Raw genomic sequence first — 57,671 nt, 5'->3', positions numbered from 1 at the left:
CCGCGCTGCGGATTGCCGTCGGGATTGCCTTCATACCCCGATGGATCGACCGCACTCGCCCCGCCCGAGGTAGAATTGCCGAAGGCGGCATTGATCGTGCGCGCCAGATCGCGCGAGCGCCCGTTCTGGACGCGGTAGACGAATAGCTTGGCCTGGCTGCTTTGCCCTTCGCGGTCGAGAATTTCGACCCAGCGCTGGACGTCGCCCAGATATTGCGGCTGGCGGCTGATCGCGACGATGCCGTTCAGCTTTTCCATCGCGATCAGCCGCACCAGTCCCTTGGTCGGCGCATCGGGCGCGTTGAGCAGCTTTTCGAGCTCGGGTGCGATCAGCCGGGCATCGGTGTTGCGCGGAATATAGAGCCCGAACGACATCGCGCGCAGCCAATTGACGTCAAACTGGCGCAGCAGGTCGCGGGCACTCGCGCGCTGGCCCGATGTGCCCGACAAGGTCACGCTGTTCTGCGCGGTATCGGCCTGAACGACGACGCCGGGCAGGATCGGATCGAGCAGTGCCTTCATCTGATCGGCGCCAACAAATTGGAGTCGCACGATTTCATTGGCAAAGCCGCTGGCGTCGGGATCGGTCGGCGCCGCACCGCGCGCGCTGGCGATGGGCTCGATCGTGAAGCGCCCGTCCTGCGCGATTAGCGCGAGATCGCTGCGCCGGATCGCCTCTTCGAAAAAGGCCAGCACCGATTGGCGCGCGATCGGCCGCGTTGTGACGACAGTCACCGGCGTGTCGAGCCCGACGGCGACGCTATAGGGAACGTGCAGAATGTCGCCGAGCACCGACGCCGCTACGACGCGAATGCTCGCCGAGGGAAAGTTGATGCTGATATCGCCATCCACAATGCGCGGGCGCGGGGTCGGCGCGGGCGCGGGCTGCTGCTCCTTGCCCGGCAGGATCGTGGCCGAACTGTCGCGGTCCTGCGCCGGCGCAGCGGTGATCGGCAGCGCCGACAGGGCGATCAAGGCCGCATGAAGGGGCTTGGTCATGATCATCTCTTGTCCGGTTGGGGCGGATTATACTGGCCCGGTGAAATGGGTCGGTCGGCAAGCGGGATACGCACACTGCCGTCGGGGCCGCTGAAACGGACCGCATCATTGGTCACGGCGGTCAGGCGCCAGCTCTGGTAGCGCCTGCCGATCGGCAGCCGGATGATCTGCCCGTCGCTGCGTTGCAGGATCACGCGCGTAATGCCGCGTGCCCGCGTGATCCCGACCGGCGCGGCATCACCGAGCGGGCCGAGTGACGCGGGCGGCTGGTCATCGCGCCCGGTGCCGTGCACGGGGGTGAATATCGCCGCGCGCACGATCGCCGGGTCGGTGGCGATAGCTGAATCGGCGCGGGGCCGAACGATCGGCACAATTACCCGACCATAGCTTTCGGGCGGCAGCGCCTCGGTGCCCGTCAGCAGCTGAAAGACGGCGAGCAAGGCCAGCACAAGCGCCAGCAGCGCCGGGAGCAAGCTGCCGTCAGCGCGACTGGGCATGATCATACCATGTCGACGCTTCGATCCGCACGTTGAGCGTATCGGGTCGCGCGCTGATCGCTGCCGGATCCGCCGAGACCGACAAGGACGACATCGCGAGCAGCGGCTCCTGACTTTCAAGCGTGCCAAGCACCGCGACGAGTTGCGGCAAGGTCATCCGCGCCTCGATCCACGCGCCGACGCGACCCGGATCGGCTTCGATTTCCTGCATCGATCGCGTCTGGCCGCCCGCGTTGGTCACGGCGTCACTCAAGCGTGCTTTCAGAATTTCATTCGCCGCGACCAGCGTCGGCGCGGTGATGTGGAACCGATCGCTGTCGGCGCGCTGCGCCTCGGCGAGTTTGCGTAGTCGGCCGATGCTCGCGATCAGGCGGCTGTTGTTGGCATAGACCTGTGCCAGACGCTCGCGCTGTTCGGCGCGCTCGGCAAAGCCGCTCGCAATTGGGCTGATCAGCCCTAGCCACAGCAACGCGATTGCGGCGACCAGAATCAGGATCGCGATCAGGCGGCGTTCGCGCGCAGAGAGCGTTGCCATCATGGTTTGACGCTGCCCGCGCTGATGTCGAACGGTTCGCCTTCAGCCGATTCGGTTGCGACATCGGCGACCGTCGTGCGGATCGCAGTGAACCGACCACTGTCGCGCAATACCTTAAGGAGGTTGAGCTTGGCGGGTTTGTAGCCGCTGATGCGGAACTGGCTGCGATCCCAGGCGAGGCGTTCGACCCACGCACCGTTGGGCATGATATGGCTGGTGAGCGCAAGCACGCGGAGCGGATCGCCACGGCGACGCTCGGCGAGCAGTGTATCGCGTCGCCGCTCTTCGCGCTGGATCGTCGCGGCGAGCTTGCGCGCGGCTTTGGCCGAAGGCTCCTGATCATCGACCAGCACCTGCAACGTCTGGACGCTGGCGATGTCATGATAGACGAACAGTCCGAGATTGAGCGCGAAGCCGATCCCGACCAGCCCCCACCACAGTCCGGCGCGTTGGCGCCCCGCCGCGACCAGCCCATCGGCGCGCATCGGCGCGAGGAAATCCACCGCGAGCGTGGTGCTATCGGCCTCCACCAGACCCACCGCGCGCGGCGTGACACCTGCGTTGGCGCAGGCATCGGCGATGTCTTCAGCAAGCGTTTTCGGGATCGCCGCGACGTCGACCTGCACCGTACCGGGCGCCGCGCCAGGGCCGAGGATGCGCGCGTCGCTATAGGCCGCGCCGAGCGCAAAGGGGGTTAGCCGGTCGAGATCGAGGGCGATCAGCCGCTTGAGATCGGCGAGCGGGAGGGCGGGGCGATCGACCACGCGCGTCAACACCAGCGCGGGATCGATCAGGATGCTCGCCCCCCCCGGCGTCGGCGCGCCGCCATGCGCCTCGACCGCCAGCCGGGCGCCGTCCCAGCGAAGCCGCTGCCCCGGCGGTACCTGCCGCTGCGGCCGCAGCCGGGCGGGCAGCATCCCAGCCATTTCGTCGACCCACCAGCGCCAGCCCTGCGCCGCCTTGCGCGCCAGCGTGCCGATATCGGCATCGAGGAAAGTGCCCGACTTGATCATGTGCCAGCACAAATCCCGGTAAACGGATCGAGCCGACACGCGCTGTTGATCGTCGCGGCGGGCCGCATGATCAGATCGGGCCATTGCCGCCGGTCGCCGGGCGCGAAATCGAGCCGGACCCGGATCAGCTCGGGCGGCAGCGGCTGCTGCGTCCAGTCGCGGTGCCAGCGCCGCTCGCGCTCGCCACGCTGCGCCCCGAAATAGTCGATCTCGAGGTGGCGCACGCCGGTCAGCAGGATCGTCGGCGTCCAGCCCGCTTCGCCCGGTGCATTGGGGTCGATCCGATCCGACAGATCGGGGCTGTCATAGAGCACGATCTGCCCCGACGCCGTGCGTACCAGCCGGTAGCGGCGGACGGTCGTTGGCTGCGCGGCGGGCAGGGCAGGCGCCAGGAAGCCGAGCCGACTCCGCTCTCCAGCGATGTCGACCGTCGGCTTTTCCAGATCGAAGCGCGCGCTCGGCACGATCGATTCGATGCGGTTGCGCACGATGTTTTGCGCGGTGACGATCGTCTGGCTGGTGGCGGCCTGCTGCGCGGCGCGCTGGGCCATCCGCCGCGTCAGCAAGGCCCCCGCCGACAACATGCCCCCAACAAGCCCGAGCAACGCCAAGGTGACGAGCAATTCGATCAGCGTGAACCCCGCTTGGGATCGCGTGCGCGTCACGGTCGCGCCAGCCTGAGACTATGCAGCACCGCCAGCGGCTTGCCATTCGGACCTTTGCCCGCCGACACGGTGATCGATTCGATCTTCGGGCGCGCAAATTGCGTCGGATAGGGGGCGATCTGGACCCGCCAGTCGACGCCGCTGGTGCGCCCGCGCGTTTCGAACTGGCCGGTGTCGGCGGCGGCGGCAATGGCGGCCAGCTGCGATTGCGCCACCAGCATCGCGATCCGGCGGTCATCGACGGTGCGCGTCGCCCGCGCCTGCGACACCACCACTTGCAGCGTCGCCGCCAGCGCAGCGGCGATGATCGCCAGCGCGATCAGCGTCTCGACCAGCGAAAAGCCCCGGGTGGCGTTGCTGCGTGTCATTGCGGCGCGGCCAAGCTGACGACGCCGGTCGACGGATAGACCGTGATGTCGGCCCGCAAGCCCCGATCGATCAGCGTGAAACGGCCGCCGTCCGACGATCCGTCGGCGAAGAAGCGCAGCGACGGCCGGTCGATCGCGGCAATGCGCAATCCCTTGGCAAGCGGCGGCTGCGCGACATTGTCGACGGCAAATTGATCGCCGGTGCCAAGCAGCGAGAAACGCGTCGTGGTGCTGGTGCGGATCGCGGTGGCGCGTGCGAGGCGGATGCCCTGCACCAGGGCCGCTTCGTTGGTGCGAAAATGCTGGCGGTGGATCGCACGGTCGATGCGCGGAAAAGCCAGCCCCGCGATCAAGCCGGCGATAGCGACGACCACCAGCGCTTCGATCAGCGTGAAGCCGTGCTGGTGCGGTTTACCAATTGCCGACATCTTTGGCCTCGCCGGTCCCGCCGGGTGCATTGTCCGAACCATAGGAAAAGACATCGACTTCGCCGTGGTCGCCGGGCGTCTTGAAGCGATAGGGATTGCCCCACGGGTCGGTGATCGCGCTGGTGTCGGGCAGATAGGGGCCGTTCCACACCGGCACATCGGCGGGCGGCTTGATCAGCGCGACCAGCCCTTCCTGCGCGGTTGGAAAGCGGTTGGCGTCGAGCCGAAACAGTTCGAGCGAGCCCGCGATATTCTTCGCCTGCACCCGCGCGGTCTGGGTTTTCGACGTGCCCAGATATTTGATCACGCGCGGGCCGACGATCGCGGCGAGCAAGCCAAGAATCGCCAGCACGACCAGCAATTCGAGAAGCGTGAATCCGGCGCTGCCGTGGGTGCGGGGACGTTTGGTCATGGTTCAGGATACCGCCACATCGTTGAAGCCGAGAATTGCCGACATGATTGCCGCAATGATCGCCGCGACTGCCGCGCCGAGGATGATCGTGATCAGCGGCGTCACCACGCCGATGATGCGCTGAAGCCGGATTTTGACATCGCGGTCGAGCACATCGCTTAACCGGTCGAGCATTAGCGCGAGCTGCGAAATTTCCTCACCGGTGCGCAGGAAACCGAGCGCAATGCGCGGGAAGACCCCGGTCTCGGCGAGCGGCGTGGTCAGGCCACCGCCTTGCTTGACGCTGCTGGCGACATCGCTGACCGCGCGCGCCATCACGCTGTTGGTGATCGTTCGCTGGGCGACGGCCAAGGCCGACGGCAGCGTCACGCCGCCATCAACCAACGCGCCCAGCGTGCGGGCGAAGCGCGCGGTCTCGATATGCTGGACGAGCGTGCCGAGTTGCGGCAGCCGCAGCACGATCCGGTCGCGCCATGCGCGCGCGGCGCGTTGCTGGAAACTCGCCCAAATGATCGCGCCCGCGCCAATTGCGCCGCCCAGGATCAACCACCCCTGTGCGCGCAAGCCCCGGCTCAGATCGAGCACGAAGCGCGATTCGGGCGGCAAGGCTGTCCCCGCGCCCACAAACAGCGCATCAAATTGCGGCACGACGAACAACAGCATCATCAGGATCACTGACACCGCGATGACAATCAGGATGACCGGATAGATCATCGCGGTGGTGATCAGCGCGCGCAGATCATCGGCCTGTTGCATTGCGCCGGCGAGCCGTCCGAGCGCGGGGCCGAGCGCGCCATTGGCTTCGCCCGCTTCGGCCATCGCCTGCGCCATCGGCGGGAATAGTGCGGGGGCGTCGGCCATCGCGCTCGACAGCGGTTGGCCCTGCTTGATCGCGGCGAGCAGCCGGACGAATTCGGCACGCACCCCGGCATGGCCGATATTCTCGATCGTCAGCGCCACCGCGCGGTCGAGCTGGAGCCCAGCCCCGAGCAAGGTCGCGAGTTCGCCGAAGGTCTTCGTCACCGCCATGCGCGCCTTGCCGCTGATCCGCTGGCGCTGGGTGGTGACCGCCACTGCGCTTGAGGGCCGTTCGGTGACATCGACCGGCATCACGCCCAGCCGCCTGATCTGCGCGACGGCGTGGGCGCGGGTCGGCGCGTCGATCTCGCCGCGGGTCTGGCGGCCATTGGGGGCGATCGCCTGATAAGCAAAGTTCGCCATGCTCAGCTTTCCGCCGCAACCCGCAATACTTCTTCGAAGGTCGTGGTGCCGGTCTGCAGCTTGGTGATGCCATCGGCGAGCATCGTCGTCAGCGCGCCGCTCTTGCGCGCCGCCTTGGCAATGGTGCGCGCGTCGGCGCGTTCGAGCACCCGCCCGGCAACCTCGTCATCGATCGTGAGCAACTCGATCAGCGCGATCCGCTTGTCGAAGCCGGTGTGACGGCAGGTGTCGCATCCGACCGCCTTGAAGAAGGGGCCGGATGTCGTCCCGTCCAGCCCAAGCGCGCCAAGCTGCGCCTTGCTCGGCTGATAGGGCTGGCGGCAGGTCGGGCACAGCCGCCGCACCAGCCGCTGCGCCAAAATGGCGTTGAGCGTCGAGCTGAGCAGGAACGGCTCGACCTGCATGTCGATCAGCCGCGCAATCGCGCCGACCGCCGTATTGGTGTGCAGCGTCGACAGGATGGTGTGGCCGGTCAGCGCCGCTTGTACCGCGATTTGCGCGGTATCGAGGTCGCGGATTTCGCCGACCATCATCACATCGGGGTCCTGCCGCAAAAAGGAGCGCAGCGCGGTCGCAAAGGTCAGGTCGATCGCATTATTGACCTGCATCTGGACTATGCCCGCCAGCCGATATTCGATCGGATCCTCGATCGTCAGGATCTTGCGCGTGCCCGAATTGAGTTCGGACAGCGCGGCATAAAGTGTCGTCGTCTTGCCGCTGCCGGTCGGGCCCGTGACGAGCACGATGCCATAGGGTTTGGCGAGCGCGGCGCGCAGCCGGTCGGCAAGGTCGTTGCTGAAGCCAAGGCTGGCGAAATCGAGCGCGAGATTGGCGCGGTCGAGAATGCGCAGCACCACCGTTTCGCCGTGGATCGACGGCGCCGTCGCCACGCGCAGATCAATCTCATTCCCGCGCACGGCGAGCCGCATGCGGCCGTCCTGCGGCAAGCGTCGCTCGGCGATGTTGAGCCCCGCCATCACCTTGATCCGCGACACCAGCGCCGATCGCATCGACGGCGGCAAGGGCGGCTGCAACACCAACACGCCATCGATGCGGAAGCGGATCACCACGCGGTCGTCGGCGGGCTCGACATGAATGTCCGACGCGCGCAGATCGACCGCGTCGGCAATCAGGCGGTTGACGGCGCGGATGACCGGCGCATCGCTGACGAGATCGCGCAAGCGTTCGAGGTCATCTTCATCGGCGGCGGTGTCGCCATCGGTCGCATCGACCGGCGTCTCGCGGTAAAGCCGGTCGATCGCCGCATCGATATCGCTCGGCAGCGCGACGACCCGCGCAACAGGAAGGCCGTAAAGGAAACCGAGCGCTTCGGCCGCAAAATCGTCAAACGGATCGGCCATCGCCACATGCAGCCATCCCGCGTCGGCCGCGATCGGCAGCACGCGTGCGTCTCGCAAGAATGCCGTGCTCGGGCTGGCACCTGCGACCGGCGCGGCGGGCAGCGCCTCTGCCGCAAGCTGTGGCAGCCCGGTCGCTGACGCGATCGCCTCAGCAAGCGCCCGTTCGGAGACCAGCCCCAGTCGATTGAGCACGGTCTGGAACGGCTCGCCAGTTTCCGCCGCGACAGCGGTCGCGCGCGCAAAGGCTTCGGCAGTGATAAGTTTTTGGCATTGGACAAGCGCGGGAATCGAGCCGTCGCCGACCGTGGGGTGATGCCCCGTCGTGCGGCCCGGAAGAGTCGGAAAATGCGCGGTCTGCACCTCCATAGCCTCTCCAAATTCCCCCGCTAGCTCGTTGCTGCCCCGCCCACTTTCATCAGTGTGCGATATCGGGGGGCGCTGGCAAGCGCGACTTATGGTTACGACGAAAAAGATTGGGATACCGTAATATTCATTAATACAATGATTGATGTTAAATCATTGTGGCATATGGGGATAGTTATGGTTGATAAAATTTTATGACAAATTGAAGAATCTGTCCCGATTCTGGATGGTTGCGGTTCGAGATAACTTGAACTAAAGTCCGACTCGGAGGCTAGGCAGGGGCAATTCTTTTCAAATATTAAATTGAAAAGACAAATCAAGACGTGTTTGTCTTTAATAAAGCACAATCTTGATCGAGCCGAACCCGAGTGTTGTTGCGTATGCGTAAAGCAATCGAAACCATTTGGGAAAGAGGAACCCCCATGTCCAAATCGATAAAGCTTGCCGTGCTTGCCACGGCCGCATTGGCGCTGCCTGCGCTGATGCCGTCTGCCGCGTTTGCGCGTGGTGATGATGAAGGTAAGGGCAAGTTCAGCCGCGACCAGGAAGTTGGCTATCTCGGCGAATTCAGCACCTCCGCCATTGCCAAGAACATCCGCGAACGCCTCGAAAACCGTCGCGATGCGCGCCGTGTTTCGGACACCGCCGATCGCGTGCTGATGTGGACCGAAGTCGCGCTCGATGCCAACGCGCTCGATCACACGCCCCCTAGCGGCGGTCGCGCTGCGCTGAGCCAGGGCGGCCCCGTGCGCACCGCGCGTGCCTTTACGATGACGCAGATTGCCGTGTTCGACGCCGTCAATGCGTTCAAGGGCAAGTTCCGCCCGTACAACAACATTGGCAGCGCGCCGCGTGGCGCGTCGATCGATGCCGCGATCTGCTATGCCGCGCATGACGTGCTCGTCGCGCTCTACCCGACCCAGCAGGCACGTATCGACGTCGTGCTGTCGTCGGATCTGAGCCAGGTTGGCGGTTCGGCTGCCAGCATCAACGCCGGCAAGGTGGTCGGTCAGGCAGCCGCTGCCGCGATCCTCGCACGTCGCAGCGCCGATGGCTCGCAGGTCAGCGAAGTCCAGTTCGGTGCCGGTGGCCGGGTCGCTTCGGGGACGACGACCTATTTCGGCCAACCGGTCAACAACGGCAACGGTCTGGCGTTCAACTGGTCGCCCGATCCGCTGACGCCGGGCGCAACCCCGGGGAGCGTCAATGGGCTGGCACTGGGCGCCAATTGGGGTGCGGTGACACCGTTCGTGCTCGCACGCGGTGACCAGTTCCGCGCACCGCCGCCGCCAATGCCCGGCACGGCAGCCTATCGCGCTGGCTGGAACGAAGTGAAGGCAATCGGCGCTTCAAGCGATACCGCTGGCAGCACCGCCACCGCCGCCACCAAGTTCATCGGCAACTATTGGGGCTATGACGGCGCGCCGCTGCTCGGCACCCCGCCGCGCCTGTACATGCAGATTGCGATCCAGCTCGCCAAGAACAATGGCGTTACCGGTGTTGCCGAGCTTTCACGCTATCTTGCGATGGTCGCAACATCGATGGGCGATGCCGGTATCGCGGCATGGGACAGCAAGTATTTCTACAACTACTGGCGTCCAGTGACCGGCATTCGCCGTGGCACTGAGGATGGCGATGCGCAGACGGGGGCCGATGCCGCCTGGAAGCCCGTCGGCATCTCGGTGATCAACACGACCGCCCCGATCCTCGCGACGCCGCCGTTCCCGGCCTATGTTTCGGGCCACGCCACGTTTGGCGCGGCGGTGTTCGAAACGATCCGTGGCTTCATCCCCAACAACACGCGTTTCACCTTCGTGTCGGATGAATATAACGGTGCCGGTGTCGATCCGTTCGGCACGCCGCGTCCGCTCGTCCCCGTTCGCTTCCGCTCGCTCGAACAGGCGCAGGAAGAAAATGGCCAGAGCCGCGTCTACAACGGCGTGCACTGGATCTGGGACAGCACGGCCGGCCAGAACATCGGCGTCAGCATCGGCCAGTACATCCCGAACCACGCGTTCCAGCGGGTTCGTGGCGAACGCGACGACGATTAATCGCGTTCGATGAGGTTGTGCCGTCCGGCGATCATGGTCGTCGGGCGGCACGCTCCCACGGCAGGGTCGCGCAAGGAAAGCCGAGCGCGGCCCTGCTGCTTTGGGGCGGTGCAAATATCAGCTGGCGGTCGCAGTGGCGCGCTGGCGGTGGGGAATAGCATGATGTTAAAGTCCATTTTTCTATCGGTACTGCTTGGCTTTACCGCGCTGTCGGGTGCTGGCGCGCAGACCGCCGCGCCGTCGGCCACGGGTCAGGCCCCCCGCACGCCGCCGCCAATCCGCGAGAAGTTCGTCGAACAAGGGATCGATCAGCTCAGCTCGCCCTTCACCAAACCGACCGTCCTCAAGCTCAACGCGATCGTTCAGAAGTCCAAGGACATCATCGATCGCTTCGACCACGATATCAAAGCGATCCGCACCGCCGTCGCCGCAGCCGCCAAGCGCGGCGCGCCGGTGGCTGCCCGCGCGCGCGCCACCGCAAGCCTTGGCACGCTGTCCGCGCTGTCGGGGCGCGCGCGGGTCAATCTGGCCGAGATGAAGCGCGCTGAACGCGGCGTGCGGACCAGCGGCGAGAAATATAACGACACGATCCTGTCAGCGATGGTGGCGTTCTGCGTCGACGTCGACACCGAAGTGCGCACCGAACATCGCCAGCTCGCCGCCAAGCTCAAGCGCGGCTGAGGCATCACCGCGTGGTGGCCTGACAATGACGGACGGATTGGCAAAACGGTGCAGCTTCGCGGCGGGCGACATGGCGGCCAGCCTCGCGCTGATGCTGGGGGCCGTGCCCGCCGCAGCGGCAGCGCATGAGATTGGCGAAGCGGACAAGGCACCGAAGACCGATGTCACCGTCACCGCCGCGCGCGACGGGAAAGCCGCCGTTGACCGGTTGACCCTGCCGATCGCCGAACAGCCGCAGGCGATCACCGAGATTTCGCGCGAAGACCTTGAACGGCGCGGCGTCTCCAATCTCAACGATGCCTTGCGCAATGTCGCGGGATTGAGCCTCGGCGCGGGCGAGACCAGTTTTCAGGGCAATAACGCGATCCTGCGGGGCTTTACGACGCGCAACGATCTGTTCGTCGATAACGCCCGCGATTACGGCTATTACTTCCGCGACAGCTTCGACGATGCGCGGATCGATGTGCTGAAAGGGCCGTCAGCGATCCTGTTCGGGCGAGGTGCGACCGGTGGCTTGATCGCGCGGACGACGCGCCAGCCCGATCAGACCACGCGCGTTGAAGCCTTGTTCCAGGCCGGGCTCGACGACACGCTGCGCTTCACGGTCGACGCCAATGTCGCGGGCGTGCTCGGGACCGGTAGCGCGGTGCGGCTCGATGCCGTCGTCCATCGCTCGGGCGTGGCCGCGCGCGATGGCGCACTGTCCCGCCGCTGGGCTGTGGCACCCAAGATCGCCTTTGGGCTCGGGACCGCGACGCGGCTGTTCATCGGCTATCAGCATCAGGAAGAGCGCAACCGCCCCGATTACGGCATTCCCTGGTATGTCGGCACACAGGCCAATCCCGGCGTCCCGGTGCCGGTCGCGCGCACCACTTATTACGGGTTCAGCAATGATCGCCTGAATACCAACGTCAATATTGTCACGGGCCGGGTCGAGCATGATGTCACTGCGCAGACATCGCTGCGCGCGCAGATCCGCTATTCGAACAACAGTCGCGATTTTCGCTATAGCGAGGCGGTGCTGCCTGCCGGCACGCTGCGCACGACGCCGCTCGACCAGATCAGTGTGTCGCGAACGCTGTTTCAGGGCACCAGCCGCGACATCTTCCTCCAGGGCCAGGTCGATCTGCGCACCGCCTTCAAGCTGGGCGGCACCCAGCACATTTTGGTCACCGGGTTCGAGGCCGCGCGCGAAGGCGCCGAGCCGGTCTATGTCACCAATACCAATGTGCCTGGGACCACGCTCGTCGCGCCGACCAACCCGTTCTACGCCGATGGCACCAGCAGCTTTGTGCGATTGCGCGCGCGCACGCGGTCGTTTTCCTTCGGGATATTCGCAATCGACACGATCGAGCTCGGCCCGCAGTGGCGCGCGATCATCGGCCTGCGCTGGGACAGTTTTTCGACGCGCTACGTCAGCACCAGGTTCGCGGCATCGGGGGCGACCGATCGCGCGACCGACATCGACCGGACCGACCGCAAGTTCAGCTATCGCGGCGCTTTGCTCTATAAGCCCGTGCCGTCGCTGACGCTCTATGTCGGCTACGCCAATTCGTTCAATCCGTCGGGCGAGGGGATTGAATCGCTCGTCTCGGCCGGGCGATCGGTAGCCGAAGCCAATATCAACCTGCCGCCCGAGACAAGCTTCTCGGTCGAAGGGGGCGCGAAGTGGCAGGTCTTCGGCGCGCGCGGCTTATTGAGCGCGTCGCTGTTCCGGATCGAAAAGGACAATGCGCGCGTCCCCAATCCGACAACACCGGGATTCAACGCGCTCGGCGGGCGGCAGCGTGTCGATGGCGTCGAGATCGAGTTCGGGGGGACGCCGCTGCCGGGCTGGGACGTCAAGTTCGGCTATAGCTATCTCGACAGCCGCACCTTGGCGTCGGGCACCGGCGGCCCGATCGTCGGCGCGCCCTTGCCGATCACCCCGCGCCACAGCGGCTTTTTCAGCACGGCCTATAATGTCACGTCGCGTTTCAATCTGGGAATGAACGTCACGGCTGCGGCGGACCGCGTCGGGCAGAACACACCGGCACTTTATCTGGTGGCGCCGGGCTATGCCGTGCTCGACCTCAGCGCACGCTACCGCGTCACGCGCTGGCTCGACGTGTCGGTGACGGCGAACAACGTTACCGACACACTTTATTATGACCAGCTGCACCCCTTTCACGTCATCCCCGGTGCGGGTCGCACTGCGCTCGTCGCGCTCAAGGCGGTTTTTTGAGCGCGCGCCGCGATAATCTGGGGTAGCCCTAGCGCGATGCTTGAAATCACCGGCGTCCTGACGCCCGCCGAAATCGCCGAAGTGCGCACGCTGATCGCCGGTGGTCAGTGGGTCGACGGGCGCGCCACCGCCGGTCCGCTATCGGCGGCGGTCAAGCGCAACCGCCAGCTCGACGAGGATGATCCGGCCGGGCGCCGCGCAGGCGCGATCATCCTCGACGCGCTCGCGCGTAGCGGCGTGTTCGCCTCGGCCGCGCTCGCCGCGCAAATCGCGCCGCCGCTGTTCAACCGCTATGGGCGTGGCGAGGGCTATGGCGACCATGTCGACAACGCCATCCGGCCGCTGCTGCGCGGGCGGATGCGGCTCGACCTGTCGGCGACCTTGTTTCTGACGCCGCCCGAGGAGTATGGCGGGGGCGAGCTCGTAATCGATGGCGCGCCGGGCGTGAAACTGGCTGCGGGCGACCTGTTGCTCTATCCGGCGGGCAGCGTGCACCGCGTTGAACCGGTGACCTTCGGCGAGCGCGAAGCCGCCTTTTTCTGGGTCCAGAGCCTGGTGCGCGATCATGCGGCGCGCGCGATGCTGTTCGCGCTCGATCGCACGATCCAGTCGCTCGCAACCGGTACACCGCAAGTCGTTGAATTAACCGCGCTCTACCATAACCTCCTGCGGCGTTGGTCGACCCCCTGACGCGCAACGGTCGCTTCGAACGCTCGCGTTAGCGGCGCGGCAGCACGATCGTCGCGTCGAGCCCGCCGCCATCGCGGTTGCGCAAGCTGATGTCGCCGCCCGCTTCGCGCACGATCGCGCGGGCGAGCGTCAGGCCGAGGCCTGCGCCGCCGGTATCGCGATTGCGCGAGCTCTCGAGCCGAGTGAAGGCGTCGAAAACATGCGCGATCTTGTCGGGCGCGATGCCGGGGCCGCGATCGGCGATGACGATGTCGATCTCGGTCGGGCGCGCGGCAATGCTGACGTCAGCCGATCCGCCATATTTGACGGCGTTTTCGACCAGATTGCGCACCGCGCGCCGCATCAGCGCGGGGCGGAGCTTCAGGGTGATGCGCGGCGATTCAGCGAACTGCACATCGGCGCCGAGCGCGTCGAAATCATCGACCACGGCCTCGACCAGCGCGCCGAGATCGGCCTCTGTCACTGGCTCACTTGGCCGCCCGAGCCGCGCGAGCGAGAGGATATCGTCGAGCGTACGGCTCATGTCGTCAATCGTCTCGGCCATGCGCGCGCGGTCCTGATCATCGTCGACCGATTCGATCCGCACGCGCAGCGCGGCGAGTGGCGTGCGCAGATCATGGCCGATCGCGCCGAGCATCTGATCCTTTTCGTCGAGCATCGCCGACACGCGCAGCCGCAACTGGTTGAACGCTGCGATCACCGCGCGCACGTCATTGGGGCCGGTCTCGTCGAGCGGCGGCGCGATATCGCCGGGGCGATAGCTGCGCGCCGCCGCCGCCAGCGTTTGCAAGGGCCGGGAAATCCGCCGCGCCGCCCATAGCATCGGCAGCAGCACGATCACGTAGAGGATCAGCGTCTGCGCGACGAGCGTCGCGATCAGCCCGCGCTCGCCCCGCTGCCACGGCGCGCGCAGCACCAGCCAGCCGCCATGGTCCGGGCGTTCGACGGCGACCACAAGCTCCGCGCCGAACCGCATGTAGCGCTGGGCTTGCCGCCGCCCGAAAGTCTGGAGCCGCGGGTCGCTGCGGTCAACCGGGCGCACAGCGGAGTCGATTTGACCGGGCTTCAGGCCGAGCTCGATCAACTCGCTGCGCAGTGCCGTTTCGATTTCGGTTAGCCTTGTGGTGCTTCCGCTGAGCGGATCACGCGGCACCAACTGGATGCGCCCGCGCCCGTCACCCGGCTGGCGGAAACGGCCAGCGGCAATCCGGTCTTCGACATCAGCGATGCGCGCGGCGGCCGGGCCGACCACGCCTTGCAGCCGCGCCTGCCGCCGTGCTTCGAAGATCAGCGCGAAATTGATTGCCTGCGCCACGAACAGCGCAATCGCGACCAGCATCGCCAATTGGCCGGGCAGGCTGCGCGGCCACAGCCGACCAAGGGTCACGGGTGGTTCACAGCCGGTGGACTTCAGCCGCCAGCGTATAACCGCCGCCCCAGACGGTCTTGATGATGTCGGGCAGCTTGGGGTCGGACTCAATCTTCCGGCGTAAGCGGCTGACCTGATTGTCAATTGCGCGGTCGAACGCAGCGGCTTCGCGGCCCTGCGTCAGATCGAGCAACTGGTCGCGCGTCAACACCTGACGCGGGCGCTGAACCAGCGCGAGCAGCAGATTATATTCGCCCGTCGACAGCGCGACCGACACACCCTCGCGGTCGACGAGCGCGCGCTCGCCGGTCTTGAGCACCCAGCCGGCAAAGCCGTAAGCATTGGCCTCGGGCGGGTGGAGCCGCGCGCCGCCATTGGCCGCACGCCGCAGCACGACCTTGACCCGCGTCGCCAGTTCGCGCGGCGAAAAGGGCTTCACGACATAATCGTCCGCGCCCATCTCCAGCCCGACGATGCGGTCGGTCTCTTCGCTCCGCGCGGTCAGCAGGATGACGGGCACGTCGCTGGTCGCGCGCACGTGCCGCGTCAGGCTGAGGCCATCCTCCCCCGGCATCATGATGTCGAGGATGGCGAGATCGATTGCATAGGCCGCCAGCCGCGTCCGCGCGGCTTCGGCATCGGCGGCTTGCGTGACCCGAAAACCCTGGCGCGACAGGAATTGCGCCAGCGGCTCGCGGATCGATCGCTCGTCGTCGACAAGCAGCAAATGGGGCTGATCGGCCATGACATTCGGGTTTAGCATAGGCTTTGTCAGTTCGTGCAAGGGGTAGGGCCGGGCGGACGGGGAGGGGATGTGTCCGCCCGGCAACCAGGGAAAATCCCCGGTATCTCGGTGGGCTTATTGCGGCTGAAGTTCCGCTTCGGATGCACGCGGCCCTTGCCCGCCGAAGCGCCGTCCACCGCCCGCGCCGAGGCGTGCGCGAATGGCATCCCGCTCGCTGGCGTCGACTATGCCGTCGTTGTTGGTGTCGATCCGGGCGAACGGGGCCTCGAACTCGGCGCGGCTAAGCTTGCCGTCGCCATTGCGGTCGAGCCGGGCCATCCGCCCGCCGCCGCCTGCGCCACCGCCGCCAGACCCGCCCTGCGGGATCGCGGCGCGCTCGGTCGCGTCGATGAAGCCGTCCTTATTGGCATCGAGAAGGTCGAAGGGCGCCACATATTCGGCCCGCGTGACCTTGCCGTCGCCATTGGTGTCGAGCCGCGCGAGCATCCCGCCACCACCGCCGCCGCCGGGTCCGCGCGGACCTGCGCCACCGGGCGGCGGGGGCATGCCGGGTCCGCCTGCCTTGTCGCCGCCGGGGCCGCCCGGACCCATGCCGTCAGGTCCCATGCCGCCTGGCCCACCCGGGTGCTCAGCGCGCATCGTGTCGCGTGCGGTCTTGCGCTCTTCAGGCGTAAGCTGACCGTCCTTGTTTGCGTCCATCATGTCGAAGCGCTTGGCCGCCTGCGCGAGGAATTCGGCGCGGGTGACGACGCCGTCGCCATTGCCGTCACCGAGCCGCACCGCGCGACGATCGGCCTTACTCGGGCTCGGGCCCTGCTGCGGTGCGGGCTGCGCGCAGGCCGCGCTCGACATGACAATCCCGGCAAGCGCCGTGGCGGTGATCCAATGCCTCATGGTCGTTCCTTTTCCTGATCGCGTCAGCAACGCGTGACCTGTCGACCAACTTTTCGCGCCCAGATGTCGCGCGCTTTTGTCATCGGATGCCCGAATTGTCGCAATTTGTCGCAGCAGGGCAGCGTCAGGCGAAGATCGCGACGCTTTGCATCCCTTCGGCGATAAGCTGCCCGTCGGCATTCCAGAGCGCCATCGACTGGCTCGAACAGCCGTTGCGGGCATAGTCCGACTGCGCGCGCAGCAGCCACCAGCCGTCGGTCGTCGATGGCGTCGGCGTGAGCAGATTGACGATCCAGGTGAGCGAGCTGATCGGCCCCATCTGCTGCCCGAACAGCCGGATCGCGGCGGGCGGCATGCCGTCGGCGATCGCCATCACATGCACCATAGGGTCGATCCCTTCAAAGGCCTTCATCCGGCCCCAGCGCAGCAACTCGGCGGGGCCGATCTCGGGCTCTTTCATGTCGAAGAATTCGAAATTCTGGGCGAAGAATCCCTCCGGCCCGCTCCATAACTTGGTGCCGGGTTCGGGCGGGCGACGATCAACCGGTGGGCGCTGGTCGAAGTCCACAACCGAGGGCTGGTCGGCCATGAACACGAAAGTGGCGCGCAGGCCTAACCCGGCATCGGACACGACATCGGCCTGAATGAACGCCGCTGTGCGCCCGCGCCGCAGCTTGGTGGCGGTGACGCGAACCTCTCCCGCCAGTGGGCCGATGAACGACACTTGCGCCGATCGCAGCGGCGGCAGATCGGGCTCGCATTGCTGCGCGGCATGCAGCGCGAGTGCCGCCGACAGTCCGCCATAGCTGGTGCGCCCCTGCATCCAGTCGGTCGGGATTGCGCCGACAAAGCCGCCCTCGATCGGCGTGGTCTGGCCAAGAATTTCGGCAAGCGTCGTCATGCTATGGCTTTCCATTGATCGCGCAATTCGCGCTTGAGCACTTTGCCGATCGCGCTCCTCGGCAGTTCATCGACCGCAACCAGATCAGCGAGGCGTTGGGTCTTGCCGAGCTTGGCGTTGGTATCGGCGAGGATTGCCGCCGCATCGGCACCGCCATTCGCCACGAAAAAACCCACCGGCGTTTCGCCCCAGGCTTTGCTCGGCACGCCGACCACGGCGCAATCGGCGACTTGCGGGTGAGTGCGCAGCACGGCTTCCAAGTCGCTGGGGTAAATGTTGAACCCGCCCGAGATGATCAGGTCCTTCTTGCGGTCCATCAGGATCAGGAAGCCGTCTTCGTCGAAGCGCCCGACATCGCCGTGGCGGATGTAGCGGTTGCCCTCACCGTCGTGCCATTCGGCGGCGGCGGTTGCGTCGGGGCGGCCGTGATAGCCGTTCATCATCGCGGGTGACCGGCCGACCACCTCGCCCATCTCACCGGCGGCTACTTCGTTGCCATCATCGTCGATCAGGCGGATGTCGTGCCCCTCGGCGGCCAGGCCGACGCTGTGCAGCTTGGTGGGGTTGAGTGTGCAATTGAGGATCGTCGTGCCGCCACCTTCGGTCATGCCATAATATTCGACCAGCAACCCCGGCCAGCGCGCGCAAACATCGGCCTTGAGCTTGGCCGAGAAAGGCGCCGACGTGCAGGTCTTGAGCCGGAAGCTGGACAGGTCGAAGGCGTCGAAATCGGGGATTGCCATGATGCGGCTATATTGCACCGGCACCAGCATCGCATGCGTTGCGCGGTTGGCCTCGGCCATTTCGAGGAATCGGCGCGCGTCGAACTTGGCCATGATGACGGCGGTGCCGCCCCAGCCGATCGTCGGCAGGAATACGACCAATGTGGTGTTCGAATAGAGCGGCGTGGCGACCATCGTCACCGCGTCGCCGAACCCGGCGGCGGCATTGCGGTGGATATGCGCCCAGCGCATCGCGTGGCTCTGGACGATCCCCTTGGGCGTGCCGGTGGTGCCCGAGGAATAGATGATGTTGAAGGGGTCGGCGGGCGCGATCTCGACCGGGGCGGGGCGGGTGCCTTCCTGGGCGAGCCAGGCGTCGAAGTCCGCGCTGCCGAGCTCGATCATCCGCGCGGCGATGGGCTGGCCGGCGAGCGCTGCCCGCGCGTTCGCGTCGACGAAGACATGCGCTGCGCCGCAATCATTGATCATCGCGGCGAGCTGTTCGGGCGTCGATCCCGGTGCCAGCGGGGTGGCAGCGCCGCCAGCGCGCAGGGTCGCGAGGAACACTGTCGCACAAGCGACCGAAGGCGCCCCAACGATTGCGACCGCCTGTGCGTGCGCCAAACCATCGCGCTGGAGCGCCGCTGCGATCCGGTCCATCGCGGCATCAAGCGCGGCATAGCTCAGCGCGCCGTCCTCGCCGACGATCGCGGTCTTGGCGCCGCGCTCGATGCCATGCGCGCGGATGATCTCCGGCAGCGCGGCAAAGTCGCTGGCAAGCTGGGTCGCGGCGTCCATATCCCCTCCGATTGAGCGAAGCGCTAGGCGAGCCGCTACCAAAATGCCATACGCGATCTTCGAAAACGTGACCGGGAGCCAAAGTTCATGCTGTTCTACGATGCCGTCAACCCGGCCCCTAACCCTCGGCGTGTACGGATTTTTATGGCCGAGAAGGGCCTGAAGATCACCACCAAAGTGCTGTCGATCCCTGAGGGCGAGCACAAGGGTGAGGAATTTCTGGCCGTCAATCCGCTCGGGCAAATCCCGGCGCTTGAACTCGACGATGGCGAGGTGATTACCGAAAGCGTGTCGATCTGCCGCTTCCTCGAAGCGCTCAATCCCGATCCGCCGATGTTCGGCACCGGCCCCAAGGGGATTGCCGATGTCGACATGTGGGTGCGCCGCGTGGAAATGCGGCTGATGATTCCGGTGGGGATGGTGTGGATGCATACCCATCCCTTCACCGCCCGGGTGGTGAAGCCGCAGTTCCCCGACTTTGGCGAGACGCAGCGCAAGCGCGCGCTGGTGGTGATGCGCGAGTTCGATACTGCGCTCACCGATCGGCAGTGGCTGGCGGGCAAGAATTTCTCGATCGCCGATATCGTGCTGCTGACAACGATCGACTTTTCGACCTGGATTGGGCTGCCGATGCCTGATGATTTGACGGCGCTGAAGGCGTGGCACGACCGCGCCACCGCGCGGCCGAGTGCGGCTGCATGAGCTGGGAGGGGCGCGTTGCCGTCGTCACCGGCGGCGGGACGGGGATTGGCGCGGCGACGGTGCGGCTGCTCGCCGCGCGCGGGGTCCACTGCGTCATCAACTATGCGTCGAGTCGCGATGATGCCGAGGCGCTCGCCGCTGAAGTGAGCGGCGGGGCAATTGCGGTGCAGGCCGACATCACCGACGACGCGCAGTGCCGTGCGCTGGCGAAGGCCGCGACCGACGCCTTTGGCCGCATCGATTTCCTCGTCAACAATTCGGGCCGCACCAAATTTGCCGCGCACGAAGATCTCGACGCGCTGTCGGGCGCAGATTTCATCGACATTTATCAGCTCAACGTCATCGGCGCCTTCCAGATGGTGCGTGCCTGTGCGCCCGCGTTGAAGGCGGGGGATGCCAGCGCAGTGGTCAACATCGCCTCGGTCGCGGGCGTGTTTGGCATGGGATCGTCGGTTGCTTATGCTGCCTCCAAAGGTGCGCTGATCACGATGACCAAGAGCCTTGCGCGGGTGATGGCGCCTGCCATCCGGGTGAATGCGGTGGCGCCGGGCTATGTCGGCACCGGCTGGTTCGAAAAGCGGCTGGGCGCTGTGGGTTTCGCCAAGCTCAACGAGCGGATCGCGGCCAGCGTGCCGATGGCGCTCGCGACGATGGCCCCCGATGTCGCGGCGCCCGTCGTCAACCTGCTCGACCCGGCGATGCGGAGCGTGACGGGCGAAGTGATGCTCGTCGATGCCGGCGGGCACCTCGACGTCGCGCTGAGCCGGCGGCCGGGGAAAGAGGGGTAACGCGGCAAAGATTCGGGCTAATCCAATCCCTTTCGCCGTTTGTGTCGAGCGAAGTCGAGACACGATGCGCATCGCTTGGAGCTTGTTTCTCGACTGCGCTCGAAACGAACGGATCGTCATCAGGTCTTAACCGCCCGCCGCCGCCACTTCCTTCGGCGGCACGCGACCCAGCACTTTGGCAACGATGATGAGCAAGGCCACGCCCGCCAATATCCCCGCAAGCAGGAATGCCGCGCCGGGAAAGCCGCGCGCGACGCCTTCCGCCAGCGCCTGGGTCAGCAGCAGCGGGGCGAGGATCGAGGCGAGGCTGCTCATGCTGCCGATGCCGCCCTGCAGCGCGCCCTGATGCGATGCGTCGACCAGCCGTGATAGCAGTCCGTTCATGGCTGGAAACACCAGCGCCGAAAGGCCACTGACCAGAAAAATCGCATAGGCGTGCCACCCTTGCGTCACGAATACATAGCCCAGAAATGCCCCCATGCCGCTCGCCAGACCGATGACGACCGACCGTCGCTCACCCAGTTTGGCGATGATCGGCCCGGTCAGGAAGATCTGCACCAGCGTCATCACCAGCCCGACAAAGGCCAGCGACCAGCCGATCGCCGCCGCATCCCAGCCAAAGCGCGCCGCGCTCCAGAACGACCAGGTCGCCGGATAGACATTGTTCGCCAGAATCCAGCAGAACCACGCGATCAGCAACGGCGCGGCCTCACCGCATTTGAACAGCGGCCGGAAGGCGCTGGCGACGTTTGCGCTGCGCCACTCGAACGGGCGCCGGTTTTCGGGCGCGAGCGATTCGGGCAGAAACGCCAGCATTGCCGCTGCGTTGACAGCCGCGAGCAGCGCCGCCGCCAGAAACGGCGCACGCGGCCCCAGCCCGGCGAGCAGGCCGCCAATCGCGGGGCCAATGATGAAGCCCAAGCCAAAGGCGGCGCCGATCCAGCCGAACACCGTGCCGCGCTTTTCGGGCGTGCTGGCGTCGGCGAGTGCAGCACTTGCCGGGCCGTAAATCGCGCCGCAAATCCCGGCTAGCGCGCGGCCGAGGAAGAGCCAGGCGAGGGTTGGCGCAAACGCCATCAGCGCGTAATCCGCGCCGAACGACAGCATCGACGCGATCATCACCGGGCGCCGCCCGTACCGGTCGCTCAAATTGCCGAGCACCGGCCCGGCGACGAATTGCGTCAGCGCATAGACGCCGAGCAGATAGCCCGAAATCCGCGTCGCCTGCTCCAGATCGACCTGGCCCAGATCGGTGATGAGCTGCGGCAGAATCGGGATCACGATGCCAAAGCCGATCGTATCGATCAGCACCGCCGCCAGCACGATGGCGACGATGCGCCGGTCATAGCCCATGCCTTGCCCCCTTTTCCGTCCCCTTGATGCCCGCGAAAGGTGTCAAAAGTCACGACCATCCTAGGGGGGTGCCGCAGCATCTGGCACGACTCAATTGGAACGAAAAAAGAACATAGCTGCGTAAATCCAACTTTGCCAGCCCTTCGTGATCGATATGCCCGCCGACTCTACACCGCGAGGCTAAACCAGGATCAGCGCAGCTTGCAGCCCGGATTTTGGCCGACGGCGTCATCGAGCAGCGTGCGAATTTCCGCCTGCGGGTCGTTGATTTGCGCGAGTTCGGGCGTTTCCAACCGGACGTGTTCGACGCCCGCGCGCCATTTTTCGCGCCACCAGCGATTGCCGGCAGCGGCGTCGACGGTCGGGAACCAGGCGCGGGCATGGCGCAGCAGTTCATTCGGCGGCACCAGCGCCCGTCCCGCCGCGAGCGCGTGCGAAAGATCCTTGGCAAGCTCGACATTCGGCACGCCCGCCATCGCGGCAGATCGCTGTTCGAGTTCGCCGATGACAGTCTTTCGGGCCGCTGCCCATTCGGCGTCGGACAATCCTTGCGTCTGCAAGTCGCAGGTCGTCTTCTTCAGCGTGGCGAGGCCCGATCGCCAATGATCGGCGGCCAGATTGTCCCACAGCAGGATCAGGCCATAGCCATTTTCGCCATTCTCGATGAAGGCGCCGGTTTTCCCCGGCTGACTGTCGGGCTGGGTCAGCCTGAGCCGATCAGTGACCGCGCGGATGAAGACCATGTTCATCAGCGTCGTTTCGATTTGCAGGCTTCGTGTTGCTGCCGGAGCCGGAATCGCAAAGGTGACGCCGGTCAACGCCACCATGCGGCCGTCCTGCCGGGCCGAATAGCTGAGCGGACTGATGCGATCGGGCTTCACGCCCGGGATCGGCGGCCATACAGGCGCGGGGCCGGTACCTTGCCAGTTCTCGAAGCGCTGGCGGATCAGCGCGGTCGCCTTCGCCGGATCGACGTTGCCGACGACGACGATCATCATCCGTTCGGGGCGATACAGCCGGTGATAGAGCGCGCGGATCGTGTCGATGCTCGCGGTCGGTACATCGTCTGAATTCTGCGCATCGATCACGTCGGTGGGCGATCCCGGCGCGAACGCGGCGACATAGCCCGCGTAAATCTCATTGCCGTACCGCTTCTCGCCCATTTCGCGCAGCACGTCGGCGCGTTGTTCAGCGACCGCGTCGGCGCGCAACGTCATGTCGCCCGCGACTTCACGAAACAGCGACAACAAGGTGTCGAGATCGGCGAGCTTGGTGGCGCGGGTCGACACGAAGTAATTGCTCTCTTCCCACGTCGTCGTCCCCGCCGTGGGTGCGGAGAAGGTCAACGGCAGGCCGATATTGGGAAACCGGTAAACCTGGTAAGGCGCGGCTTTGGTCGGGCTGGCAAAGGCAAGATGCTCGATCAGATGCGCGAGGCCGCGCTCGCCCGGGCGCTGTTCGGCGATGAAGCCGCCCTTGACGCGCATCAACAGGCCAAGGCCGGGCTCGTTCGCGCGGCGCGGCAGGATGGCATAGCGCAGGCCGTTTTTCAGCCGCCCTTCGACCACGGGGCGCCAGTCGTTGACTGATTTGGGCGCCGGGTGCGCCTGCCGAGGGGGTCGGGTGGCGCCGGGCGGCTGCGCGTTGGCGGGCAACGCGAGCGCTGCAATTGGGAGGGTGGCGCCGATGAACAGCCCGAGGGCGATGGCCAGATGACGTCGTTGCACGGCCCGGTCTCCCCGCTTGCGGCGCCAATCGTTTGAGTGGCGGAGGACGCGCAAACGCCGATCTTTGCTCACCAATGTTTCGGGCAAGAAAAAGGCGAAATTTTAGCGCTTTGCCAGCTCGTCGACTGGGTGGACGGGATGACACCGAAAAGGAGTGCGAACGATCAGCACCGTCGCCGGTACCATAGCGACGGTGCGGCGATCACCTCCCGTTCAACCGTTATTGATAGAGTTTTGCGACGGCGGTCAGATTTTCGAAACCCAAGCCCGCTGCCAGTGCGTCGTCGAACACCGTTGCGGCAGTATCGGCCATCGGCGTGCGGGCGCGAAGTCGCAGACCGACATTGTGGGCGAGCGCAAAATCCTTCGCGACAAGATCGATCGGGAACATCGGTGCGAAGGCCCCGGCAAGCATGCCGCCCATTGCGCCCTTGAGCGCGGGGCTTGCGACGGGCGTTTCGCCAATAATCGCCGCAATGCGCGTGAGATCGAGCCCTTGGGCGGCGGCGAGCCCCAGCAACTCGGCAATCGCCGTTACCTGAATGCCGAACAGCGCGTTGATGAGCAGCTTGGTCGCCGAGCCCGATCCCGGCCCGCCGCAGTGGTGTGCGGCGCTGCCCATAGCGGACAGCACTGGCTCCGCGCGACCGACGGGCGCCTCAGCGCCACCGACGAGAAAGATCAGCGCGCAGGCTTCGGCTTGGGGGCGCGACCCGACGACCGGCGCGTCGAGACACTCTACTCCCGCTGCCGCGCAGGCCGCATGCAGCGTCCGCGCCCAATCGGCGCTCACCGTTGAACACTCGATCGCGAGCGTGCCTGCGTGCATCCCGGCCAGCGCGCCGGACTCTGAATGCAACCACACATCGGCAGCCGCCGCGTCGTCGCGTACCATCGCGATCACGACCTCCGCGCCACTTGCAGCATCGCGGGGCGTGGTCGCAATTCTTGCGCCAGCCCAATTGGCGGCGTCGGGCGCGGTGCGGTTCCAGAGGGTCAGCTCGTGTCCTGCGTCGAGCAAGCGGCGCGCCATGCGCGATCCCATCGCGCCAAGCCCGAGAAAGGCGATTTTGGTCATGCAGATATCCAGTCGAATGAGGTTGGTTGGGCCGATCATCAGGAGTGCCCGATCACGCATGCCGTTTCTCTATCATTCGAAACATGAGCGGTAGTATCTCACTTCAACTATGATATATCCGCTGATCAAATGAAAGATCGGCTTCAGGCACTCCGGCTTTTCCAGCGCGTCGCGCGGCTCGGCAGCTTTTCGCGTGGCGGGCGCGAGCGCGGGCTGTCGCAGCCATCAGCATCGCGGATCATCGCCGAGCTCGAGCGCGAGATTGGCGCGACCTTGTTCATCCGGACCACACGTGCCGTGACGCTGACCGAGGCGGGCGCCGATTATCTCGCGCGGATCGAGCCGCTGCTGGCGTCGCTCGACGAGGCCGATCATATCGCGCGCGGCACCGGGGAGCTGCGCGGCACGTTGCAGGTCGCGATATCGTCGAGCTTTGGCGTGCGAGAGGTGATTCCTCGGCTGCCTGCTTTCATGGCCCGCCATCCGGCGCTGCGCATTAATCTCCAGATCAGCGACGAGCGTCAGAATCTGGTGGTCGAAGGTGTGGACATCGCCTTTCGCCTCGGTCCGCTGGCGGATTCGACGGCGGTTGCGCGTAAACTGGCGACGGCACCACGGGTGCTGGTGGCGGCGCCCGATTATCTGGCACGGGCAGGGACACCCCAAACGCCAGCCGAGCTTGCGAACCATGCGGTCATCATCGGCCCTGTTGCCGATCCCGAACAGCATTGGTCGTTTGTCCGTGAGTCCCGGCGGCTGTCGGTGCGTGTCGACGGGCGGCTGTCGGCGGCAGCCAATGAGGGCGCAATGGCGGCGGCGGTCGCCGGGATGGGGATTGCCCGCGCTTCCCTATGGGGATGTCGCGCCGAGCTGGCAGATGGACGGCTGCGACAAATACTCGCCGACTGGGCGATGGACAGCGTCGAATTGCATGCCGTCTTCCCCGGTGGTCGGGCGGCGTCGCCTGCCGCGCGGGCGATTGCCGATTACCTTGCAGCAGCGATTGCCGAGGCACCCTGACCTAAAGCCCCCTTTGCTTGGCGGCGTTTCTGTGTCAGACCCCGCGACCATACCCGATCTTCAGATTCGACATTTGGGAGTGGAATGATGCAAGCGGCACTCGATACGGCCCCAGCAAATGCGCTCGATGATTTCCGTGCCGAGGCGCGCGCCTGGCTCGCGGCGAATTTCCCGGCTTCGCTGAAGGGCAAAGACAATTCGCTGTCGGCGCTCGAAGGGCCGCATGACCCGACCGAGGACGAAACCGCCTGGACCAAGGCGATGGGCGAAAAGGGCTGGGGCGTGCCGAGCTGGCCTGCCGCTTATGGCGGCGGCGGCCTCGACCGGCATCAGGTGCGCGTGTTGCAGGAGGAAATGGGCCGGATCGGCGCGTGGAACCCGATTGGCGGCATGGGCGTGATGATGTTCGGCCCGACCCTGCTCGAATATGGCAGCGAGGCGCAGAAGCTCGAGCACATCCCGGCGATCGCGAAGAACGAAGTGCGCTGGTGCCAGGGCTATTCGGAGCCGGGTGCGGGGTCGGATCTTGCGAGCCTTCAGACCTTTGCCGAGGATATGGGCGACCATTATGTCGTCAACGGCCAGAAGACCTGGACCTCAGGCGGGCAATGGGCCGACAAATGTTTCGCGCTGGTCCGCACCGACAAGAGCCAGAAGCATGCCGGCATCAGCTTCCTGCTGATCGGCATGACCTCGCCCGGTGTCGAAGTGAAGCCGATCCGGATGATCAGCGGCCAGTCGCCGTTCTGCGAAACCTTCTTCACCAATGTGAAGGTGCCCAAGGGCAATCTGGTCGGGCAGGAAGGGCAGGGCTGGGCGATCGGCACGCGCCTGCTCCAGCACGAGCGCAATTCGCTCTCGGGCGGCAGTGGCGCGGCGCGGATGTTTGCCGGCAAGGCGCTCAGCCAGCTCGCCAAGGAATATCGCGGCGCGAACGATGACGGCAAGGTCGCCGACAGCGACCTGCGCATGCGGATCGTCCGCCACGAGATGGACCAGCGCGCGTTCATGCTGACGCTGCGCCGCGCGGCGATGGAAGCCAAGTCGAACCAGGGGCCGTCGGCGGCGACCAGCATCATGAAGAATGTCGGTGCGCGCCTGACGCAGGACCGCGCCGAGCTGTCGGTCGAAATCATGGGCATGGCCGGGCTCGGCTGGGAAGGCGAGGGCTTCAGCGAGGCCGAGCTGACGCAAACCCGCACTTGGCTGTGGGGCAAGGCGGTGTCGATCTATGGCGGCTCGACCGAAATCCAGAATAATGTGATCGCCAAGCGCATCCTCGGGATGCTCGATCACCAATGATAATGCGCTGACAGCCATCGCTGCCCCGGCTTTTGCTCGGGGCGCGATCGGCGCGCTGCAAGGACAGGACGACATTTCATGGCTGCACTGAACGACGAACAAACGATGCTGCGCGACATGGTGCGCGAATGGGCGGACAATGAGTCGCCTGTCACCGCGTTCCGCCAGATGCGCAACGCCGCGCCCGCGGAAGGCTATGACCCCACGGCATGGGCGACGATGGCCGAAATGGGCCTCGCCGGGATCGTGATCCCCGAGGAATTCGGCGGGACAGCGTTTGGCTATCTCTCGCTCGGGCTGGTGCTCGAACAGTTGGGGCGCAATCTGGCGGCGTCGCCGCTCGCGTCGACCTCGGCGGCGGCGAGCGCGATCGTGCTGGGCGGATCGGCTGACGACAAGGCCAAATGGTTGCCAAAGATCGCAACGGGTGAAGTGGTCGCCACGCTCGCGATCGACGAAGGCCCCAACCATGATCCCACCAAGGTCACGACCAGCGTCACCGACGGCAAGCTCAGCGGGACCAAGGCGTTTGTCGCCGAAGGCGACAGCGCCGGACTGTTCATCGTGTCGGCAACCGATGGGCTGTACCTGGTCGATGCCGCCGCGGGCGGCGTGACGCGCTCGACGCGCAAAATGGCCGATGCGCGCAGCCATGCCGAAGTCGCCTTCAACGCCGCGCCCGCGACCAAGCTCGACGTGGGTACGCAAGCGATCATCGACCGCGCGACGGCCGCGAGCTGCGCCGAAATGCTCGGCCTGGCGGTGCGGGCGTTCGAGACGACGAACGATTACCTGAAGACCCGCGTCCAGTTCGGCCAAGTGCTGTCGACCTTCCAGGCGCTCCAGCACCGTATGGCCAAGATGTTCACCGAGCTCGAGCTGATGCGTTCGGTGGTTGAGGGTGCGCTTGAGGCGATCGACAGCGGGCGGTCGGATGTCGATCAGGCGGTGTGCCTTGCGAAGGCGGTCGCGAGCGAAACCTCGCGCCTCGTCAGCCGCGAGATGGTGCAGCTCCACGGCGGCATCGGCATGACCGACGAATATGATGCGGGCTTCTACATCAAGCGCGCCGCCGTGCTGGAAACAATGTGGGGTAGCGCGTCCTATCACCGCGAACGCTTTGCACGCCTGAACGGCTACTGATACCGCAACCCGGCGACCGAGACCGCCCCGATTGACGTCGGGGCGGTGATCGCGCGCGCCTTGGCCGCGAATGGCCGGTTTCAAAGATGCGGGTTGGTTGCTCCCGTCCGGCCCAGCGCTATGACCTTTGTGCAACAGCGCCCGGAAAGATAGCATTCCGCAACGTTAGTTTCGCTTGACGACGTGAGCGTGGCTATGTCTATTCGAGTTTACGGTACGGGAAGCGCAAGAAGCCCGACCTTCTGGGAGAGAGACATGCCGAAAATCACCCTGCTCGCCGCCTGTGCAGCGCCCGTCCTGGCAATCGCGCTTGCGATGCCCGCCTATGCACAGACCGCGCCTGCCCCGACCACGACCCAGGAAACCGAAGAGCCCATTCCAGAAGTGGTGGTCACGGGGTCGCTGATCCGGGGTACGCCCGAGGACGCAGCGCTGCCGGTCGATGTCATTACGGGCGAGGAACTGGCGCGGCAGGGGTCGCCCTCTGCACTCGATCTGCTCAAGAATTTGCCGACCTCGAATGGCGTGATCGGGGACGCCAACCAGTTCGATGCTCGCGCGCAAGGGTCTGAAGGTGTTGCGTCGGTCAACCTGCGCGGGCTTGGGCCGCAGCGCACGCTGGTGCTGCTGAACGGGAAACGCGTCGTGTTTGCCGGCACCGGGGTCCCGGTCGTCGACATCAACCTGTTGCCGCAAAGCGCGATCGGGCGGATCGAAATCCTGAAGGACGGCGCGGCGGCGACCTATGGTTCGGACGCCATCGCGGGCGTGGTCAATTTCATCACCCGGTCAGAACAACAGGGTTTCCAGGCATCGGGCGACTATCGCTACATCCGCGGGTCGGACGGCGATTATACCGGCGCGCTGAGCTTTGGCCATCACAAGGATGGCTTCCAGGTGCTCGCATCGATCGGTTACCAGCATCGGTCGGAACTGCGCACCACGGCCCGTCCGTTCACGGTCCAGCCCTATCCGAACAACCCGCAGGGCGGTTATTCAGGCGGCGGCAATCCCGGCAACTTTGGCTTCGGTGGCACGGGCAATTTCGTGCGCGACCTCGGCTGCGAAGCGCTGGGCGGTTTCCGCAGCTTGCCGGGGTCGACCACCGATCGCTGCTTCACTAATTTCGGGCAGTTCGACAATCTCGTCGAACCCGAAGATCGCATTCAGGCCTATGTCGAATCCAAGATCGACATCACCGACAAGCTGACGTTCCGCGTGACCGCGCTGTATGGCACGTCGTCGACACGAATCACCACGTCGCCGAGCTATCTGCCGACGCTGCCGCCATCGGGCTATGCCGCATCGCCGCTCACCACCGTACCGGCAGCAGGCATCACCACGACCGCGCAGGCGGCGGGGGCTGGCTTCTTCGCGATTCCGACCTATGCGCCGGCGCTGCGTGACTATTGCGGGGTCTACGGTGCTGCATCGGGCTGCGTCGTCAACGCCGCCGGGGCGCCGCTTGCGCCTGCGCTGGCTTTCCCGGTCTTGTTCCGGCCGTTCCTGCTGGGCGGCAACCCGTTGTTCACACAACCCGGCAATGATCGCAATTCTGCCTTCAGCCAGCGTCAGTCGGAATCGATCCGCTTCACAGCCGACACCTCGCTGAAGATCAACGACGGGCTGACATTTGACGCGGGCTTCACCTATTCGGCCTATCGTCGCGGGATCGAAGGTACCGACACCTTTGGTGATCTGTTGCAGAATGCGCTGGCTGGATTCGGTGGCACGAATTGCGCCTTTGCCTCGCCGCAGTCGCGCGCGGGACTGACACAGGCCCAACTGGCCGCGGTCGCCGGCACCAACGGTTGCACCTACTTCAACCCCTTCTCGACCGCCGTTGCCCGCAACCCGGTGACGGGGCAGACCAACCCCAATTTCGCCGGCACGCGCGCGCCGGCTGGCGCCAATCTGACGCCGGGCGCCGGGATCATCAACGATCTGGCGACGATCGATAACTTCTTCCGCACCACCCGCAGCGACACCGACACCCAATTGATCGTGGCGGACGCTGTGCTGAGCGGCCGATCGGGCATTCGCTTGCCGGGTGGCGAGATTTCGTTCGCCATCGGCGGCCAATATCGGGCGGATCGCTATGAGATCCGGTACAACGCCGATGCCAATCTTGCGGTCAATCCCTGCCCCGGTTCGGCGCTGACCGCCAATGCGATCTGCGCGCAGCAGACCGGCGCGCTGGGGTTCCTCGGCACCAACCGCAACCGGACGATCAACGGCAATGTCTATGCGTTCTTCGGCGAACTTCAGGCGCCGGTCACCGACACGTTGAACGTGCAGTTCTCGGCGCGGTTCGAAGACTATGGCGGGCGGACCGGATCGACCTTCAACCCGCAGGGCCGCGTGCGGTGGCAGGCGCTGAGCTGGCTGGCGTTGCGCGGCGGCGCCGGCACGACCTTCCGTGGCCCGCCGCCGCAGAACCTCGACGGTCAGGTGACCTCGCTCCAGGTGATCGGCAGCTCGTTCCGCGCGATCGACATTCTGGGCAACAACGACCTGCGGCCCGAAACGACAACCACTTACAGCGGCGGCGTGATCGTTAACTTCGGCGGCTTCAACGCCAGCGTCGATTACTGGCGCTATGAGCTTACCGGGCCGATCGAAGCCGAACCGGTGCAAGGGATCGTCAACGCCCTGTTCGGCGCGACCGGCGCGGCGAATTGCGGCAATGCGGCCTTTGCCCAACTGCAGGCGCGCTTTACCTTCACGGCCGCCGGTTGCGGGATCGGCAACGTCCAGCGTCTGCGCACCAACCTGGTCAACAGCGCGAATGTGACGACTCAGGGCCTCGATTTCCAGGCACAGTACAAGTTCGATCTGGGCACGGCCAAAATCGTGGTCGGCGGTACCGGTACCTATATTCTGGACTATCGGGTCCGCGACTTCACCGTCGCCGGGGTTGTCGTCCAGCCGGCGTTCAACGCGGTTGGCTTGCTCAACTTCCAGACGAGCGCCTATCCGCTGCCGCCGCTGAAGGGCAATTTGTTCCTTCAGGGCGACCTGGGGATGCATCAGGCACGGTTCCAGGTGAATTACATCGACGGTTATCGCGATCAGCGTACCGCCGCCATCTTTGGTCCCAATACCGGGGCGCTGGCCGGGGCATCGGTGACCAACGGACAGAATATCGGCGCGTTCACGACGCTCGACTTCACCTATCGTCTCAACCTCAAGACCAACACGACGATCTCGCTGTCGGCGCTCAATATTCTCGATCAGCTGCCGCCATTTGCGCGGCTCGACTTCAACTATGATCCGTTCACGGCATCGCCGCTCGGGTTCAACGCGAAGTTCGGCATCACGCAGCGGTTCTGACCGGTGATTGATAGATCGTGATCCACCCGCCGCCCGGCTCGCTCCGGGCGGCGGTTTTTTTGACGCGCGTTTTTCGGAGTTGCACAGCGCATGGCGACCCTTTCCCTGGAACAGCATGTCACTGCCGATGCCCGCGCGCTTCGGCTGCGCGGCTGGACGCTCGCTCTGTTGACGCTCGTCTATTTTTTCAGCTTCATGGATCGCTACATCCTCTCGATCCTGCTTGAGGCGATCAAGGCCGATCTCCAGCTCAATGATACCCAGCTCGGGCTGCTGTCGGGCTTTGCCTTTGCGATTTTCTACGCGACGCTGGGCATTCCCGTCGCGTGGCTGGCCGACCGGACGAGCCGCCGCGACATCATTGCGGTGGCGCTCACGCTGTGGAGCGCAATGACAGCGCTGTGCGGCACGGCTGCCAATTTCACCCAATTGCTGATCTATCGGATCGGTGTCGGCGTGGGGGAGGCGGGATCGAGCCCGCCGTCGCATTCGATCATCGCCGATCTCTATCCGCCCGAAAAGCGCGCGGGGGCAATGGGCATTTATTCGACCGGCGTCGTGCTCGGCGGCGGCTTCGGCGCCATTATCGGCGGCCTGATCGCCCAAAGTTACGGCTGGCGCTGGGCGATGGCGGCGGTGGGATTGCCCGGCATCCTGCTTGCGGTGTTCGTGCGGGTGGTGATGGTCGAACCGCGGCGCGGGCTGTCGGACCCCGGCGGGGTGCCGCAAAACCCCGCGCCGCTCCCGTCACTGAGCGAAGGGTTGAAGAGCCTTGGGGCCAGTGCTCCGGCGATCCACCTGATCATCGCGGTGACGATCACCTCGCTGGTCGGCTATGCCACCACCAATTTCGGGCCATCCTATCTCCAGCGTTCGTTTGGCATGACGCTGACGCAAGTGTCGCTCTACTATGCGCCGGCGGTCGCGCTGATCGGGGCATTCGGTGGAATCATGGGCGGGCGGATCGCCGACCGGCTCGGCCGCCGTTACGGGCTGCACGTGCAGGCATGGTTTGTCGCCGTGCTCAAGCTTGCCGCTCTGCCGTTCACGGCGCTGTTCTACCTGTCCTATGACGTCACCACGGCCTTTGCGGCGGTGATGCTCTCGTACTTGCTCGCGTCGAGCTATCTGGGGCCGAGTTTTGCGCTGATCCAGGGCCTCGCGCCGACTCGGATGCGCGCGGTTTGGGCGGCGATCACGCTGCTCGTCATCAACCTGATCGGTCTCGGGCTGGGGCCGAGCATCACCGGCATCCTGAGCGATCTGTACAAGCCGGCGTTCGGCGCCGAATCACTGCGATATGCGATGCTGAGCGCGAGTTTGCTCACGCCCTGGGCGATCTATCATTATTGGCGCGCGGGCGTCTTGCTCAAGCGGCAGGCGGCTATAGGCTGAGCACCCGGTCGTCGAACAAGCCAAACGCGAGCGTCGACGCGTAGAATGCAATCGCGCGGTCGCGCGGCATGGTGCTGGCCCATTTGCGCATGTCGAACGCGGCATTTTGCAGCGCCATCAGCGCTTGGGCGGCGACCAGCGGGTCGATTGCGCGGATTGATCCTTCGGCGATGCCGTCGCTCATCATCCCGGCATAGCGCCGCGCGATGCGGTTCGACCGCGCGACCAGCGCACTGCGCACGCCCGGCGCAACGCCCGACAGCGCGGTGGTGCGCATCAGCGGGCCGCGATCGGAGAATTGGAAATCGAGCAAGGTCGCAATCGCGCTCGACAAGCGGTGCCAGTGATCGCCGCTTTCGGCATCGGCGAGCCGCTGCGCCTTGGTGATCGTCGCGAGGCTGCGCTTGTAGCAGGCGATCACCAGATCGTCCTTGGCGTCGAGATGGTGGTAGAAGCTGCCCTTGGTGACGTTGAGTTGCGACGCGATCTTCTGCACCGATGCACCGCGATAGCCGAGTTCGTTGATCAGCCGGGTCGCGGCGAGCAGAAAGGCTTCGCGCCCGGGCTCGGCCTCGGCCGGGGCGAGATCGAGCAGCGCGGGGGTCCACGCCGCGCCATCGGCGGCAATGCCGTGCGCGAACACCGCCATCAGCCGGTCTTCGACGCGGGCATATTGATCGGGATCGTACCGCCCGAGCCAGATGGGGAGCCAGAAAGTGTTTTCGAGCAGGACGTGCGCGCGCGCGCCGTACAGATCGGTGTGCGCGCGGGTCTGGCCGATGCCCCACAGGCTGCGCGTCTTGCGGAAGACATCGCGCCAGCCGTTCATCAGCCGCCCGAGCACGGGCTCTTCCATCGCGCGCAGGTCTGACAGCACCGCAAACGAGGTCGCCTCGCCGCGCTGGATGCGCGCGAGGCGATCCATATTGAGCGCGAGGTAGCGCGCGACACGCGCCTGAGGGGTCGGTTCGATCAGCGCCTCGTCGAGCATCGCCTGGAGCTGTTCGAGCGTATAGTCGAAACAGGCGGCGGCGAGGTCTTCCTTGCGCTTGAAATAATAGGTGACGCTGGTGGTGTTGAGCCCGACCCGGCGCGCGACATCGGCGAAGGTCATGCCCTTGGCGCTTTGCTCGTTGATCGCCTGTGCGGCTGCCGCCAAGATGGCGTCACGCTTCGCCCGGAAGCGCTTGGTGCTTCCGTCGGCGGTCGAGTCGATGGCCCCCAAAGCCTCCATAGCCGCAAAGCTTAACAGCATCTTTTCGAAGAAACAGTCCCTTTCGCGAATGCTTTGGGACACGGCATTCGTATGCGAAATGTGGCGCGCGGGGACACCGCAGACGCTTTACCGAATGTGCGGTACGGTCTAAGCCACGTTCAAACACGCCATTTGAGAGGATGCGTCATGGACTTCACGCTGAGCGACCGCGAAACCTATTTCCGCGACCGGGTGAAGGATTTCATCGACCGCGAAATCCGCCCGCGCAACCACATCTATCACCAGCAGGAAAGCACCGGCGAACGCTGGAAAGTGATTCCGGTGATTGAGGAGATGAAGGTCAAGACCAAGGCGGCGGGGCTGTGGAATTTCTTCATGCCGCCGCATTCGGGCCAGACCCATGTCGACGACAGCTTCGAGTTTGAAGGCACGCAGCTCACCAACCTTGAATATGCGCTGTGCGCCGAGGAAATGGGCAAGATCGGCTGGGCGTCGGAGTGCTTCAACTGCTCGGCGCCCGATACCGGCAATATGGAAGTCCTCCATCGTTACGGCACGCGCGAGCAGAAGGAGCAGTGGCTGAAGCCGCTGATGCACGGCGAAATCCGCTCGGCCTTCCTGATGACCGAGCCTGCGGTCGCCTCGTCGGATGCGACGAATATCGAAACGGCGATGGTGCGCGATGGCGATCATTATGTGATCAACGGCGTGAAATGGTGGTCGTCGGGCGCTGGTGATCCGCGCTGCAAGATCGCGATCGTGATGGGCAAGACCAACCCCGAAGGATCGCGCCACAGCCAGCAGAGCCAGATCCTCGTCCCGCTCGACGCACCCGGCGTGAACATCAAGCGCATGTTGAGCGTCTATGGCTATGATCATGCGCCCCACGGCCATGCCGAGATTGAGCTGAAGGACGTGCGGGTGCCGGTCGAGAATGTGTTGCTCGGCGAGGGGCGCGGGTTCGAAATCGCACAGGGTCGGCTCGGGCCGGGCCGCATCCACCATTGCATGCGCACGATCGGCGTGGCGGAAGTCGCGATCGAGGCAATGGCCAAGCGGCTGCTGACGCGCGTCGCGTTCGGCAAGCGCATCGCCGATCACTCGATCTGGGAACAGCGCATTGCCAAGGCGCGCATCGACATCGAAATGACGCGGCTGCTCTGCCTCAAGGCGGCCGACATGATGGACAAGGCCGGCAACAAGAGCGCGCAACAGGAAATCGCGATGATCAAGGTGGCCGCGCCGACCATGGCGCTGTCGATCCTCGACGATGCGATCCAGGCGCATGGCGGCGGCGGCGTGTCGGACGATTTCCACCTCGCCCATGCCTGGGCAGCGATGCGGACCTTGCGTTTCGCTGATGGTCCGGATGAGGTTCACAACCGGGCAATCGCGCGCAACGAGTTTGGGAAATATGCGGACTTGCCTGAGGCGGTTGCGGCGAAGGAAATGGTGCGGCGCTGATCGGCCTTTATCAAAGCGCAACCGTCACCCCGGACTTGTTCCGGGGCCCACTCCTCCACCCGCACTTCGGCCCGTGAGGCGCGGTGGGCCCCGGCACAAGGCCGGGGTGACGGATGGGTTTTGGGAGACGGTGATTGGGAGCCTCAAGTGAGGGAATATCGTAAGTGAAAGCAGCCGTCCTTTACGAACCCAAGTCGGACCTCGTGATCGAGGATATCCGCATCGACAAGCCCGGCCCGCGCGAAGTGCTGATCCGCACGGTCGCCTGCGGGGTGTGCCGATCAGACCTGCATTTCGTCGACGGCAGCTTCCCGCACCCGATGCCGACCGTGCCCGGCCACGAAGCGGCGGGCGTTGTCGAAGCGGTCGGGAGCGATGTCGCGCGGTTGCGGCCCGGCGATCATGTCATCACCTTTTTCACCGTGTTCTGCGGCAGTTGCGAGATGTGTGTGACCGGGCGTCCGTCGCTGTGCGTCGATCCGTCGACCAAGCGCGGCAAGGGGGCGGACCCGCGCATCAGCTTGCAGGACGGCACCCCGCTCGCGCCGTTCCTCAACCTGTCGGCGTTTGCCGAAATGATGCTGGTGCATGAGAATGCCTGCGTCGCCATCAGCAAGGACATGCCGCTCGACCGCGCGGCGCTGCTCGGCTGCGCGGTGATCACTGGCGCGGGGTCGATCTTCAACGACAGTCGCTTGCGCGCCGGGGAGACGGTGGCCGTCATCGGCTGTGGCGGCATCGGCCTTGCCGCGATCAATGCCGCCAAGATTGCCGGGGCAGGGGCGATCATCGCGATCGATCCGGTGCCCGACAAGCTGGCGCTGGCCATGCGGCTGGGCGCAACGCATGGCTTTGCGCCCGACGAGGCCGATCTGGCGAAGAAGATCGCGGGGCTCACCGGCGGCGGTGTCGATTATGCGATCGAGGCGGTCGGGCGGCCCGAGACAGCCGAGCTTGCCTGGACGATCCTGAAGCGCGGCGGCACCGCGACGATCCTCGGCATGATCGCGCCGGGCAAGATGGTCAGCCTGCCGGGGCCGAGTTTTCTCAGCGGCAAGAAGCTGCAAGGATCGCTGCTAGGATCGACGCGCTTCCCGATCGACATGCCGCGGTTGGTGCAGATGTATCTCGACGGCAAGCTCGATCTCGACACGATGGTCGCCGAGCGGATCACGCTCGACGGTGTTAATGGCGCGCTGCAGGCGCTTCGGACGGGGGACACGGTGCGCTCCGTGATCGAATTCGCATGAGCGGGGCGGCGGAAACCGCCGACGTCACCATGGTCGGCACGCTGCCCGTGCCCGCCGATGACGCGATCGACGCTGCGCGGGTCGCCGCGTGGATGGAAGCCCATGTGCCCGGCGCGCAGGGTCCGATCACGCTGTCGAAGTTCAAGGGCGGGCAATCCAACCCGACCTATAAGGTCGAAAGCCCCGGCGGCACTTATGTGCTGCGCCGTCAGCCGTTCGGCAAATTGCTGCCGAGCGCGCATGCGGTTGACCGCGAATACCGGCTGATTGCGGGGCTGCACCCGACCGGCTTTCCGGTGCCGCGCCCCTATGGGCTATGCGAAGACCCAGAGGTGATCGGCGCCAAATTCTACCTGATGGAACTGGTGAGCGGTCGCAACCTGTGGGACGGATCGCTCCCGAGCATGACGCCGCCCGAACGCACCGCGATCTACAATGCGATGTGCGATACGATGGCGCAGCTCCACAACACCGATCACGTCGCCGCGGGGCTTGGCGAGTACGGCAAGCCCGGCAATTATTTCGAGCGGCAGGTCGCGCGCTGGACCAAGCAGTACCGCGCGTCCGAAACCGAGCATATGCCCGATGTCGAGGCGCTGATCGACTGGCTCCCGGCTACCTTGCCGCAGCAGGACCGGGTGTCGATCGTTCACGGCGATTACCGGATCGACAATATGATCTTCGCGGCCGACGAGGCGCGGGTAATCGCGGTGCTCGACTGGGAGCTGTCGACGCTTGGCGATCCGCTGGCGGATTTCAGCTATTTCCTGATGAACTGGGTGACCCAGCCCGAGGGGCGTTCCGGGGTGATGGGGCTGGCCGGGGGCGAAAGCGGCATCCCGACGATCGAGGATATGGTCGCGCGCTATTGCGCCGCGACGGGGCGCGACGGCGTGCCGCAGCTCGACTGGTATTTCGCCTATAATCTGTTCCGGCTGACGGGGATTGTTCAGGGCATCAAGAAGCGCATCGTCGATGGCACAGCGAGCAGCGCGCAGGCGGCGAAGACTGTAGAGCGGATCGGTCCGCTGGCAGCGGCGGCGTGGGGTTTTGCGAAGAAGGCGGGGGCCTAAAACTCAGGTGACCCGCTTGTTTCGAGCGCAGTCGAGAAACAGGCCCCAAGCGATACGCAGCGTTTCTCGACTGCGCTCGAAACGAACGGAGGGGGGACTAATAACATGAGCCAATTCGACCTGCACGGCCAAGTCGCCATCATCACCGGCTCGTCGCGCGGGATCGGCAAGGCTTCGGCGTACGAACTCGCCGAGCACGGCGCCAAGGTGGTCATCTCCAGCCGCAAGCAGGATGCGTGCGATGTCGTCGCCGCCGAGATCAACGGGAAGTACGGCGAGCGCACCGCGATCGCGGTTGCGGCGAATATCTCGGACAAGGCGGGGCTCCAGCATCTCGTCGATGAAACGAAGGCGCAGTTCGGCAAGGTCGACATCCTCGTCTGCAATGCCGCGTCCAACCCCTATTATGGCCCGCAAGAGGGCATTGCCGATGAGCAGTTCCGCAAGATCCTCGACAACAATATCGTCTCCAACCACTGGCTGATCAGCATGGTCGTGCCCGAAATGCGCGAGCGCAAGAGCGGGAGCATCATCATCATTTCGTCGATCGGCGGCATTCGCGGGACGGCGGTGATCGGTGCCTATGCGATATCGAAGGCCGCCGACATGCAGCTCGCGCGCAATCTGGCGCATGAGTATGGGCCGTTCGGCGTGCGGGTGAACTGCATCGCGCCGGGGCTGATCCGCACCGATTTCGCGCGCGCGCTGTGGGAGAATGAGGCGGCAGTGGCGGCGCGCAATGCGACCACGCCGCTGCGCCGGATCGGCGAGCCCGAGGAAATCGCGGGCGCGGTGGTGTTTCTCGCCAGCCAGGCCAGCGCGTTCATGACCGGGCAGACGATCGTAATCGACGGCGGGGTGACGATTTAACGAGCTACACCCCGTTCGTCCCGAGCGAAGTCGAGGGACGGGCTGCAGGGACAGGTGTCTCGACTTCGCTCGACACAAACGGGTTTCGGAAGGAAATAGAATGACCGCGCGTTTCACCGACAAATCGATCATCGTCACGGGTGCCGCTTCGGGCATTGGCCGCGCGGCCGCCACGCTGTTCGCGGCGGAAGGCGGCAAGGTCATCTGTGCCGACTGGAGCGAGGCTGCCGAGGACACCGCGCAAGCGATCCGCGACGCAGGCGGCACCGCGACCGCGATCAAGATCGACGCGGGCAAGGAAGAGGATGTCGTCCGCACCGTCGCGCTCGCGGTCGAGACATTCGGCGGGCTCGACATCATGTTCGCCAATGCCGGGATTTCAGGCGGGATGGCCAACATCTTCGACACCGATGTTTCGCTCATCACCGAAGTGCTGCGCGTCAACCTGATCGGGCCGTATCTGGCGGTGAAGCACGCCGCTCCCGAGATCGCCAAGCACGGCGGCGGGGCAATCGTGCTGACCGCGAGCGTTGCGGGCATCCGCTCAGGCGCGGGATCGCCCGCTTATTCGGCGTCAAAGGCAGGCGTGATCAACCTCGCGATGACATCGGCCCAGCAACTCTCGGGATCGAACATCCGCGTCAACGCGATCTGCCCGGGGCTGACCGAAACTGGCATGACCAAGCCCACCTTCGATTACGCACGCGAGGCGGGGAAGATGGAAAAGGTCGGCCGCCTCAATCCCCTCCGCCGCGCTGCCCAGCCCGAGGAGCTGGCGAAAGTCGCGCTGTTCCTCGCCTCCGACGACGCAAGCTACGTCAACGGGCAGGCGCTGGCGGTCGACGGGGGGCTGTCGAGCAGCCACCCGGTGACGCGGCAGGAATATGGCAAGACGGCGGTGTAAGCCCGCCGCCTAGTTGGTCGGTACCGGCTTCGGGATGACCGGGCTTAGATCGGCGATCAGCTTGTCGGCGCGCAAGGTGAGGCTTTCGGGGAAGCCCGGCGTGCCGATTTTGCCGAAGCGCACACCGATAAGGTCGATGTTTCTGCGCGTCGGAATGAGGGCGACGCCGTCGACGCCGCGTTCGCGCGCAATTAGCCCGGCCTGCAGCAGCAGAGCCTCGCCCGCCGGCAGATCCGTCGCCGATACGGTATCGATCGTCGACATGATTTCGAACAGCGCGGGATCCTTCTTGTCCGGTTTCCACAGGAATTTGGGCTTTGCGCCGGTGGTCCAGGTAACGCGGCTGGCCTTGCTGAACTCGGCGGCACTCGCGCTGAGCGTTGGCAGTGCATAGAGCCGTTTGGTCTGGTCTTCGGTGGCGATGCTCGTTGCCATTTCGTCGAGGAAGTGCCCACGCCACGCGTCGGGTGGTTCACCCAGCGTGCCCGTCAGTTCCGACGCCGGAGCCCCCGCGCGCAACTGTTGCATCGACGCATAGACCGAGCGCTTGTCGGCGAGCAGCCAGGGGCCATGCGCGCGAAATGTCGCGCGCGCGTCGCTGGCCTTGCCCTGCTTGAGGTCGATGATCACCGACTGAAGCGTGAGCGTTTCCGATGTCTGCGCGAGCAGGTCACTCATGTCCCCGGATTCACCGCTGGAGCGCAGTCTGGCAATTTCGGTTTCCACTTTGGCGCGCAGGGCGTTCGATTTTTCGACATCACCGGCCAGCGCGACCAGCAGCGACTGGTTGGAATCAAACCAGATCGGCGTGAACTTCTTGAGCGATGCCGTGGCGAGTGTGACATAATCGGCAAAAAGCTGCGCCGCTTCCAGATAGCGACCGTTTGCGCACAAGGTTTGCGCCAGAGCGTTGAAGTTGATCGGGATCATCCGCGCACTCTGGGCGAGCACGTCTTGCTTGGCGGGGCTGAGATCGTTGGTCAGCCCGAGGAAGCCATAGGCGCGTTGCACAAAGGCAACGTCATAGGACCCAAGCTGTAGCGCCTCGACCGCCTTGGCTTCGGCTTCGGCAAAGCGCTTGGCCCGTAACTGCACATTGGCTTCAAGCAGCATCGCGCGCGGCAACAAGGTGCGACGAAACCCGACGTCCTGCTTATAGTCCCCGGCAGCCTCCTCAGCCGTGCGGATCGTGGCGAGCGCCTGCTCAAGGTCATTGTCCTCAAGCAAATGGATGGTCTTGGCCATCACCAGCTCGACCCGGCGTTCGCCATTTTTTTCCAGAGTCAGCGCGGTGGTGCACGCCGCCGCACCGTCCCTGCCCTTGGCGCGCTTGGCGTCGTCGTCCTTGGTGGTGCCGAGTTCGGAGACGCCGAGCGTCGCCGTGACGGCCAGCGCGCGGAAAATCCGCAGACCGCCGCTGACATAGCCGGTGCGGCCGTCACACAAAACGAAGGGGGAGACCGGCTTGGCGGGGGGCGTCTGCACCGTCGGGGGTGTCGACTGGGCGTGCGCGGGCGTGGCAAAGACTGTCGCCACGGCGAGCGTGGCGGCACCAGCATAGGAAAATTTCATGCATCCCCCGATGATTCGACCTGTTTGTCCTATGCTTATGGAAACATCGGTCGCTTGAAAAGCCTTGGCCCTGCCGCGCTACGGGTTCAACGCCCGCGAGAAAAAGCCGATCACTTCCATCACCGCCGACTTGGTAATCTCGCCCTCGGCGTCGATCAGGTCGCCGGTGAACACGCTGTGCGGCGGACGGCCGGCACGGGCGAGGGGGCTGTTGGGGTTGCCGGCGCTTGGCGGAATTTCGATGCCGGTGAAGGCGTCGCCGAATTCGCGGCGGAGCGTGGTGAATTTTTCGCCCTTCGACAGCGGATCGCCGTCAAAGCGATAGCCCTGGATTTCGAGACCATCGCGGGTGCGCGCCTTCACCTTGGCGAGGTCAGCGGGAGAGATGTCGAGCCCTGCCGCGCTCATTACCGGCATCCCCGGTTGCGACAGCACCGGTGCGAGCACCACCGGGTCTACGGCCATCGACAGCGAAAAGCCGCCGGTCAGGCACATGCCGATCACGCCGACGCCGGGCCCGCCGCATTCGGCATGCGCCTGATGCGCGAGCGGCTTGAGCCAGTCGACGATCGGGCTCGACTTGCCGGTGCGGAACAAGTTGAATTCGCGGCTGACGCACAGCCCGAGCAGGCGGCGCTGGGTAATCTTCTCCGCATTGGTCGCATCGGGCGTGCCGAGCAGGATCGGCGCATAGACGCGGAATCCGGCGTCGACGAGCCAGCGGCAGAAGCGCGCGAGCGTGGGGGTGAAGCCGAAGACTTCGTGTATGACGATGATCGCGGGGCCGCTCTCACCGATCGTCAGCACCGGCTTGGTCTTGCCGCCGAAGGTTAGATCGCGGCGGGTGAAATCGGCAATGTCGGTCGTCAGCGTCATGGCGTCACTCCCGCAGGCGAATCAGCCCTTCCTGGGTGCAGGAGGCGACCAGCCGTCCGTCGCGCGCGTAAATCTTGCCGCGGTTGAAGCCGCGCGCATGGCCCGACCAGGGGCTGTCGCATACGTACAGCAGCCAGTCGTCGGCGCGAAACGGCTCATGCAGCCACACCGCGTGATCGAGGCTCGCGGTCTGGAGCTTGTGCGTCATCCAGTTGACACCGTGCGCGAGTGTCGCGGTGCCGAGCAGCGACATATCCGACGCATAGGTGAGGATCGCGCGGTGCAATGCCGGATCTTCAGCGACGGGGGCGACGACGCGGAACCAGTTCGCCTGGCGCGGCTCCTGCTTTTCGGGCTTGAGCCAGCTGCGCGGGTTGATCGGGCGGCTTTCGATCATCCGCGGGCGTGTGAAATTGGCGCGAAAGCGCTCGGGCATCTGGTCGGCGGTTTCGAGGCGGATTTCGAGGTCGCTCTTCAGGTCTTCGGGCGCGGGCACATCGGGCATCGCGTCCTGGTGCGACAGGCCTTTTTCGGGCCGCTGCAGCGAGCAGGTAAGCGTGAGGATCGGCACGCCCCTTTGCGTCGCGATCACGCGGCGGGTGGCGAAGCTCTTGCCGTCGAAATCGCGCACCACGCGGTAGATGATCGGATGCTCCTCGGCGCCGGCCCGCATGAAATAGGCGTGGAGCGAATGCGCTTGTTTGTCGTCGTCGGTCGAGCGCTGCGCGGCTTGCAGCGCCTGCGCGAGCACTTGCCCGCCGAACACGCGACCATAGCCGTCGTGACCGCGCTTGCCACGATAGAGATCGGTGTCGAGTTCCTCGACGTCGAGCAGGTCGACGAGGTTCTGCGCGAGCTGGGCAGGGGTGGGGTGGTCGGTCATCATTTTCCTCATTCCTCCCCGAGCTTGCTCGGGGAGGGGGACCATTTGCGCAGCAAATGGTGGAGGGGGTATAGCCGTTCTGCGGCCCCCTCCACCACGCCCTGCGGGCGCGGTCCCCCTCCCCCAGCATAGCTGGGGGAGGATTAATTAGTACCCCGCCGCCCGCGCGAGCTGGTCGGCATGGAAATTGGCGTCGCCGAACATCTCGGCGAGCACGCGGCCGCGCTTCATGTAGAAGCCGATGTCATATTCGTCGGTCATGCCGATCCCGCCGTGCATCTGCACGCCTTCCTGCACCGACAGCGTGGTGGCAAGGCTGGTCATTGCCTTGGCGACCGACACGGCTTCTTCCGCCCCTGCATCGCCCGCATCGAGCAATTGCTGCGCCTTGAGCACGGCCGCGCGCGCGACTTCCATCTCGCTGTAGAGATGCGCGGCGCGGTGCTGGAGCGCCTGGAAGCTGCCGATCCGCACGCCGAACTGCTTGCGTTCCTTCAGATAATTGACGGTCATGTCCATCGCGCCGCCGCCAACACCGAGCAATTCAGCCGCGGCCCCAGCGCGGCCAGCGCGCAGCAAGCGACCGAGTGGATCGCTGCCGCCATCGACCTCGCCAATCACTGCATCGGCGTCGACCTCGACGCCGTCGAAGGTGAGGCGCGCAGCGAGCGACGAATCGGCCAGCCGCTCGGCTTCCGCGCTCAGGCCCGCCGCGCCCTTGTCGATCGCGAACAGCGTGATGCCGTCCTTGTCATGCGCCGAGCCCGCCGTACGCGCCGCGACGATCAGCACATCGGCGACATGGCCGTGGGTGACGAATTGCTTGGTGCCCGTCAGCTTGAAGCCATTGCCCGAGCGTTCGGCCTTCATCGCGATGCCGGTGCCATGCTTGGCGCGCTCGTCGATCGCGAGTGCCGCCACGGTGTCGCCGCTCAGAATGCCGGGGAAGAGCCGGGCGGCGTGCGCGCTGCCCTTCAGCGCCTCGACTGCCGCGACCGCCGTGGCGAGGAAGGGCGAGGGCGACAGGTTGCGGCCGATCTCCTCGAGCACCACGCCTGCTTCGACATGACCGAGGCCAAGACCACCCTCGTTTTCACCGATCAATATGCCGGTGAACCCCATTTCGGCGAATTGCTTCCACAAATCGCGGCTGAAGCCATCGGCATTCTTGCTGTCGCGCAAGCCCCGCATGTGGCTGATGGGCGCGGAATCGGCGATGAAGCTCTTCGCCGTGTCGTGCAGCATCGTCTGTTCTTCGGTGAGGTAGAGAGGCATTGTTCAATCCTGTTCGTCACCCCGGCCTTGTGCCGGGGCCCACCGCGCCTCTTGGTCGAGTCGCTGGTGGAGGAGTGGACCCCGGCGTCGGGACCCCATCAAAGTATTATTTTGACGGGAACCCGCAAGGCCGGGGTGACGGGGTTGTTGCTGTTTACACCGACGGCAATTCCAAAATCCGTTTCGCGACGATGTTGAGCTGGACTTCGCTCGTCCCGCCTTCGATCGAATTGGCCTTGGTGCGCAGCCACGCGCGCGGGCCCGCGCCGCCGTTCGAGCGGGCGCTTTCCCATTCGAGCGCGTCGGAGCCGCCCGATGCCATCATCAGCTCGTGGCGCGATTTGTTGAGCTCGGTGCCGTAATATTTCATCATCGAAGGCTGGGCAGGGTGGGCGCGGCCTGCCTTCAGCTCGTCGATAAAGCGTTCGGACATCATGCCGAATGCCTTGGCGCGCACTTCGAACAGCGCGATCGACGCGCGCAGCAGCGGATCGGCGAGGCGGCCTTCGTGGTCGAGACCGACCGTCGCGATCGCGCCTTCGACCAGCGGATTGCCGCTGACCGAGCCGAGGCCCATGCCCGAAATCATCTCGCGCTCATGGCCCAGCAGATATTTGGCGACGTCCCAACCCTTGTTCTCGTCATGGACTCGGTTCGCCTTGGGCACCTTCACATTGTCGAAGAAGGTTTCGCAGAAGGGCGAATAGCCGCTGATCAGCAGGATCGGCTTGGTCGACACGCCGGGGCTGGCCATGTCGAACAGCACGAAGCTGATGCCGTTATGCTTGTCGGTCTTGTTGGTGCGGACGAGGCAGAAGATCCAGTCGGCCTTGTCGGCATAGCTGGTCCACACCTTCTGGCCATTGAGGATGTAATGGTCGCCCCCATCCTCGGCGCTGGTCGCAAGGCTGGCGAGGTCGGACCCGGCGTTCGGCTCCGAATAGCCCTGGCACCAGCGGATTTCGCCGCGTGCGATCTTGGGCAGATAGTCGAGCTTCTGCTCCTCGGTCCCATATTTCAGCAGCGCTGGTCCGAGCATCGAAATGCCGAAGCTGTTGAGCGGGTTGCGGCATTTCATTGCCGCCATTTCTTCGCGCAGGATCTTGGTTTCAGCAGGGCTGAGGCCACCGCCGCCATAGGCGACCGGCCAGTCGGGCACGGTCCAGCCGCGGCTGGCCATCGCGTCCATCCATTCTTTCTGCCCCGGCTGGAAATCGGGATTGCGGCCGCCCCAATTGGCGTCCTTTTCGGATCGCACCGGCTCGCGCATTTCGGGCGGGCAGTTCGCTTCGAGCCACGCGCGGGTTTCTGCGCGGAAGGTTTCGAGATCGCTCATCGCATTCAGCTCCTCATCAAATCATGCGCCGCGCGGGCGACGGCAATCGCCGTCCAGTCGCGGTTGTAATCGGCAATCACCTGCACGCCGATCGGCAGGCCATCGGGATCGGTGCCGACGCGCACGCTGGTCGCGGGCAGCATCGGGAATGTGGCAAGGCCGGGCAAGGCCATCTGCATCCCCGCCGGATAGGGTGTCCCGTCGATCATCAGCATGCGCTCGCCAAGCGGGGTGTCGTCATGCGGATAGGCGGTGGTGCCCCAGATCGGCGCGATCACCGCGTCATAGCTGCCGAACAACCGGCCCCAGTCGCGGCGGCATTTCGCCTGCGCGTCGATCAGACCGAACCAACCGTCGAGCGTGGTCGAGGGGCCACCATCGGCGCGCGGGCCGCCGCGCGACATCGCGGTCAGCAGCATGTGGATGTAACTTGCGGTCTGTCCGGCGAGATCGGGCAGCAGCGGCGTCTGGCGATCGACGGTGGCGCCCGCCGCTTCGAACGCCTTGCCGGTTGCCTCGATCGCGTCGCGGATCGACGCTTGCACCGGCACATTCGGGTGCGGGTCGAGCAGCAAGATGCGCCAGTCGCCGGGGCCGCGCGGGGCAGGGCGGGCGAGCGCATCGCCGCCCATCACCTCGAACAGCGCCTCCAGATCATCGGCATCGCGCGCGAGCGGGCCGATGACGTTAAGGGCAACGCCGCAACCTTCGGTGCGCGGGAAGTTGTGGCCGAAACTTAACAGCGCATTGTAGGTCGGCTTGTGCCCCCACATCCCGCAAAATGCGGCGGGCAGGCGTATCGAGCCGCCGATGTCCGAGCCGATTTCAACGGCCACAAACCCAGCCGCGAGCGCCGCCGCCGCGCCTCCCGACGAGCCACCGGGCACGCGATCGAGATTATGCGGGTTGCGGGTGCGGCCATAGACCGGGTTGTTGCTCTGCAAGTCAGCCAGCGCGACGGGCACGTTGGTCTTGCCGAGGATCACGGCCCCCGCGCGCTTCAGCCGCTGGACGGCGATAGCATCCTCGCGCGCCACGAAATCGGCGTGCTCGGCGAAGCCCCAGCAGCTGACGAGCCCGGCGACGTCAAAGCTTTCCTTCACCGTCATCGGCACGCCGAGCAGCACGCCCGACGTGTCACCCGCCGCCACCCGCGCATCGACCGCGCGCGCCTGATCGCGCGCGCGGTCGAAATCGCGCACGACGACCGCGTTGATCGCGCCATCGCCCGCCTCGATCCGGGCGATGGCAGCCTCGCATTCGGCAAGCGCGGTGGTTTCACCCGCGCGGATCGCGGCAGCGGTGGCGAGCGCGGTCGTCACTTGAAGCGGCTGCCGCTTTCGGCGTTGCTTTTCAGCAGCTCGGCGACCGTGAAGCCGTGCTTTTCCAGGCCCGCGACGATCTTCTTCGCGCCTTCGGTATCTCCCCAGAACATCGGCCCGCCGCGATAGACTGGCCAGCCATAACCATAGATCCACACGACATCGATGTCGCTCGCGCGCTGCGCCATCTTCTCCTCAAGGATCAGCGCGCCTTCGTTGACCATCGTGTAAAGCGTGCGTTCGATGATTTCCTCGTCCGTAATCTCGCGCTTGGGCAGGTTCGAGCGCGACCGGAAATCCTCGATGATTTCGGCGACGCGGGGGCTGGGCGAGGGGTTCCGCTTTTCGTCATAGTCGTAAAAGCCCGCCGACTTTTTCTGTCCCCAGCGGCCTTCAGCGCACAGCGCATCGCGAATGCTGTCGATCCGCGCCGGGTCGCGGTGCCAGCCAATGTCGACGCCGGCGAGGTCGCTCATCTGGAACGGCCCCATCGGCATGCCGAATTCGACATGGACGCGGTCGATCTGTTCGGGCGTCGCGCCTTCCATCAGCAGCTTGTTCGCCTCGACCTGGCGCGGGGTGAGCATGCGGTTGCCGATGAAGCCGGGGCACACGCCCGAAACGACCGCGACCTTCTTGATCGTCTTGGCGAGCGCCATCACGGTTGCCAGCACATCATCGGCGGTCTTGGCGCCGCGCACGACTTCCAAGAGCTTCATGACGTTGGCGGGCGAGAAGAAGTGCATGCCGAGCACGTCCTGCGGGCGGCTGGTCGAGGCGGCGATCTCGTCGATGTTGAGATAGCTGGTGTTCGACGCGAGGATCGCACCGGGCTTCACGATCGCGTCGAGCTTGCCGAACAGCTCCTTTTTGACGTCCATATTCTCATAGACTGCCTCGATCACGAGATCGCAGTCGGCGAGATCGTCAAGGCTGAGCGTCGGCGACAGCGCGCCCATTGCGGCTTCGACCTGTTCGGGCTTGAGGCGACCCTTGGCGGCGGAGGCTTCGTAATTCTTGCGGATCACGCCGGTGCCGCGATCGAGTGCTTCCTGCTGCATCTCGACGATCGTCACCGGAATGCCCGCCGACAGGAAATTCATCGAAATGCCGCCGCCCATCGTGCCGGCACCGATGACGCCGACCTTCTTGATGCCGCGAAGCGCAATCGCAGGGTCGATGCCGTCGATCTTGGCGGCCTGACGCTCGGCAAAGAACAAGTGGCGCTGGGCGGCGGACTGGACGCCCATCATCAGCTTCATGAATTCCTTGCGCTCGAATGCGATGCCTTCTTCGAAGGTCGCGCCGTCAGTGGCTTTCTCGACGCAGGCGATGTTGGCGGCGGGGGCGTCGAAGCCGCGGAAGCGCTTGGCATTGGCCGCCTTGAACGCAGCGACGGCGTCAGGGTCGGGCGTCGCCGTCTTTTCGCTGGCGCGCGGTAGGGGGCGGGCGTCGGCCACTTCGCGAGCGAAGGCGATAGCGTCTTCGGCGAGCGTGCCGTCACCCGCGATCCGGTCAATCAGACCCGCCTGAAGCGCGAGCTTGGCGGGGATCGGATCGCCGACTGCGGTCATCTGCAGCGCGAGCTTCACGCCTGCCACGCGCGGGATGCGCTGGGTGCCGCCCGCGCCGGGGAGCAGGCCGAGCTTGACTTCGGGGGTGCCGATCACGGCCTTGGGGTCGGCGATGCGATAGTGGCAGGCGAGCGTGACTTCGCAGCCGCCGCCGAGGGCGGTGCCGTGGAAGGCCGCGATGACGGGCTTGTCAGCGGCTTCGACCATGTCGAGCAGCGTGGGCAGGCCGGGTTCCTGCATTGGCTTGCCGAATTCGGTGATGTCGGCCCCCGCAAAGAAGGTCTTGCCGTCGCAGCGGATGACGATCGCCTTGATGCTGGCGTCGGCGAGCCCTTCCTTCACGCCCGCATCGAGGCCCTGCCGCACGGCAGCGCCGAGCGCGTTGACCGGCGGGCTGTTCGAAATGACGACGAGTATGTCGCCGTGGCGTTCGGTGGTGATGGGGCTGGTCATTCTTCTCTCCAAATCAAAACGAAAACCGTTTGTGTCGAGCGCAGTCGAGACACCGCGCGTATCGCGTGCCGCCCGTCCTTCGACTTCGCTCGGGACGAACGGGGCCGGGGGTTAAGTCAGCGCGCTATAGATCAGCGTCTTCAATTCGCGGCGGATCGGATAGGCGTTCGACGGCTGAAGCTGCGTCATGAACACCATTTGGATGCGCTCGACCGGGTCGATGAAGAAGGCGGTCGAGAACATGCCCCCCCAATAATATTCGCCGACCGACCCCGGCATCATCGATTTCGCCACGTCCATGTTGACCGCAAAGCCCAGGCCAAAGCCGGTCCCGGCATTCTGCGTCTCGCTGAACAGTGATTTCGACAGCGACGCCAAGTCCTTGCCGTCCGGCAGATGATTGAGCGTCATCAGTTGAAGCGTCTTTCGGCCGACGATCTGCACGCCGTCGAGGCTGCCGCCATTGAGGCACATCGAGCAGAAGCGGTGGTAATCGAGTGCGGTCGATACGAGGCCGCCGCCGCCCGACAGGAAGCGCGGCTGACGGGCCCACGCGCTGGCCGCGCCGCGATCGTACATCCTGGGCTTGCCGCCGGGCACCCAGGTGAAACAATCGGTCAGCCGGTCGACCTTGTCCTCGGGCACCGCGAAGAAGGTGTCGTGCATGCCGAGCGGTTCGAAAATGCGCGTGCGGTAGAAATCGTCGAGCTTCATGCCGCTCACGCGCTGGATGATCGCGCCGAGCACATCGGTCGCCACCGAATAATTCCATGCATCACCCGGCGAGAATTCGAGCGGAATTTTGCCCAGCGCGCCGACGAATTCGTCAAGGTCGTAATTGCCGTGCCAATTCTCGAGCTTGCCCTCGCGGTAAGCGGCATCGATGTTCGAGCGATTCTGGAAACCATAGGTCAGCCCGCTGGTGTGACGCAGCAAATCGAGCATCCGCATCGGCTCAGTCGTCGGCTTGGTCATGAACGGCACGCCGCCGCCGCCGCCATTATAGACGCCGAGCCCTTTGAACTCGGGCAGGACGTGGTGGACCGGCGTGTCGACCGCGACCTTGCCTTCCTCGACCAGCATCATGAACGCGATCGAGGTGACCGGCTTGGTCATGCTCGCGATTCGAAACAATGATGTCGCGTCAATCGGTGCGCCATTCTCCCGCGCGGCGCCGTGGTGCGAAAAATGGACGATCTCGCCGTCGCGCGCGATCAGCAGTTGCGCGTTGGGCAGCAGGCCCGGCGCGACATAGCGATCGTTCAACAGCGCATCGAGCCGCGCGAGTCGCCGGGCGTCGAAGCCGTGAGTCTCCGGGTCCGCCAATGCCATACGCCTCTCCATACCCCTGGTTCGAAACCTTGGCTCCCCTATTGCCTTGAGCGCGGCTCGAATCAACACTAACCTTCGTGCAATTGGTCGATAAGCCAAACCCGAAATTCAAGAGTTGGAGAGATGCCCGTGGCGACCACCCTCAGCGAACCCCTGATCGCGCTCGATCCCGCGTGGCCGAAAATGAGCCTGAAGGACATTGAGGCGGCGCTGACGGGTCCTGGTGCGCGCTTCGAAATGGAGACGGTCGACATCGGCGGCGTGCCGACGCGGGTGTGGAAGCATGCGCCCGCCAATCTCGCGCAGATCGTGATGCTGTCGCGATTCCACGGTGCACGCGAATTCACGATCCACGAGGACGAGCGCGTCACCTATGATGCGCATTACCGCGCGGTCGCGGCACTGGCAGGCAAGCTGACCGAGATGGGCGTGCAGAAGGGCGACCGCGTCGCGCTGTGCATGCGCAACCTGCCCGAATGGCCCGTGGTGTTTTTCGCCGGCGTGTCGATCGGCGCGATTATGGTGCCGCTCAACGCGTGGTGGACCGGCGCCGAGCTCGAATATGGCTTGAAGGATTCGGGCAGCCGTATGCTGTTCATCGACGGCGAGCGTCATGCGCGACTGGCCGAACATTATGGTGCGTTGCCCGATCTCGAACGCATCTTCGTGGCGCGTGCCGTGACCCCGCTCGACGGCAAGGCGAGCGCATTCGAAACGCTGATCGGTACCCCGCACGACTGGGCCGTGCTCCCTGAAGCAGGGCTGCCGCCGGTCGAGCTCGTCCCCGAGGACGATGCGACGATCTTCTACACCAGCGGCACCACCGGCAATCCAAAGGGCGCGCTCGGTTCGCACCGCAACCTGATCACCAACATTTTTTCGAGCGGCTATTCGGGCGCGCGGACCTTGCTGCGGCGGGGCGATGAAATTCCGGCGCCAACGCCCAAGACGATGCTCACCTGCATCCCGCTGTTCCACGTCACCGCGTGCAGCGCCGGGATGATGGGCGCGGTCGCGAGCGGATCGACCTTGATCTTCATGCGCAAATGGGACGCGGTGAAGGCGATGGAAATCATTGAGCGCGAGAAAGTGCATGCGACCGGCGGTGTGCCGACAATTGCGTGGCAGCTGCTCGAACATCCCGACCGAGCGAAATATGACCTCTCGTCGCTCGAATCGATTGCCTATGGCGGCGCGCCCTCGGCGCCCGAGCTGGTCAAGCGCATCTACACCGAATTCGGCGCGCTGCCCGGCAATGGCTGGGGCATGACCGAGACGATGGCAACCGTCACAGGCCACGCCGCCGAGGATTATCTCAACCGCCCGACCAGCGCGGGGCCTGCGGTCGCGGTCGCCGATTTGAAGATCATGGACGAGGATGGCGTCAACGAACTCCCCGTCGGCGACGTCGGCGAGCTGTGGGCGCGCGGGCCGATGATCGTGAAGGGCTATTGGAACAAGCCCGAAGCGACGGCGGCGACCTTCGTCAACGGCTGGGTGCGCACCGGCGACCTCGCCCGGCTCGACGAGGAGGGTTTTCTCTACATCGTCGACCGCGCCAAGGACATGATCATCCGCGGCGGCGAGAATATCTATTCGAGCGAAGTCGAGAATGTCCTCTACGCCCACCCCGCCGTCACCGACTGCGCGCTGATCGGCTTGCCGCACCGGCAGCTCGGCGAAGAACCGGCAGCAGTCGTCCACCTCGCGCCGGGGACCAGCGCGACCGAGGCGGAATTGCAGGCCTGGGTGCGCCAGCATCTCGCCGCGTTCAAGGCGCCGGTCGCGATCCGCTTCGTCGAAGAAACGCTGCCGAGGAACGCGAACGGCAAGATCCTGAAGAAGGATCTGAAGGTCCTGTTCGAGGATCGGGTCGGCGTGGCGGCTTAAGGGCCGCTCGGGTCGATTAGGCCATTAAGGGTTCGGGATAGCGCCCGGGTGGTGCGGTGCCGTGCAGCCGCAAGCCATGCGTATGGCGGTAAGTCGTCGCCGATCGCCTATCATGTCCCTGATTCTCATGCGTAAAATGGCGGAGCGAGGGCGCTGACTGCGCCTTTGTGCATTCTTGCTATGCGCGCATCCCGGCTATGCCGTTAACCACTTTTGGCAAGGATTGATTAGCGCGACGAACCGCTAGTTCGAGCAGGGCACGCTGGCGTAACGGTCGAGCAGCAACTGGAAGGAGCGAAGCAAGCGACCGTCGTCCGACGCAATCACGCGTCGACATCCGTGCATCCCTCAACCGCGATCCAATGCCATTTCCACCATTCCGTCCGACCGTCGAAGCCGCCGCTTCGACGCTGCCTTCGCATGCAAAAAAACCGGGAGAACTACCGTGATTTCAGCGCGATCAACTTTGGGAAGCATCAGCCTTTCGACCCTTTCCGCTGCGGCGCTTGCCGCCAATCCGGCAACCGTTGTGACAACCGCTGCGGGCGCCACGACCTTGGTCGTTGTGGCGGTCGCCGTCGCGTCGACCAGCTACAAGCCGACCGATGCCGGGCCGGACCAGACCATCACTTTGCCGGTTGATCAGGTCGTGCTGTCGGCGCGCTCGAACGGCAGCCAGGTCGAATGGCGCCAGATTGGCGGGCCGGTCGGTGCGATCATCGCGTCACCGACATCGCTGGCAACGCGCGTGCAAGTGCCGGGTGCTGGCAAATACACTTTTGAAATCGTCGGGCGCAAAGCCGGAACGACCAAAGTCATCGGCCGCGATCGCGTGGTCATCACCGTGCTGCGCGCGCGGCCGGGCACGCCCGGTGTGGCGTCGTGGCAACCGCTGGCGATTGGCGCGGGCGGTTTCATCACCGGGATCGATCTGCACCGCGACGGGGTCGAGCGCGTGATCCGCACCGACACCTATGGCGCTTATATCTGGGCAAACAACAAGTGGAATCAGCTCGTCACGGCGATCAGCATGCCGGCTGATGATCGGCTCCCGACGGGCGGCGGCGTGACCGATGTCGTGATCGCGCCGACCAACAGTCAGCGGCTCTATATGTACTACAACAGCCGCTTCTACCGCAGCGACAACAAGGGCGCGAGCTGGACGCGCAGCACCGCGTTCGGTGTCGCCGAAGCGAACCCCAATGACGATTATCGCACGGGCAGCTTCAAGATCGCGGTCGACCCGGTCAATGCCGACATCGTCTATGTCGGGACGCGCGACGACGGCATGCGCCGCAGCGTCGACGGCGGCGTGACCTGGACCACGATCAGCGACATTCCGGTCGGCGAGCATCGCTACAATGACAAGGGGCAGTTGTCCGACACTGGCGGCGGCATCAGCATCTTCTTCGATCCCGCAGGCGGCAGCAACGGCAGCCGGACCAACATTGTCTATGCCTCTTCCTGGGGCAATGGCATCTGGCGCTCGGCCGATGGCGGCAATAGCTGGCAACGGATCGCCGATGGCAATACCGGCCCGGTTCAGGCTTGGCGTTCCGAAATCGCGAGCGACGGGACGCTGTTCGCGATCGATCGACAAAATGGCAGCGGCGCGGTGTGGCGTTATCGCGGCGGCGCCTGGACCAATGTGTCGCCGACCAACAACATCCAGACGCTGACCGTCGATCCGGGTAATCCCAATCGGGTCTATGCGTTCAGCGGCTCGGGCGAGCCGTGGCGCACGGTCGATGGCGGCGCGCATTGGACTCAGCTCGCGACGCCGGGCATTCGCACCGCGGCGGGCGATGTCACCTGGCACGCCTGGACCAGCGAGGATTATTTCTCGACGGCGCAGGCGCATTTCGACCCCAAGGTGCCGGGCAAGATCTGGATGGCGCAAGGAATCGGCGTGTGGACCACGCAGGTCGACGATGCGACGTCGCGTGTCACGTGGCAGGCGACCAGCCGCGGCGTCGAGCAGCTTGTGATCAACGACGTCATTGCGCCGCCCGGCGGGCAGCCAGTGACGGCAGCATGGGATCGCGCGATTTTCTACAGCGAATCGCTCGACAAATTCCCGGCGACGCACGGTCCGGCGTTCAACTTCAACAGCGCTTGGGACCTCGACTGGAGCCCCGCCAATCCGAAGTTCATCGTCGCGAACACTTCCGACCATCGATATTGCTGTACCGATCAGCGCGACCCGACGCAGGCGGGGTGGTCGATCGACGGCGGCAAGACCTGGACCGAGTTTGCGAGCTTCCCGCAGATCGACGCGTCGATTAATCCGGACAATCCGACGATCCGGCTCGGCTACCCGCACCAGCGCTTCGGCTTTGGCGACATGGCGGTCGCAGCCAACAACATCGACAATATCATGTGGTTGTCGAGCTGGAACCGTCAGCCCGCCTACACGCTCAATCGCGGCGCCACATGGAATGTCGTGCGGCTGCCGGGTGAAGTGAACAGTGAATATCACTCGCACTTCGGCAATTATCTCAACCGCAAGGTGCTGGTGGCCGATCGGGTGCTTGCGTCGACTTTCTATTATTACAATGCGGGCGGCACCAACATTTCGGGCATGTGGCGCACGAGCGATGGCGGCAAGACTTGGGCCCGCGTGTTCCAGGGCGAGATCACCAATTTCTCGGTGTTCAACGCGACGCTGGGGTCGGTGCCGGGCAAGGCGGGGCATTTGTTTTTCACGCCCGGTCAGCTCCAAGGCGACCCCGACATCGCGTTCAAGCGCTCGATCGATGGCGGCGCGACCTGGACTGATGTGCCCGGCGCCTCGCGCATCCATGCCTTTGGCTTTGGCAAGCCGCAGTTTACCGGCGGCTATCCGACGATCTTCATCGCCGGGACCGTGGGCGGCAAATATGGCATTTATCGCTCCACCGACGAAGGCGCGACGTGGCAGTCGATGGGCTTCCCCAACAACAGCCTCGATACCGTCCGAGCCATCGATGGCGACAAGAGCGTGTTCGGCCGCGTGTACATCGGGTTCGCCGGATCGGGCGCCACTTATGGTGACATGAAGTAAGCGACGATCGAGGCGGCCTGCCGGGCCGCCTTGATATCAACTCGGGCGCATCACCCAGGCGCGGGTGGTGCGCCCGTCCTTTTGCAGGTCTTCGCATGCAGGCAGACCCAATGTTTTTATTGATCTTGACGCGCTACGGACCATCGCCCGAACCCCTCAACTACGTTGGCCGCAGCGCCGTTGATTTGCTTCTCCAGACGCAGGGCGGCGCAAAGTGAAGATTCGAATATTTCAACGCGTTGACGCTCCCGCATTTTAAAGACAAGCAATTAATCGAACGGCTTGGCGGGATGCGCGCATGGGGTTGGCGATTGAAACACTTGGCCTCGTAAAGCGCTTTGGTCGGACAACCGTGCTCGACGGGGTCGATCTCGCGGTGCCGGAAGGTTGTGTTTACGGCTTTCTCGGCCCGAACGGGGCGGGCAAGAGCACTACGATGCGGGCACTGCTCGGACTGATCCGCGCCGATGCCGGGACGATTCGCTTGCTGGGCCATGATCTGCGGCGGGATCGGCGCGGGGCGCTCCGCAATGTCGGTTCGCTGATTGAGCAACCGGCGCTTTATGATCATCTAAGCGGCACCGATAACTTGCGCTTGACCCGCATTCTGCTTGGCCTGCCGCCTGGCGAAGAGGGGCGGGTTTTGGAGGTCGTTGGGCTGGCGCAGGCCGGGCGCAAGCTGGTCGGAAGCTATTCGCTCGGCATGAAGCAGCGGCTGGCGATTGCCCGCGCGATCATGGGTACGCCCCGGTTGCTGTTGCTCGACGAGCCGACCAATGGGCTCGACCCAGATGGGATCATTGCGATGCGCGACCTGATCCGCGATCTGCCCAATCGCATCGGCGGCACGGTGTTCGTGTCGAGCCACTTGCTGGTGGAAATCGAACTGACTGCGAGCGTGGCCGGGCTGATGCAGGGCGGTCGACTCGTGCTGCAAGACAAGGTTTCGGCGCTGCTGGGCTCGCCGAGCATCTTGCGCGTGACACTGGATGACCCCGTTCGCGGCGCTGCGGTGCTCGCTGCGGCGGGTCTGCCGGGCGCGGTGATCGAGCGGTCTTCGCTTGTCATGTCGATCGCTCGCCACGATCCCGCGCTGGCCGCGGCGATCAACCGCGTGCTGGTGGAAGCGGGACTTGCGGTCTCGGCGCTCGAACGCGAGCGGCCTAATCTCGAGCAGGTATATCGTCGGGCGACCACGCAGCCGCTGGCGGCGGCGGCATGATGCGCGTGCTTTGGGTGGAAATCCGAAAGCTTGGCGGGTCGCTGGCATTGCTGCTGCTGGTGACCGTCCCTGCATTGCTGAGCCTGATCGTTTTGCTGGCGATGATCGCCAACCGCCGCCAACCGACGTGGCGCGCGATTTTCTTCGATTTCGCCTTCCCGATCTGGGCGTTTTTCCTGCTGCCGATGGCGGTGACGGCGCTGGCGACGTTGCTTGGCAATATCGAGCATCGTTCGGCCATGTGGGACCATTGGCTGGCGCTACCCATTGCGCGCTGGCGGATATTCGCCGCCAAGCTGGTGGTGGCGCTTGGTGCGATGGCGGCGATGACACTGCTGATGGCAGGCTTCACTCTCCTCGCCGCCGCACTCGGCGGAGCACTGAGCGGGCGGCCCCCGGTCGGGCCGCTCGATTGGGCGGCGATCGGGCGGAGCGCGCTGCTGATCACGGCGAGCGCCTGCTGCTTCACCTGCCTCCAGCTTTGGGTGGCGTTGCGCTTTTCGAATTTCGTGGTGTCGCTCGGCTTCGGTATCGGCGGCACGCTGATTGCCATTGCGGTGACGATGACGCGTTCGAGCCAGGCCGATTATTTCCCCTGGGTGCTACCGCTGCGCGTGTTGCTCAGCGCCGATCCGTGGCAGCCAGCGATCGCGGGTTTGGCCGGCGGCATGGTCTGCGCGGTGGCCATGGTGGCGGCGCTGCAACGCATACGCTGAGCCGGCGGGCATGGGTCAAGTAAATGCCGGCAAACTGTATTTACACCATCAAAATAATATTCCTTTTGATTGCCAATGGGCGTAGCATCTCCCTAGTCAAGCAAGGAGGGGTCGCCTGTCATGACGAAAATTCTACAGAATCGTGCATTGCTCTGGGCAGTGCCGCTGCCGGTATCGATGCTGGTCGCGGGCGCCGCGATCCTTAGCCAGGCGCCCGGCGAGGCGCGGCCCGTTGCGGCCATATCGGTCTGGCCGAGCTGCCCCAGTCCGGCGGCGATCCCGGCAGGCTATGATTACCCGCAAAGCGCCAAGACGATCGAGGGCTGGGTCGCAAGCGATAATCTGCCACGCGCGCGCCAGCATGGCTGGAACCTGTGGGCCGCGCTCAACAGTGCGGCGGGCACCAAGTCGGTCTGGCAAAGCTGGTGCACCGAGACGCAGGCGTTCAGCCCGCTCGATCCGCGTGGGCGTTCAGCGAAGCTCGCAGTAGCAGCAACGCCCGCCGAGCCAACACGACCGATGCGCAAGTTCAAGCTCGACAATGGTCCGACCGCGGGCAGCGAGCCGATCAACTTCCCCGTGTCGCCGGTCTATAATGTCCCGGCGCCGGTCGCGGCGCGCTA

At 65.0% G+C, this 57,671-nt stretch carries 48 protein-coding genes (1 of these 48 running past the window's edge); 21 read left to right on the top strand and 27 right to left on the bottom strand.

Annotated elements, in window-relative coordinates; all coding sequences use genetic code 11:
• The 10 genes in view from gspD to K2W81_RS06130 are tightly spaced (at most 3 nt apart) and all read right to left on the bottom strand, a layout consistent with a single transcriptional unit that may run on beyond the window.
• Positions 1-998, bottom strand: the beginning of a protein-coding gene (gspD, locus tag K2W81_RS06175; protein WP_294102290.1) for a type II secretion system secretin GspD. It extends 1,036 nt beyond the left edge of the window; only the first 998 of its 2,034 coding nucleotides appear in the window; it begins with the start codon at positions 996-998; the stop codon falls past the left edge of the window.
• Positions 999-1,000: 2 nt separating this feature from the next.
• Positions 1,001-1,501 carry a hypothetical protein gene (locus tag K2W81_RS06170; RefSeq protein WP_294102289.1) on the bottom strand — a complete coding sequence of 167 codons (501 nt, stop codon included), beginning with the start codon at positions 1,499-1,501 and terminating at the stop codon, positions 1,001-1,003.
• Positions 1,479-2,030 carry a type II secretion system protein GspM gene (gspM, locus tag K2W81_RS06165; RefSeq protein WP_294102288.1) on the bottom strand — a complete coding sequence of 184 codons (552 nt, stop codon included), beginning with the start codon at positions 2,028-2,030 and terminating at the stop codon, positions 1,479-1,481. Before gspM ends, K2W81_RS06170 begins: the two co-directional genes overlap by 23 nt.
• Positions 2,030-3,043, bottom strand: a complete 1,014-nt coding sequence (locus tag K2W81_RS06160) for a hypothetical protein (protein WP_294102286.1) — start codon at positions 3,041-3,043, stop codon at positions 2,030-2,032. Before K2W81_RS06160 ends, gspM begins: the two co-directional genes overlap by 1 nt.
• A complete protein-coding gene (locus K2W81_RS06155) occupies positions 3,040-3,708 on the bottom strand; it encodes a prepilin-type N-terminal cleavage/methylation domain-containing protein (RefSeq protein ID WP_294102284.1) in 669 nt (222 codons plus the stop codon). The genes K2W81_RS06160 and K2W81_RS06155 overlap by 4 nt, the downstream gene beginning before the upstream one ends.
• Entirely contained in the window at positions 3,705-4,076 is a 372-nt protein-coding gene (locus tag K2W81_RS06150) for a prepilin-type N-terminal cleavage/methylation domain-containing protein (protein WP_294102282.1), read from the bottom strand. Before K2W81_RS06150 ends, K2W81_RS06155 begins: the two co-directional genes overlap by 4 nt.
• Positions 4,073-4,504, bottom strand: coding sequence for a Tfp pilus assembly protein FimT/FimU (locus K2W81_RS06145; RefSeq protein ID WP_294102278.1), 432 nt, complete (start codon positions 4,502-4,504; stop codon positions 4,073-4,075). Before K2W81_RS06145 ends, K2W81_RS06150 begins: the two co-directional genes overlap by 4 nt.
• On the bottom strand, positions 4,488-4,916 hold the full coding sequence (gene gspG, locus K2W81_RS06140) for a type II secretion system major pseudopilin GspG (RefSeq protein WP_294102277.1): 429 nt from the start codon (positions 4,914-4,916) through the stop codon (positions 4,488-4,490). The genes K2W81_RS06145 and gspG overlap by 17 nt, the downstream gene beginning before the upstream one ends.
• Positions 4,917-4,919: 3 nt before the next feature.
• Positions 4,920-6,137, bottom strand: a complete 1,218-nt coding sequence (locus K2W81_RS06135; protein WP_294102276.1) for a type II secretion system F family protein — start codon at positions 6,135-6,137, stop codon at positions 4,920-4,922.
• Between the two features lie 2 nt (positions 6,138-6,139).
• Entirely contained in the window at positions 6,140-7,864 is a 1,725-nt protein-coding gene (locus K2W81_RS06130; RefSeq protein WP_294102275.1) for a type II/IV secretion system protein, read from the bottom strand.
• A gap of 419 nt (positions 7,865-8,283) precedes the next feature.
• On the opposite strand from K2W81_RS06130, the gene K2W81_RS06125 reads away from it, so the two are divergent.
• From K2W81_RS06125 to K2W81_RS06110, 4 genes are all read left to right on the top strand, one after another.
• On the top strand, positions 8,284-9,912 hold the full coding sequence (locus K2W81_RS06125; protein WP_294102274.1) for a vanadium-dependent haloperoxidase: 1,629 nt from the start codon (positions 8,284-8,286) through the stop codon (positions 9,910-9,912).
• Positions 9,913-10,074: 162 nt separating this feature from the next.
• Positions 10,075-10,593, top strand: coding sequence for a hypothetical protein (locus K2W81_RS06120; protein ID WP_294102272.1), 519 nt, complete (start codon positions 10,075-10,077; stop codon positions 10,591-10,593).
• 25 nt (positions 10,594-10,618) lie between these two features.
• The gene (locus K2W81_RS06115; protein ID WP_294102270.1) at positions 10,619-12,817 is read left to right on the top strand and encodes a TonB-dependent siderophore receptor; all 2,199 of its coding nucleotides are present in this window, start codon (positions 10,619-10,621) and stop codon (positions 12,815-12,817) included.
• Positions 12,818-12,853: 36 nt separating this feature from the next.
• Complete coding sequence (locus K2W81_RS06110; protein ID WP_294102268.1) at positions 12,854-13,507, top strand: Fe2+-dependent dioxygenase; 654 nt, start codon at positions 12,854-12,856, stop codon at positions 13,505-13,507.
• A 28-nt stretch (positions 13,508-13,535) separates the two neighbouring features.
• Here the strand turns inward: K2W81_RS06110 and K2W81_RS06105 are convergent, their stop codons facing one another.
• The 5 genes from K2W81_RS06105 to K2W81_RS06085 form a co-directional block, all read right to left on the bottom strand.
• Positions 13,536-14,894 (bottom strand): HAMP domain-containing sensor histidine kinase, encoded by a 1,359-nt coding sequence (locus K2W81_RS06105; protein WP_294102266.1) that lies wholly within the window; start codon positions 14,892-14,894, stop codon positions 13,536-13,538.
• Between the two features lie 7 nt (positions 14,895-14,901).
• On the bottom strand, positions 14,902-15,621 hold the full coding sequence (locus K2W81_RS06100; RefSeq protein WP_294102264.1) for a response regulator: 720 nt from the start codon (positions 15,619-15,621) through the stop codon (positions 14,902-14,904).
• Positions 15,622-15,735: 114 nt separating this feature from the next.
• Entirely contained in the window at positions 15,736-16,515 is a 780-nt protein-coding gene (locus K2W81_RS06095) for a hypothetical protein (RefSeq protein ID WP_294102263.1), read from the bottom strand.
• A gap of 124 nt (positions 16,516-16,639) precedes the next feature.
• Entirely contained in the window at positions 16,640-17,416 is a 777-nt protein-coding gene (locus tag K2W81_RS06090; RefSeq protein ID WP_294102262.1) for a thioesterase family protein, read from the bottom strand.
• Positions 17,413-18,936 carry a class I adenylate-forming enzyme family protein gene (locus tag K2W81_RS06085; RefSeq protein WP_294102259.1) on the bottom strand — a complete coding sequence of 508 codons (1,524 nt, stop codon included), beginning with the start codon at positions 18,934-18,936 and terminating at the stop codon, positions 17,413-17,415. The genes K2W81_RS06090 and K2W81_RS06085 overlap by 4 nt, the downstream gene beginning before the upstream one ends.
• A gap of 87 nt (positions 18,937-19,023) precedes the next feature.
• On the opposite strand from K2W81_RS06085, the gene K2W81_RS06080 reads away from it, so the two are divergent.
• Together K2W81_RS06080 and K2W81_RS06075 are read left to right on the top strand one after the other, a co-directional pair.
• Positions 19,024-19,638, top strand: a complete 615-nt coding sequence (locus tag K2W81_RS06080) for a glutathione S-transferase family protein (protein ID WP_294102257.1) — start codon at positions 19,024-19,026, stop codon at positions 19,636-19,638.
• Entirely contained in the window at positions 19,596-20,426 is an 831-nt protein-coding gene (locus tag K2W81_RS06075) for an SDR family oxidoreductase (protein ID WP_294102256.1), read from the top strand. Before K2W81_RS06080 ends, K2W81_RS06075 begins: the two co-directional genes overlap by 43 nt.
• A 126-nt stretch (positions 20,427-20,552) precedes the next feature.
• Here the strand turns inward: K2W81_RS06075 and K2W81_RS06070 are convergent, their stop codons facing one another.
• The 3 genes from K2W81_RS06070 to K2W81_RS06060 form a co-directional block, all read right to left on the bottom strand.
• Positions 20,553-21,779 (bottom strand): MFS transporter, encoded by a 1,227-nt coding sequence (locus tag K2W81_RS06070; protein WP_294102255.1) that lies wholly within the window; start codon positions 21,777-21,779, stop codon positions 20,553-20,555.
• 191 nt (positions 21,780-21,970) lie between these two features.
• Positions 21,971-23,506: an insulinase family protein gene (locus tag K2W81_RS06065; RefSeq protein WP_294102254.1), complete on the bottom strand. Its 1,536-nt coding sequence runs from the start codon at positions 23,504-23,506 to the stop codon at positions 21,971-21,973.
• Positions 23,507-23,726: 220 nt separating this feature from the next.
• Positions 23,727-24,584, bottom strand: a complete 858-nt coding sequence (locus K2W81_RS06060; RefSeq protein ID WP_294102253.1) for an NAD(P)-dependent oxidoreductase — start codon at positions 24,582-24,584, stop codon at positions 23,727-23,729.
• A 129-nt stretch (positions 24,585-24,713) separates the two neighbouring features.
• On the opposite strand from K2W81_RS06060, the gene K2W81_RS06055 reads away from it, so the two are divergent.
• From K2W81_RS06055 to K2W81_RS06035, 5 genes are all read left to right on the top strand, one after another.
• Positions 24,714-25,604, top strand: coding sequence for a LysR family transcriptional regulator (locus tag K2W81_RS06055; protein ID WP_294102251.1), 891 nt, complete (start codon positions 24,714-24,716; stop codon positions 25,602-25,604).
• 84 nt (positions 25,605-25,688) lie between these two features.
• On the top strand, positions 25,689-26,906 hold the full coding sequence (locus tag K2W81_RS06050) for an acyl-CoA dehydrogenase family protein (RefSeq protein ID WP_294102250.1): 1,218 nt from the start codon (positions 25,689-25,691) through the stop codon (positions 26,904-26,906).
• 78 nt (positions 26,907-26,984) lie between these two features.
• Positions 26,985-28,049, top strand: coding sequence for an acyl-CoA dehydrogenase family protein (locus tag K2W81_RS06045; RefSeq protein WP_294102248.1), 1,065 nt, complete (start codon positions 26,985-26,987; stop codon positions 28,047-28,049).
• A gap of 255 nt (positions 28,050-28,304) precedes the next feature.
• Complete coding sequence (locus tag K2W81_RS06040) at positions 28,305-31,382, top strand: TonB-dependent receptor (RefSeq protein WP_294102246.1); 3,078 nt, start codon at positions 28,305-28,307, stop codon at positions 31,380-31,382.
• A gap of 90 nt (positions 31,383-31,472) precedes the next feature.
• Entirely contained in the window at positions 31,473-32,777 is a 1,305-nt protein-coding gene (locus tag K2W81_RS06035) for an MFS transporter (RefSeq protein WP_294102244.1), read from the top strand.
• On the opposite strand, the gene K2W81_RS06030 is transcribed toward K2W81_RS06035, so the two are convergent.
• The gene (locus K2W81_RS06030; RefSeq protein WP_294102242.1) at positions 32,767-34,011 is read right to left on the bottom strand and encodes a TetR/AcrR family transcriptional regulator; all 1,245 of its coding nucleotides are present in this window, start codon (positions 34,009-34,011) and stop codon (positions 32,767-32,769) included. The two genes, K2W81_RS06035 and K2W81_RS06030, sit on opposite strands and share 11 nt — an antisense overlap.
• A 168-nt stretch (positions 34,012-34,179) precedes the next feature.
• Here K2W81_RS06030 and K2W81_RS06025 point away from each other — a divergent pair, with 168 nt between their 5' ends.
• The 5 genes from K2W81_RS06025 (at position 34,180) to K2W81_RS06005 (ending at position 39,554) form a co-directional block, all read left to right on the top strand.
• Positions 34,180-35,457 (top strand): acyl-CoA dehydrogenase family protein, encoded by a 1,278-nt coding sequence (locus K2W81_RS06025; RefSeq protein WP_294102241.1) that lies wholly within the window; start codon positions 34,180-34,182, stop codon positions 35,455-35,457.
• A gap of 164 nt (positions 35,458-35,621) precedes the next feature.
• Positions 35,622-36,707, top strand: coding sequence for a Zn-dependent alcohol dehydrogenase (locus K2W81_RS06020; RefSeq protein ID WP_294102240.1), 1,086 nt, complete (start codon positions 35,622-35,624; stop codon positions 36,705-36,707).
• 29 nt (positions 36,708-36,736) lie between these two features.
• Entirely contained in the window at positions 36,737-37,780 is a 1,044-nt protein-coding gene (locus K2W81_RS06015; protein WP_294102314.1) for a phosphotransferase family protein, read from the top strand.
• 105 nt (positions 37,781-37,885) lie between these two features.
• Positions 37,886-38,650, top strand: a complete 765-nt coding sequence (locus K2W81_RS06010; RefSeq protein WP_294102238.1) for an SDR family NAD(P)-dependent oxidoreductase — start codon at positions 37,886-37,888, stop codon at positions 38,648-38,650.
• Between the two features lie 100 nt (positions 38,651-38,750).
• Positions 38,751-39,554 (top strand): SDR family oxidoreductase, encoded by an 804-nt coding sequence (locus K2W81_RS06005; protein ID WP_294102237.1) that lies wholly within the window; start codon positions 38,751-38,753, stop codon positions 39,552-39,554.
• Positions 39,555-39,563: 9 nt separating this feature from the next.
• Here K2W81_RS06005 and K2W81_RS06000 read toward each other — a convergent pair whose 3' ends face one another.
• The 8 genes from K2W81_RS06000 to K2W81_RS05965 all read right to left on the bottom strand — a co-directional run bounded on the left by K2W81_RS06000 (position 39,564) and on the right by K2W81_RS05965 (position 50,177).
• Complete coding sequence (locus K2W81_RS06000; protein WP_294102236.1) at positions 39,564-41,126, bottom strand: hypothetical protein; 1,563 nt, start codon at positions 41,124-41,126, stop codon at positions 39,564-39,566.
• Positions 41,127-41,204: 78 nt separating this feature from the next.
• Positions 41,205-42,002, bottom strand: a complete 798-nt coding sequence (locus K2W81_RS05995; RefSeq protein ID WP_294102234.1) for a dienelactone hydrolase family protein — start codon at positions 42,000-42,002, stop codon at positions 41,205-41,207.
• A 4-nt stretch (positions 42,003-42,006) separates the two neighbouring features.
• Positions 42,007-42,885 carry an acyl-CoA thioesterase II gene (locus tag K2W81_RS05990; RefSeq protein WP_294102233.1) on the bottom strand — a complete coding sequence of 293 codons (879 nt, stop codon included), beginning with the start codon at positions 42,883-42,885 and terminating at the stop codon, positions 42,007-42,009.
• Between the two features lie 147 nt (positions 42,886-43,032).
• A complete protein-coding gene (locus K2W81_RS05985) occupies positions 43,033-44,160 on the bottom strand; it encodes an acyl-CoA dehydrogenase family protein (RefSeq protein ID WP_294102231.1) in 1,128 nt (375 codons plus the stop codon).
• A gap of 154 nt (positions 44,161-44,314) precedes the next feature.
• A complete protein-coding gene (locus K2W81_RS05980; RefSeq protein ID WP_294102229.1) occupies positions 44,315-45,496 on the bottom strand; it encodes an acyl-CoA dehydrogenase family protein in 1,182 nt (393 codons plus the stop codon).
• Positions 45,497-45,501: 5 nt separating this feature from the next.
• On the bottom strand, positions 45,502-46,818 hold the full coding sequence (locus tag K2W81_RS05975; protein ID WP_294102227.1) for an amidase family protein: 1,317 nt from the start codon (positions 46,816-46,818) through the stop codon (positions 45,502-45,504).
• On the bottom strand, positions 46,815-48,845 hold the full coding sequence (locus tag K2W81_RS05970) for a 3-hydroxyacyl-CoA dehydrogenase NAD-binding domain-containing protein (protein ID WP_294102225.1): 2,031 nt from the start codon (positions 48,843-48,845) through the stop codon (positions 46,815-46,817). Before K2W81_RS05970 ends, K2W81_RS05975 begins: the two co-directional genes overlap by 4 nt.
• A gap of 111 nt (positions 48,846-48,956) precedes the next feature.
• The gene (locus K2W81_RS05965; RefSeq protein WP_294102223.1) at positions 48,957-50,177 is read right to left on the bottom strand and encodes a serine hydrolase; all 1,221 of its coding nucleotides are present in this window, start codon (positions 50,175-50,177) and stop codon (positions 48,957-48,959) included.
• A gap of 183 nt (positions 50,178-50,360) precedes the next feature.
• Here K2W81_RS05965 and K2W81_RS05960 point away from each other — a divergent pair, with 183 nt between their 5' ends.
• From K2W81_RS05960 to K2W81_RS05940, 5 genes are all read left to right on the top strand, one after another.
• The gene (locus tag K2W81_RS05960) at positions 50,361-52,067 is read left to right on the top strand and encodes a class I adenylate-forming enzyme family protein (RefSeq protein ID WP_294102312.1); all 1,707 of its coding nucleotides are present in this window, start codon (positions 50,361-50,363) and stop codon (positions 52,065-52,067) included.
• Between the two features lie 529 nt (positions 52,068-52,596).
• Complete coding sequence (locus tag K2W81_RS05955) at positions 52,597-55,110, top strand: hypothetical protein (protein ID WP_294102221.1); 2,514 nt, start codon at positions 52,597-52,599, stop codon at positions 55,108-55,110.
• 298 nt (positions 55,111-55,408) lie between these two features.
• On the top strand, positions 55,409-56,332 hold the full coding sequence (locus tag K2W81_RS05950; protein ID WP_294102219.1) for an ATP-binding cassette domain-containing protein: 924 nt from the start codon (positions 55,409-55,411) through the stop codon (positions 56,330-56,332).
• The gene (locus tag K2W81_RS05945; protein WP_294102217.1) at positions 56,329-57,048 is read left to right on the top strand and encodes an ABC transporter permease; all 720 of its coding nucleotides are present in this window, start codon (positions 56,329-56,331) and stop codon (positions 57,046-57,048) included. The genes K2W81_RS05950 and K2W81_RS05945 overlap by 4 nt, the downstream gene beginning before the upstream one ends.
• Before the next feature lie 120 nt (positions 57,049-57,168).
• Positions 57,169-57,671: hypothetical protein (locus K2W81_RS05940; RefSeq protein ID WP_294102215.1), on the top strand; the 503-nt coding region annotated here is incomplete at its 3' end.

This window comes from Sphingomonas sp., from assembly GCF_019749955.1.
In the GTDB taxonomy this organism is placed as follows: domain Bacteria; phylum Pseudomonadota; class Alphaproteobacteria; order Sphingomonadales; family Sphingomonadaceae; genus Sphingomonas.
Note: the sequence above shows the minus strand (reverse complement) of the source record. Positions and strands in the feature narration are given on the sequence as shown.

Coding starts and splice junctions, on each gene's coding strand:
- K2W81_RS06170 (WP_294102289.1), bottom strand. CDS start 1,501: ATGATCATGCCCAGTCGCGCTGACGGCAGCTTGCTCCCGGCGCTGCTG.
- gspM (WP_294102288.1), bottom strand. CDS start 2,030: ATGGCAACGCTCTCTGCGCGCGAACGCCGCCTGATCGCGATCCTGATT.
- K2W81_RS06160 (WP_294102286.1), bottom strand. CDS start 3,043: ATGATCAAGTCGGGCACTTTCCTCGATGCCGATATCGGCACGCTGGCG.
- K2W81_RS06150 (WP_294102282.1), bottom strand. CDS start 4,076: ATGACACGCAGCAACGCCACCCGGGGCTTTTCGCTGGTCGAGACGCTG.
- K2W81_RS06145 (WP_294102278.1), bottom strand. CDS start 4,504: ATGTCGGCAATTGGTAAACCGCACCAGCACGGCTTCACGCTGATCGAA.
- gspG (WP_294102277.1), bottom strand. CDS start 4,916: ATGACCAAACGTCCCCGCACCCACGGCAGCGCCGGATTCACGCTTCTC.
- K2W81_RS06135 (WP_294102276.1), bottom strand. CDS start 6,137: ATGGCGAACTTTGCTTATCAGGCGATCGCCCCCAATGGCCGCCAGACC.
- K2W81_RS06130 (WP_294102275.1), bottom strand. CDS start 7,864: ATGGAGGTGCAGACCGCGCATTTTCCGACTCTTCCGGGCCGCACGACG.
- K2W81_RS06125 (WP_294102274.1), top strand. CDS start 8,284: ATGTCCAAATCGATAAAGCTTGCCGTGCTTGCCACGGCCGCATTGGCG.
- K2W81_RS06120 (WP_294102272.1), top strand. CDS start 10,075: ATGTTAAAGTCCATTTTTCTATCGGTACTGCTTGGCTTTACCGCGCTG.
- K2W81_RS06115 (WP_294102270.1), top strand. CDS start 10,619: ATGACGGACGGATTGGCAAAACGGTGCAGCTTCGCGGCGGGCGACATG.
- K2W81_RS06110 (WP_294102268.1), top strand. CDS start 12,854: ATGCTTGAAATCACCGGCGTCCTGACGCCCGCCGAAATCGCCGAAGTG.
- K2W81_RS06100 (WP_294102264.1), bottom strand. CDS start 15,621: ATGGCCGATCAGCCCCATTTGCTGCTTGTCGACGACGAGCGATCGATC.
- K2W81_RS06095 (WP_294102263.1), bottom strand. CDS start 16,515: ATGAGGCATTGGATCACCGCCACGGCGCTTGCCGGGATTGTCATGTCG.
- K2W81_RS06090 (WP_294102262.1), bottom strand. CDS start 17,416: ATGACGACGCTTGCCGAAATTCTTGGCCAGACCACGCCGATCGAGGGC.
- K2W81_RS06085 (WP_294102259.1), bottom strand. CDS start 18,936: ATGGACGCCGCGACCCAGCTTGCCAGCGACTTTGCCGCGCTGCCGGAG.
- K2W81_RS06080 (WP_294102257.1), top strand. CDS start 19,024: ATGCTGTTCTACGATGCCGTCAACCCGGCCCCTAACCCTCGGCGTGTA.
- K2W81_RS06070 (WP_294102255.1), bottom strand. CDS start 21,779: ATGGGCTATGACCGGCGCATCGTCGCCATCGTGCTGGCGGCGGTGCTG.
- K2W81_RS06060 (WP_294102253.1), bottom strand. CDS start 24,584: ATGACCAAAATCGCCTTTCTCGGGCTTGGCGCGATGGGATCGCGCATG.
- K2W81_RS06055 (WP_294102251.1), top strand. CDS start 24,714: ATGAAAGATCGGCTTCAGGCACTCCGGCTTTTCCAGCGCGTCGCGCGG.
- K2W81_RS06050 (WP_294102250.1), top strand. CDS start 25,689: ATGATGCAAGCGGCACTCGATACGGCCCCAGCAAATGCGCTCGATGAT.
- K2W81_RS06045 (WP_294102248.1), top strand. CDS start 26,985: ATGGCTGCACTGAACGACGAACAAACGATGCTGCGCGACATGGTGCGC.
- K2W81_RS06040 (WP_294102246.1), top strand. CDS start 28,305: ATGCCGAAAATCACCCTGCTCGCCGCCTGTGCAGCGCCCGTCCTGGCA.
- K2W81_RS06035 (WP_294102244.1), top strand. CDS start 31,473: ATGGCGACCCTTTCCCTGGAACAGCATGTCACTGCCGATGCCCGCGCG.
- K2W81_RS06030 (WP_294102242.1), bottom strand. CDS start 34,011: ATGGAGGCTTTGGGGGCCATCGACTCGACCGCCGACGGAAGCACCAAG.
- K2W81_RS06025 (WP_294102241.1), top strand. CDS start 34,180: ATGGACTTCACGCTGAGCGACCGCGAAACCTATTTCCGCGACCGGGTG.
- K2W81_RS06015 (WP_294102314.1), top strand. CDS start 36,737: ATGGTCGGCACGCTGCCCGTGCCCGCCGATGACGCGATCGACGCTGCG.
- K2W81_RS06010 (WP_294102238.1), top strand. CDS start 37,886: ATGAGCCAATTCGACCTGCACGGCCAAGTCGCCATCATCACCGGCTCG.
- K2W81_RS06005 (WP_294102237.1), top strand. CDS start 38,751: ATGACCGCGCGTTTCACCGACAAATCGATCATCGTCACGGGTGCCGCT.
- K2W81_RS06000 (WP_294102236.1), bottom strand. CDS start 41,126: ATGAAATTTTCCTATGCTGGTGCCGCCACGCTCGCCGTGGCGACAGTC.
- K2W81_RS05995 (WP_294102234.1), bottom strand. CDS start 42,002: ATGACGCTGACGACCGACATTGCCGATTTCACCCGCCGCGATCTAACC.
- K2W81_RS05990 (WP_294102233.1), bottom strand. CDS start 42,885: ATGACCGACCACCCCACCCCTGCCCAGCTCGCGCAGAACCTCGTCGAC.
- K2W81_RS05985 (WP_294102231.1), bottom strand. CDS start 44,160: ATGCCTCTCTACCTCACCGAAGAACAGACGATGCTGCACGACACGGCG.
- K2W81_RS05980 (WP_294102229.1), bottom strand. CDS start 45,496: ATGAGCGATCTCGAAACCTTCCGCGCAGAAACCCGCGCGTGGCTCGAA.
- K2W81_RS05970 (WP_294102225.1), bottom strand. CDS start 48,845: ATGACCAGCCCCATCACCACCGAACGCCACGGCGACATACTCGTCGTC.
- K2W81_RS05965 (WP_294102223.1), bottom strand. CDS start 50,177: ATGGCATTGGCGGACCCGGAGACTCACGGCTTCGACGCCCGGCGACTC.
- K2W81_RS05960 (WP_294102312.1), top strand. CDS start 50,361: ATGAGCCTGAAGGACATTGAGGCGGCGCTGACGGGTCCTGGTGCGCGC.
- K2W81_RS05950 (WP_294102219.1), top strand. CDS start 55,409: ATGGGGTTGGCGATTGAAACACTTGGCCTCGTAAAGCGCTTTGGTCGG.
- K2W81_RS05945 (WP_294102217.1), top strand. CDS start 56,329: ATGATGCGCGTGCTTTGGGTGGAAATCCGAAAGCTTGGCGGGTCGCTG.